Source organism: Thermocatellispora tengchongensis, from assembly GCF_014202315.1.
GTDB classification, from domain to species: domain Bacteria; phylum Actinomycetota; class Actinomycetes; order Streptosporangiales; family Streptosporangiaceae; genus Thermocatellispora; species Thermocatellispora tengchongensis.
Window position 1 is genome coordinate 1 of the sequence record NZ_JACHGN010000040.1, and the last position, 53,451, is coordinate 53,451.

Consider the following 53,451-nt stretch of genomic DNA (forward strand, 5'->3'; position numbering starts at 1 on the left):
GTGCAGCAGCAGCCCGACCGGCTCCAGCACCTCGTTGACGCCCTCGCCCAGGGGGTGCAGCACCGCGGCGGCGGCCTCGGAGGCGAACGCGCCGCCGGCGTAGGGGAAGTTGCCGGTGTTGATCGCGGCGCCGCGGAACAGGAACATGGTCCAGATCACGTTGAAGATCATGAACAGGACCAGCCAGGCGCCGCCGAGGTGCGAGCCGGAGAAGCGGGAGGAACGGCCGAGCTTCTTGGGCGAGTTGCGCACCCGGATCACCGCGAAGGCGATCAGGCCGAGCAGCGCCGCCACGGCGATGAAGTCCTGCAGGAAGCCCAGCACCGGCCAGGTGCCGATGAGCGGGATGTGGAAGTCGGGGGTGCCGGTGATCCCGCCCTGGATCAGCACGCCGTACGCTTCGATGTAGACGGTCAGCAGGATGAAGAACGCCCACATGACGAAGAAGTGGGCGGTGCCCGAGGGGGTCCACTTCAGCAGCTTGCGCTGGCCGAAGACCTCCACGAGCTGGGCCTTGATCTCGGCTCCGACGTTCGCCTTGGCGTACTCCACGCGCTCGGGGGCGGGCTGGCCGACGGTGGCCAGTTTGTAGAGCCACACCACGCGACGTGCCGCCACGGCCACGGCCGCGACGGTCATCACCAGCCCGATGATCGCTACAAGGAGCACGAGTCCTCCCACTGTCTGCGTTGGCTGCCAGCGTACGTTGCCGGTCAACCACGGTGAAGACGAGGTCGCCTCGGATGCTACCGGCGAGTAACCCCACGCATTCTAGGCGGCCCGGACCTCTCCAGGCTAGAACAATGCTCTGCGTGCTCTCACCCGGGGTCAGTCACCGTCGATGTAACGCTGGACGGTCGGCGCCACCAGGTCGATGACCTCGTCGATCTCCGCCGACGCCAGCGGCTCCAGCTTCACGATATAGCGCATCATGACGATGCCGAACATCTGCGCGAACGCCGCCTCCATGCGCAGCGGAGGCACCCCCAGCGTGTCGGCCGCGCGGCTGAGGACCGCCCGGGTGATGAACTCGCGGATCATGGTCACGGCCTGCTCGTTGGTCATCGCCGTCCGCATCAGCGCCATCACCGGCTCACGCGCCTGCGCATCGGAGGTGATGGTGAGGATCAGCGTCGCCAGCCTGCGGCCGATCTGGTCGCGCGGGCCGCTCAGGATGGCCGGGATCACCTTGCCCGGATCGACCGGGAGCTGCATCGCCGCGACGAACACGCCCTCCTTGCTGTCGAAGTAGTGGTGCACCAGGGCCGGATCGACCGCGGCCTCGCGGGCGATGCCCCGGATCGTCGCCTTGTCGAACCCCTTCTCCGCGAAGATCCGCCGCGCCGCCGCCAGGATCTCACCGCGCGTGTCGGCGGTGCCCGGCCTGCGTCCCGGGCGCCGCTTCTCCTGCGCCTGGCTCAACCGCCCTCCTCCGGCGTGCGTCCCACCACCAGATACACCCGCATCGGCACGTCGAGCACCCCGCCGGGGAACACCCGGCCCAGCTCGGTACGCTGCCGCGCCACCAGGGCCTCGACCTCCTCCGCCGGCATGCTCGCCACCCAGGAGTGCGAGCGCATGTCGAGCAGGAAGTCCTCCAGCCCGATCACCCGCCGCCAGGGTATCCACCGCACCGCCGGCGCGAGCCCCGCCTCCGCCATCGCCGCGGCCGACGGCGGCGGCCCCCAGTCCTCCAGCGCCGGGCCGCGGTACGCGGGGCAGGCCTCGGCCTGCCGCACCTCGTACGCCGCCAGCCAGTCGGCCGACTCCGGATCGACGGTGTTCCACCACGTCGCCATCGCCCCGCCCGGCCGCAACACCCGCCGCGCCTCCGCCACCGACACCACCGGATCGAGCCAGTGCCACGACTGCGCCCACGTCACCAGGTCGGCCACCCCGTCACGCACCGGCAGCGCGTTCCCGTCGCCGAGCACCGCACCGACCCCACCCCGAGGCGTACGCGCCACCAACCGCCCCAGCATCCGCCCGCCCCGCTCCACGGCCACCACCCGAGCCCCCCGCTCCAGCAGCCCACGCGTCGAGATCCCGGTCCCCGCCCCCACGTCCACGACCACCGCCCCCGCGAACGCCACCCCGGACAGCTCCACCACGGCGTCGTACAACGCATCCGGATACCCCGGCCGCCCCGCGTCGTACTCCTCCACCACCCCATCGAACACAGTGCCCATGGCGCCCGCTCCGCGGGCGCGGCTCGCGCGCCCCTCAGGCCACGATCTTCCCTCGTCGTTCTGGTCGCTACGCTCCCGCCACTCCTCAGTCCAGATCATGGCCGCGCCCTCGCACCCACTGTGCTCACTTGTCGGTGGAGGCGGCCAGGTGGAGGCGGGCGAAGGCCAGGCCCTCGGCCAGGTCGTCGATGCGCTGGGTGCGGCTCGCGGCCTTGCGGGTGTTGATCTCCAGCACCACCAGGCCGTCGAAGCCGTTGTTGGCCAGCCGCTCCAGGATCTGGGCGCACGGCTGGTTGCCCCGGCCGGGCACCAGGTGCTCGTCCTTGTTGGTCACGCCGATGCCGTCGGCGAGGTGCAGGTGGGCCAGGCGGTCGCCCAGCTTGGTGGCCATCTCCATCGCGTCGGAGCCCGACACCGCGGTGTGCGAGAGGTCCAGGGTCACCTGGGGGAAGTCGTAGTCGAGCGGGTTCCAGTCGGGAGAGTAGGGCACGACCTTGTTGCCCCGCGCCCGCAACGGGAACATGTTCTCGACCGCGAAGATCACATCGGTCTCCTCGCGCATCCGGGCCAGGCCGGTCTCGAAGTCGCGGGCGTAGTCGCGCTGCCACCGGAACGGCGGATGCACCACGACCGTGCGCGCGCCGAGCCGCTCGGCCGCCTTCTGCGCCCGTACCAGCTTGGCCCAGGGATCGCGCCCCCACACCCGCTGGGTGACCAGCAGGCAGGGCGCGTGCACGGCGAGCACCGGCAACTGGTAGTGGTCGGTGAGCCGCTCCAGCACGTCGATGTCCTGGCTGACCGGATCGGCGCCCACCATGATCTCCACGCCGTCGTACCCCAGCCGCGCCGCCAGCTCGAAGGCGTCGGGCGTGCGCTCGGGGTAAACGGACGCAGTCGAAAGCGCAATCTTCGCGCTGGGCACGCGGACCACGTCACTCACTTGGCGACCTCATCGTATTCACTCGCTGATGCTGCCAGCCTAAGCCGGTCTGCGCCCGGTTGGCGGTTCGACGCCCAGAAGACGCGTAGCGTGGTGGCATGGGACAGATCGCGAAGGGCGCGATCCCCAGCCCGAACATCTGGAACTCCCCCCGGATCTACGAGCTGGAGAACCGCGCGGTCGACCCCGACGGGCGGGCCGACGCGGCGATGAGCGCCATCCGCCCGTGGCGCGACGCGGTGGTGCTCGACATCGGCTGCGGGACCGGCTTCCACCTGCCGGTCTACGCCCGTACGGCGGCGCGGGTGATCGGGGTCGAGCCGCACGGCGACCTGGCCGCGCTGGCCGCGCGCCGGTGCGCGGGGCTGGGCAACGTCACCGTACGGACGGCGACGGCGCAGGACCTGCCGCTGCCCGACGCGTCGATCGATGTGGCGGTGGCGCGGTGGGCGTACTTCTTCGGGCCGGGGTGCGAGCCGGGGCTGCGCGAGCTGAACCGGGTCATGCGGCGCGGCGGCGCTGCGTACGTGATCGACCTGGACGCCACCCGAGGCGCGTTCGGCCGCTGGTTCTCCGCGACCGTGCCCACCTACTCGGCCCGGGTGGTCGAGGATTTCTGGGCCCGCCAGGGCTGGGAGCGGCAGCCGCTCGACCTGCGCATGGTCTTCGAGCGCCGCGCCGACCTGGAGGCGGTGCTGCGCATCGAGTTCACTCGCGAGGTCGCCGAGCGGGCCATCGCCGAGGCCCCCGGCCTGGAGATCGCCTATCCCAACGTGCTGCGCTGGAAGCTTTTCTGAGCGCTTGACCTTGACACTGACGTCAAGGATTACCTTCGCGGTGGAGGGGCGATGGGGATGCGTATCGGCGAGATGGCGCGGCGGGCCGGGGTGAGCACCCGCGCGCTGCGCTACTACGAGCAGCACGGGCTCATCAGCGCGCGCAGGGGGCCGAACGGCTACCGCGAGTACGACGAGTCCCAGCTGGCCCTCGTGGCCGAGATCCGGTCGCTGCTGACCGCCGGGTTCACCCTTGAGGACGCCCGGCCGTTCGTGGAGTGCCTGCGCTCGGGCAACGCGACCGGCGACTCCTGCCCGGAGTCCGTGGCCGTCTACCGGCGCAAGCTGGCCGAGCTGGACGACCAGATCCGCACCCTCGTGGCCAGGCGCGCCGAGGTGGCCGCCCAGCTCGCCGGGGCCTGCCCCGGCTGCACCGTCCACGTGGAGATCCGAGGAAGAAGAACATGATCACCTTGACCACGCAGAACTTCGAGGAGCAGGTGCTCCACAACGACAAGCCCGTCCTGGTGGAGTTCTGGGCCGACTGGTGCGGCCCGTGCAAGATGGTCGCCCCGGTCCTGGAGCAGATCGAGGCCGAGGAGGGCGACAGGCTCACCATCGGCAAGCTCGACGGCGACGCCGAGCAGGAGATCGTGGCCCGCTACAACGTCATGGGCTTTCCGACCATGCTGCTGTTCCGCGACGGCGAGATCGTGCAGGAGATCGTCGGCGCCCGTCCCAAGCGCATGATCATGGCCGCCCTGGAGCCGCACCTGTGATCCGCGGAAGCTGAGATTGTCGCCCGGGGACGATAACGTGCCCGGCGTGAGCGAGCGAACCACGGGCGGCGCGCGGAGCCTGGGCAGGGTGCTCGCGCGGCCGGCGAAGGAGGGCGCGTGAGCAGGGCGGCCCAGCGTGCGGGCTACCGCTGCGCGGAGTGCGGGTGGCGCACCCCCAAGTGGGTGGGGCGGTGCGGCGAGTGCCAGGCGTGGGGCACCGTCGAGGAGGAGGGCGCGCGGGCGGGGGTGCACGTCGCCGCGCCCGGCGCCGTCACCGCGCCGGCCGTGCCGATCGGCCAGGTCAAGGCCGAGATCGCGGCCGCGCGCAGCACCGGCGTCGGCGAACTGGACCGGGTGCTCGGCGGCGGCCTGGTGCCGGGCGCGGTGGTGCTGCTGGCCGGCGAGCCCGGCATCGGCAAGTCCACCCTGCTGCTGGAGGCCGCGGCCCGGATCGCGGCCAACGAGACCGTGCTCTACGTCACCGGCGAGGAGTCCGCGGCCCAGGTCCGGCTGCGCGCCGACCGCATCGGCGCGGTGCGCGACCGCCTCTACCTCGCCGCCGAGACCGATTTGTCCGCGCTGGTCACCCACGTCGAGCAGGTACGCCCCAGCGTGCTGATCGTCGACTCGGTGCAGACGATCGGCTCCGCCCAGACGAGCGGCGTGCCCGGCGGGGTCACCCAGGTGCGCGAGGTCGCGGGCAACCTGGTCCGCCTGGCCAAGGAGCGCGGCATGTCCACCGTGCTGGTCGGGCACGTCACCAAGGACGGCTCGATCGCGGGCCCCCGCGTCCTGGAGCACCTGGTGGACGTGGTGCTGAACTTCGAGGGCGACCGCCACTCCCGGCTGCGCATGGTGCGCGCGATCAAGAACCGGTTCGGCCCCACCGACGAGGTGGGCTGCTTCGACCTGCACGAGCGCGGCATCGAGGGCATGGCCGACCCGAGCGGCCTGTTCGTGTCGCGGCGGGCCGAGCCGGTGCCCGGCACCTGCGTCACCGTCACCGTCGAGGGCACCCGCCCGCTGCCCGCCGAGGTCCAGGCGCTGGTCGCCCGCACCGAGGCCCAGCAGCCGCGGCGCACCTCCTCCGGGCTCGACCCGTTCCGGGTCACCATGATCCTGGCCGTGCTGGAGCGGCGGCTGAACGCCCGCCTCAGCGGCTGCGACGTGTTCACCGCCACCGTCGGCGGCATCCGGCTCGCCGATCCGGCCGTGGACCTGTCGGTGATGCTCGCCGTCGCCAGCGCCGCCGGCGACAAGGCGCTGCCGGCCGGCCTGGTCGTGCTGGGCGAGGTGGGCCTGGCGGGCGAGCTGCGCCCCGTCCGCGACGTGCGCCGCCGCCTGACCGAGGCCGCCCGCCTGGGGTTCACCCGCGCGCTGGTGCCGGCCGGGTCCCTGGACGCCGACGGCCCCCGCCGTGGCGGCTCCCAGCGGTCCCTGGTCCCGGTCAGCCCGCGCACCTCCACCCCCCTGCCCAACTTCGATGTCACGGAAGTGGAGAACGTCTGGGACGCCCTGACCCAGGTGACATGACCGGAGAATTTCCCTCCGGCCGCCTTCAAGACTCCGCCGGGGGCGCCCCGGTAAGCTGAGTGTGGTAAGCGACCACCGGGGGTCACGTGGCAACGAACGACAAGGGACTCGACGAGCGCCGCAGAGCCACCCTTGCCGAGGTCGCGCCGGGCACCGAGCTGCGCGACGGTCTCGAACGCATCCTGCGCGGCCACACCGGCGGTCTGATCGTGCTCGGCTACGACCAGACCGTCGAGTCGCTGTGCAGCGGCGGGTTCGAGCTCGACGTGGAGTTCTCCGCGACCCGGCTCCGGGAGCTGGCCAAGATGGACGGCGCGATCGTGCTGCGCCGCGACGACCACAGGATCGTACGCGCGGCGGTGCACCTGGTGCCCGATCCGTCGATCAGCACCGACGAGTCCGGCACCCGACACCGCACCGCCCAGCGGGTGGCCAAGCAGACCGGCCACCCGGTCATCTCGATCAGCAAGTCCATGCGGGTCCTCGCGCTCTACCTCGACGGCATCCGGTACGTCCTGGAGGAGAGCGCCGCGATCCTGTCCAAGGCCAACCAGGCGCTGGCCACCCTGGAGCGCTACAAGCTCCGCCTGGACGAGGTCTCCGGCACCCTGAGCGCGCTGGAGATCGAGGACCTGGTGACGGTGCGCGACGTGGCGGTGGTCGTGCAGCGCTTGGAGATGGTCCGCAGGATCGCCGGCGAGATCGAGGGCTACGTGGTCGAGCTGGGCACCGACGGCCGCCTGCTGACCCTCCAACTGGACGAGCTGGTGGCCGGCGTCGAGCCCGACCGCGAGCTCATCGTCCGCGACTACCTCCCCGCGACCGCCGCCGCGCGCCGTCCCAAGAGCTGCGCCGAGGCCCTGCACGCCCTGGACCAGCTCACCTCCAACGAGCTGCTCGACCTCCCGGCGGTGGCCGGGGTGCTCGGCTACGCCGGCGCCGACGCCCTCGACGGCGCCGTGAGCCCCCGTGGCTACCGCCTGCTGGCCAAGGTCCCCCGCCTGCCCGCCACGGTCGTGGACCGCCTGGTGGGCCATTTCGGCGGCCTCCAGAAGCTGCTGGCGGCGAGCATAGACGACTTGCAGGCCGTCGGCGGCGTGGGCGAGTCGCGGGCCAGGAGCGTACGCGAGGGCCTGAGCCGCCTGGCCGAGAGCTCCATCCTGGAACGCTACGTCTGAGCCGCCGCCGCGTCCTCAGCCCCGCCTGCGGATCGCCACGTGGGCGACGCCGACCAGCGCGAGCGCGAGCACGAGGTGGGCGGCCGATTCGAGCCACTGCAGGCTCCAGTACGGCAGGTCGGCCCGGCCGCGCGCCGCCCGCGCCGCGAGCTGGGCCGCGCCGGTCAGGAGCAGCGACAGCGGCATGGCGACCCTGGTGTGCCGGGTCACCGCGCCGAGCGCCACGCCGAGCGCGAGGGCGAACAGCACCCGCGCGAACGGCACGACGCCGTGGCTCTCGTAGTACGGCCAGGAGCGCGGATCGACGGGGCCGCCCGGCGGGGCCCACGCCAGGAGCGCGGCCAGCGCCGCGGTCGCGGCGAGGGCGCCGAGCGCCGCGACGGCCAGGACCGCGGCCAGCCAGCGGCCCCGGGTCACGCTCTGGGTCCAGGCGAGCCGGTACGTCCCCGTCTCGAACTCGCGGGCGATCAGCGGCGCGCCCCACACCAGGCAGACCGCCCCGGCCAGGAACCCCGCCAGTTGGGCGGTCAGGCCGCTCAGCTCCGGTTCCAGGCGCTCGGCCGCGACCGCCATGGCGTACAGCACGATCACGCCGGCGAGCGTGGCCGCCTGCGCGCGCTGCCCGCGCCAGGCCACCCACAACAGCCGGATCATGAGGCCCCTCCGGCGGCGCGCAGGTGCTCCAGCACCAGGTCCTCCAGGGTCGCGGCCCGATGGCCGGCGGGCTGGGCGGCGAGCAGGCCGGTGAAGGCGCCGCACAGGCGGACCCGGCCCTCGTGGAGCAGGATCAGGTGATCGCACACCTCGGCCAGGTCGGCCAGGATGTGCGAGGACAGCAGCACGGTGGCGTCCAGGTCGCGGATCGCGCGCATCACCCGGACCCGGGCCAGCGGGTCCAGCTCGGCCAGCGGCTCGTCCAGCACCAGCAGGCGGGCCCCCTTGCCCACGGCGAGGGCCAGCGCCACCAGGGTGCGCTGCCCGCCGGAGAGCCGGTCCGCCCGTTCGCCGGGGGCGATGTGGTGCGCGTCCAGCAGGGAGCGCGCCCGCCCGTGGTCCCAGCGGGGGTTGGTGGCGGCGCCGAAGCGCAGCAGGTCGGCCACGCTCCAGCGCCGGTACAGCGGCTTGTCCTGGGCGACGAAGGCGACGTCGGCCATCTCCAGCGGCCTGCCGAAGACGCGGACGCCGCCCGTGGTGGGCGCCAGCAGGCCGGTCACCAGGTGCAGCAGTGTGGACTTGCCCGCCCCGTTCGTCCCGACCAGCGCGGTCATCGCGCCGGCGGGCAGTGCGACGGAGCACTCGCGCAGCGCCCACCGGCGTCCGTAGCGCTTGCCCAGGTCGATCGTCTCCAGGGCGGTCACGCCTCCTCCCCGCCGCCCAGTTCCCGCTTGCGGCGCAGCAGGGCGGCGCGCCGGGCGTGGGCGCGTACCGCCAGCGTCAGCGCCACCGCGACGATCGCCGCCCCGGCCGCCAGCACCGGGAGCACGCCGGTGCCGCGCTGGGCGGCGATCGTGACCATGACCGCCGTGGTGACGAGCGAGGCGGCCAGGGCGATCCAGGCGGCGATCACCTTCTCGGTGGCGAACAGCGGCACCCTGCGGGTCAGCAGCCACCCGCCGTACGCCGCCCAGGCCAGGCAGAACACCAGGAACAGGGCGAACGCCAGGCGGGTGCGGCCGGGCAGGGGGCCCGGCTCGGTCAACCACAGGGCGGCCACGAACGCCGTGCCCAGCAGGCCGGCCAGCAGTGCGGCCACCGCGCGGACGCGCCTGCGCCGCGACAGCACCGGCTCCAGATGATCGATCAGCTCCCGCGGCGACAGGCGCGGCTCCTCTACGGTCATGACCGGTGTCCCCTCTCCTCCAGGTGCTCCCGCAACAGCCGACGGGCCCGGTTCAGCCGGGACTTGACCGTGCCGGCCGGGATTTGGCAGATCTGCGCGCACTCCTCGACCGGCAGGTCTTCCAGGTAGAACAGGACGAGGATCTCCCGCTCCGGGACCGGCAGCGCCGCCAGCGCGTCCACCAGGTCGGCCCGATCGGCCACGGCATCGGCCATGGCCTCCACCGGGTCCTCGGCGGCGGGCGGCTCCGGCTCCGCCGCCTCCCGCACCGCGTACTCGGCGTACTCGGCGCGCAGGCGGTCGGTCACGGAGCGGCGGGCGATCGTGAACAGCCAGGGCGCGAACCGGCCGGGCTCGCGCAGCCGGGGCAGGCCGCGGACCACCGCCAGCCAGACCTCCTGGGCCACGTCGTCGGCCCGCTCGGCGTCCAGCATGCGCCGCACGTACGTCCACACCGGCACCCGCCACCTGGCCACCAGCTCGGCCAGGGCCGCGCGCTCACCGAGCTGGGCGCGTACGACCAGCAGCTCATCGCTCATCTCGTCCTCCCGTCACCCTGCACAGTCGGCCGGGAGGACGATCCGGTTCACGACCGGTCAGCGGGACGCGGCGAGCTGCGGGTAGAGCGTGCCGATGCCGGCCGACAGGGCCGCCTTGAGGTCGGCGGCGGCCTGGTCGGCGAGGATCTCCTGCCGGCCCGCCTCGATGCCGTCCAGGGCGGCGCGCACGACGTCGGCCGGGTCGCTCTTCGGCACGTCGTAGCCGGCCATCATGTCGGTGTCGGCGGCGGCCAGGTGCACGCCCGCGACCAGGGTGCCCTGGGCGGCGAGTTCCAGGCGGGCGGCGTTGGTCAGGCTCCACTCGGCGGCCTTGGCGGCGGCATAGGCGGCGGCGCCGTCGTAGGAGACCCACGACAGCACCGACAGGACGTTCAGGATCGCGCCGCCGCCGTTGGCGGCCAGGACGGGCGCGAAGGCCCGGATCATGCTCAGGGTGCCGTAGAAGTGGGTGTCCATCTCCAGCCTGATCTGGTCCAGGTCACCGGTGACCAGGTTGTGCCGGGTGGCGACGCCGGCGTTGTTGATCAGAAAGGTGACGTCGCCGGCCGCGTCCACCGCGGCGGCGACCGCGCCGGGGTCGGTGATGTCCAGGGGCAGGGGGTGCGCGCCCGGGATGTCGATGAGGTGGGGGTTGCGCGCGGTCGCGTACACCTTGGCCGCGCCCCGCTCCAGCAGTTGCCGCGCGAAGTGGTCGCCGAGGCCACGGTTGGCGCCGGTGACCAGGGCGACGGAACCTGCGATCTTCATGAGTGCCTCCGATTCGGGTCGTCGCTCGGTACCGTAAAACCTGACATTGACGTCAGAGGCAAGGCATGAGACGAGGATCACAGGGAGGGTGCGATGCGCATCGGCGAGCTGGCCGCGGCGACCGGCGTGAGCGTGCGCGCGCTGCGCTACTACGAGGAGCAGAAGCTGCTCAGCCCGACGCGTAGCCCCAGCGGCCAGCGGCACTACTCCGACGCCTCGGTGGCGCGCGTCCTGCAGATCCAGCAGCTCTACGCGGCCGGGCTGTCCAGCAAGACGATCCTGCGGTTCCTGCCGTACATGGAGAGCAACGAGGTGACGACGGAGGTGCTCCACCGGCTCCGGGCCGAGCGGGAGCGCATCGACAAGCAGATCTCCGCCCTCCTGGAGACCCGCGACCGCCTGGACCGCACGATCGCCAACGCCGTCGAGATCGAGGAGCAGGGCGGCGTGTGCCCCCACTGGCCCTGAGCCGACGCGGCGGCGACGGGCAGGCGGTCACGAGGACTCGGCTACGTGAACGCCGCCCTGTGGTCGGTCACCCACTCGGTCCAGGTGCGGCCGGGGTGGCCGATCAGGTCGCGTACCTGCTGCGACATGGTCTCCGGGGGGCCGGCCGGAGGCTGGAGCAGGGCGTCGGCGACGTGGGCGGGCATGCCGCGGCCGATCCAGATCTCCCGCGCCCGCTCCGGGGTCAGCTCCTCGAAGCGGACCTCGCGGCCCAGGACCTCGCCGATGAGCTCGGCCTGCCGGACGGGGGTGACGGGCTCGGGCCCGTGCACGGTGTACGCGACGCCGGCGGGGCCGCCGGGGCGCAGGGCCGCCACCGCCACGTCGGCGATGTCGCGCTCGTGGACGGGCGCGTGGGGGACGTCGCCGTGGATCTCGCGCACCACCCCCTCCTCCCGGACGGCGGGCGCCCACCAGGCGAGCGTGTTGGCCATGAACTCCCCGCCGCGCACGTGCACCCACTCCAGGCCCGACTCCTCGGCCGCCCGCTCCACGGGGCGGTGCATGGCGTAGCTGAAGTCGTGCTCGTCTCCGCCCTCCGCCGAGGACGAGGAGAGCACCACCACCCGGCGCACCCCCGCCGACCGGGCCAGCGCCAGGACCTCCGCCGCGGTCTCCGGCACCGGGAACAGGTACATCCGCTCCACCCCGGCCAGCGCGCCGGCCAGGGTCTCGGGCCTGGCCAGGTCGCCGGCGACCACCTCCGCCCCTTCGGGCAGATCGGCCTGGCCGGGACTGCGGGTGAGGGCGCGCACGCGCTCGCCGCCGTCGAGCAGCCCGCGTACGACGTGGCGGCCGACCTGGCCGGTCGCGCCGGTGACCAGCACCGTCATGATGCACCTCCGGGGATGAAGTCGGCGGCGTGCTCGGCGGCCCACTGCGCGTAGGTGCGGCCGGGGCGGCCGAGCACGTGTTCCAGGGTCGGGTCGGCGGGGATGGACCGGCCGGCGTACTCGGACATCACGAACAGCTCCAGATCCACCTCGTCGGCGGGCCTGCCCAGGGCGATCCAGCGGTCGCGGGCCTGCTGCGGGGTCAGCTCCTCGAACGGCACCTCGCGGCCGATGGCCGCGCCGATCAGCCGCGCCTGGTCGGCCGGGCTGACCGGCTCCGGCCCGGTCAGCGGGTACGCCCGGCCGTGGTGGCCGTCGTCGAGCAGGGCCGCGGCGGCGACGTCGGCGAGGTCGTCCTCGTGCAGGAGCGGGTAGCCGATGTCGGCGAACGGCTCGCGCAGGACCTCTCCGGCGCGGATCGCCGGCGCCCACCCGAGCGTGTCGAGCATGAGCCCGGCCGGGCGCAGGTGGGTCCACTCCAGACCGGACTCCTCGATCGCCTCCTCGGCCAGACGGAACCACCACTGCTCGCGCCCGTGCCGCAGCTCGATCCCGGCGGCCCCCGAGGACAGCAGGACGACGCGCCGGACGCCCGCACGCCGGGCGGCGTGCGCCACCTCCGCCGCGCGGTCGGGGAGCAGCCCGGACAGGAACGCCCGGCCCGCGCCCGCGAACACCCCCTCCGGCGGCCGGTTCACGTCACCGGGCACGACGGCGACCGGGGCGGGCCAGCCCTCGGTACGCCCCGGCCCGGCCAGCACCCGGACCCGCTCGCCCCGGGCGAGCAGGCGGTCCACCAGGCGGCGTACCGCGGGCTCGGGATCGATGGCGGGGAACCCGCGGCGCTCCTGCGCCGCGACCACGATCGTCATAGAACTTCCATTTTGGGACTCCGAACTCTCATTTTCGGAGCACGATACTCCAATCTGGGGCCGGTACGGTAGGTTCTCCTCGTGAACGGCGCAGCCCCCGAGTCCAGGACGCGCCGCCGTACGCGGCGGGCCATCCTCGCCACGGCCGCGTCGGTGCTGGCCCGCAACCGCACCGCCACGCTCGCCGAGATCGCCGACGCGGCCGAGGTGGGCCGCAGCACGCTGCACCGCTACGTCAGCGACCGCGACGAGCTGATCCGCGCCACGGTGGAGGACTCCATCGAGGTGGTCGGCCAGGCGATCCTGGACGCCAGGGCGCACGAGGGCCCGCCGCTGGAGGCCATGCGCCGGGTGGTGATGGCCCACGTCGAGGTGGGCGACCGGCTGATGTTCCTGTTCCGCGACCCGCACGTCATGCGGGAGTACGGCGTGGTCGAACCGGAGCATCCCGTGGAGCACGACCCGGTGATCGAGCTGATCGAGCGGGGGCAGGCCGAGGGCGTGTTCGCCCCGCACCTGAGCCCGCAGTGGGTGCAGCGCGTGCTGTGGGCCCTGGTCACCGCGGGCATCGAGCAGGTGGAGAGCGGGCGCATGTCACCGCACGGCGTGGCCTCGCTGGTGATCGACACCCTGGAGCACGGCATCCTCGCCCGCTGACCGCCCCCGTGCGCGCCCGATCGCTCCCGCGAAAACATCCCAGACCGTCCTGGAGGGATCGGGATCGGCAGAGATCGGGTAAGACCCTCCAAAGCGCGGACGGGCCGCCAGTGACGCCGGTGACCCCTGCGTGGCGAGTGCAGCACGAGGAGTGAGCGGAGATCGACAGCGTGACGGATGCCGCCTCTGGAGAGCTGGACATCGATCCGCGGAAACTGCGGGCGGGCGACGTCCTGGTGTACATGGTGCGGGACTATCTGATGCGGCCCGGTGCGCCACTGATCCACGGCGGGGTGTGGGAGGTGCTGCCCGACGATCCGATCAAGACGCTGCACGTCACCGTGGACGAGGAGGGACAGGCGTACGAGGTGGAGGCCCTGTGGTTCAACTGCCGCTCTCTGGAGGGCAAGCGGGAGGAGTGGAAGCTGTTCCCGCGCGACCGGTGCGTACGGGTGCGGCGGCGGGGCTGCGGGTGACCGGCGTCAGCGGAGGTGGAAGACCGCCTTGGGGCTGTTGAGCTCGTCGGCGCGGACCACGGCGACGTACGTGCCGGGGCGGGCGTTCAGCCGGGCGGAGCCACAGCTCTGCGCGGACCTCATGCGGTCCCACTCGACGGGGCGGACGTAGGGGATGCCCCGCTCCAGGCGCCGGATGTCCACGCCGGCGCCGCTGATGCAGTCGGCCGAGGACCAGATGCGGTCCTCGCCGGAGGTGATGCGCAGTTCGATGGCGCGCGGCCCCACGTCGGCGGTGCACATCACGTGGCCGGTGTTGACCAGGGTCAGCATGAACCTGGGGCGCACCCCGCCGGGATAGACCTCCTGCTCGGTGCGCAGGCTGAGCACCAGGTCGTCGGGGCTGCACCGGTCGCCGGGGCGGCGCGCCTCGGCCGTGGGCGCCGCGGGGGTGGGTGTCGTCTTGTTCGCGGCGGGCTTGGGAGTGACGCTGGGACGGGGGGTGCGGCTCGCGCGCAGGCTGGCCAGGATCGGATCGGGCGCCGCGCTGCCGCTCGGGGCGGGCTTGGCGACCCGGTCGGGGTTGGACGTGCTGGAACAGGCCCAGGCGACGACGGCGACCACGACGAGCACCCCCACCAGCAGGGCCATCCTCCGGCGCCAGTACACGTCGGCGCTCGCTTCCTCCAAACCGCCGCGGAACGTGTCCGGATCCATACGCACAGTATGGTTACTCCTTGCGCGGCCGAGACAACCACCTGGCGCGTCTTGGCGTTTCCCCATCAAGTCAGGACAACTCACCTGCGGGGTGAGGCGAGTAAGGTCGGTGGCGTGCCCGAGCCGCGACTGATCAGGCAGCCCATCCTCGACTGGTACGCCGCCAACGCCCGCGACCTGCCCTGGCGCCGCCCCGACGCCACCCCCTGGGGCATCCTGGTGAGCGAGATCATGCTGCAGCAGACCCCGGTGGCGCGCGTGCTCCCGGTCTGGACCGAATGGATGACGCGCTGGCCCACCCCCGCCGCCCTCGCCGCCGAGCCGCCCGGCGAGGCCGTACGCCACTGGGGACGCCTCGGCTATCCGCGCCGGGCCCTCAACCTGCACGCGTGCGCCCGCGCCATCACCGCCGAGCACGGCGGCGAGGTGCCCTCCGACCACGCGACGCTGCGCGCGCTGCCCGGCATCGGCGAGTACACCTCGGCCGCGGTCGCGTCCTTCGCCTTCGGCGGCAGGCACGCGATCCTGGACACCAACGTGCGCCGGGTGCTGGCCCGCGCCGTACGGGGCGAGGAGTACCCGCCGAAGGCCACCACCGCCGCCGAGCGCACCCTGGCCGAGTCGCTGCTGCCGGTGCTCGACGCCCCGAGGTGGGGCGTGGCCATCATGGAGCTGGGCGCCCTGGTGTGCACGGCCCGCTCGCCGCGCTGCGCCGACTGCCCGATCATCGACCGGTGCCGGTGGCGGCTGGCCGGACGCCCCGCGCACGACGGGCCGCCCCGCCGCGGCCAGACGTACGCGGGCACCGACCGGCAGTGCCGTGGCCGCCTGCTGGCCGTGCTCCGCCAGGCCCACGGCCCGGTGCCCAAGGCGGCGCTGGACGTGGTGTGGGACGACCCCGTGCAGCGCGAACGCGCCCTCGACGGCCTGGTCGCCGACGGCCTCGCCGAGCCGCTGGGCGACGACCTGTACCGGCTGCCGCAGTAAGGGGAGAATCCGGGGCTACGCCGCGAGCTGGAGGCCGAGCGAGGTCAGGTTGGCGCGGGCCCAGTCGAGCTCGTCGGCCAGGACCGAGACCAGGGCGCCGGGGCCCTTGGCGCGCTGGGGCACCGCCAGGTTGTGGGTCTCGACCTCGATGTGGGCGGTGCCCGCGACGGCGCCCGAGAGCATGGCGGTCAGGGTGTCCTGGAGCACCGAGCGGGTGCTGGGCAGCTCCTCGCGGGCCGACTGGGCGGCGTGGTTGTGCAGGTGGCCCAGCTTGACCACCGGGGCTCCGGCGCGGGCGAGGCCGCGCAGCGCGGCACCCGGCTCCTCGGGGCCCTCGGCGAGGTGGCAGGCGTCCAGGCAGACCCCGAGGTGCTCGGAGTCGATGCCGCACACCCGCTCCAGGGCCTGCTCGGTGGTCTCCAGCACGCAGCCCGGCCACGGCTCGAACCCGACCCGGATCGTCTTGCCGGTCACGCTGTACAGGCCGCGCAGCTCGCGGGCCAGGCGCTCCAGGCGGCGGGTGGCGATGGCGTGCAGGTCGGCCGGCCAGTCGCGGCGCCAGCCGATCGGGATGGTGGAGATGCTGCCGAAGCGCACGTCGTCGGGGAGCAGGAAGGCCAGGATCTTGGCCAGGGCCATGGTGTAGCGGTAGCGCTCCGGCTTGGCCCAGTCGGGGCCGGGGGCCTCCAGGTGCCGGCCGCCGGTGCCGTTGAGGCTGACGACCTCCAGGCCGCGCTCCTCCAGCGAGCGGCGCAGGCGGACCAGCTCGATCCGGTCGGCGCTGAGGTGGTCGGCCACGCTGGGCGCCAGCCACAGGCCGATGCCCATCCGCTCCACCCCCAGCCGCTTGCGCACCGGCACCGCGTAGCGGGTCAGGTGGGCGATCAGGTTCTCCAGGTCCTCCGCCGGGTGCACACCGGCGTTGTAGGCCAGGTGTACGAGCGTGCCGTCCTCGTGGCGCAGACGCATTGTGATGCCTCCAGCGTGCCTGTGTAGAGATCCAATCCCCGCTGCCGCACGCCGGCGCCGATCAGGGCTCGGCGCGGACAGGGGTCCCCTCCTGCCGGAACTCGGCCCGGCCCGCTCGAGCATGGCGTCAGAGTGCGTCCCCCGGCGTCAGCCCTGCAGATGATTCCTATCTACGTCCCAGGGCGGACTCGGACGGCGCCCCACGCTACGGAGGGCTACTTGTGAGCCGCTTGGGCGAGACTTGGGCCGAATTCGCTCTACACAGTGTAGTACTACATGAGGTGGTGGGAAAGCGTAACGCCCAAGAAATGCGAAGACCCCGCGTGAGAGGTCTCACGCGGGGTCTTCGGTCGTCGCTCCCGCCTGCCCGTCAGGGGGCGGCCGGTCCGCTCAGCGCTGGATCGCCTCGGCGATGGCGGCGGCGGAGTCGGGCACCCTGGGGCTCGGCGCGGCCTCGCCGGCGAAGACGAACTTGGCCGTGTCGCCCTCGCCCTCGACCGACACCTTGACGATCTGGCCGGGACGCAGCTCGCCGTAGAGGATCTTCTCCGACAGCACGTCCTCCAGCTCGCGCTGGATGGTCCGGCGCAGCGGCCGGGCGCCCATGACCGGGTCGTAGCCCCGGTCGGCCAGCAACTGCTTGGCCTCGGCGGTCAGCTCCAGGCCCATGTCGCGGTCCTTCAGGCGCTCGTCCACCTGGGCGAGCATGAGGTCCACGATCTGGATGATCTCCTTCGGGGTGAGCTGGTGGAAGACCACCACGTCATCGACGCGGTTGAGGAACTCGGGGCGGAAGTGCTGCTTGAGCTCCTCCTGCACCTTGGCCTTCATCCGGTCGTAGTTGCTCTCGGCGTCGTTCGCGCGGGCGAAGCCGACACCGATGCCCTTGGAGATGTCGCGGGTGCCGAGGTTGGTGGTCATGATGATGACCGTGTTCTTGAAGTCCACCACCCGGCCCTGGGCGTCGGTCAGGCGACCGTCTTCCAGGATCTGCAACAGCGAGTTGAAGATGTCGGGGTGGGCCTTCTCGATCTCATCGAAGAGCACCACGGAGAACGGCTTGCGCCGCACCTTCTCGGTGAGCTGGCCGCCCTCCTCGTACCCGACGTAGCCGGGCGGGGAGCCGAACAGCCTGGAGACGGTGTGCTTCTCCATGAACTCGGACATGTCCAGCATGATCAGCGCGTCTTCGTCGCCGAACAGGAACTCCGCCAGCGCCTTGGACAGCTCGGTCTTACCGACGCCGGAGGGGCCGGCGAAGATGAACGAGCCACCGGGGCGGCGCGGGTCCTTCAGGCCGGCGCGGGTGCGGCGGATCGAGCGGGACAGACCCTTGATCGCGTCGTCCTGGCCGATGATCCGCTTGTGCAGCTCGTCCTCCATGCGGAGCAGCCGCTGCGACTCCTCCTCGGTGAGCTTGAACACCGGGATGCCGGTGGCGGTGGCCAGGACCTCGGCGATGAGCTCCTCGGTCACCTCGGCCACGACGTCCATGTCGCCGGCCTTCCACTCCTTCTCGCGGCGCTCGCGCTTGAGCTGGAGCTGCTTTTCCTGGTCGCGCAGCGCGGCGGCCTTCTCGAAGTCCTGCGCGTCGATCGCGGACTCCTTGTCGCGCCGCACGTTGGCGATCTTCTCGTCGTACTCGCGCAGGTCCGGCGGCGCGGTCATGCGGCGGATGCGCATGCGCGAGCCGGCCTCGTCGATGAGGTCGATCGCCTTGTCGGGCAGGAACCGGTCGCTGATGTAGCGGTCGGCGAGCTGCGCCGCGGCCACCAGCGCCCCGTCGGTGATCGAGACGCGGTGGTGCGCCTCGTACCGGTCACGCAGACCCTTCAGGATCTCGATCGTGTGGGACAGGCTGGGCTCGGCGACCTGGATGGGCTGGAAGCGGCGCTCCAGGGCCGCGTCCTTCTCCAGGTGCTTGCGGTACTCGTCGAGCGTGGTCGCGCCGATGGTCTGCAGCTCGCCGCGGGCCAGCATCGGCTTGAGGATGCTGGCGGCGTCGATCGCGCCCTCGGCGGCGCCCGCGCCGACCAGAGTGTGCAGCTCGTCGATGAACAGGATGATGTCGCCGCGGGTGCGGATCTCCTTGAGCACCTTCTTCAGGCGCTCTTCGAAGTCACCGCGGTAGCGGGACCCGGCGACCAGCGCGCCGAGGTCGAGGGTGTAGAGCTGCTTGTCCTTCAGGGTCTCGGGCACCTCGCCCTTGACGATCTTCTGGGACAGGCCCTCCACCACCGCGGTCTTGCCCACGCCGGGCTCGCCCACCAGGACCGGGTTGTTCTTGGTCCGGCGGGACAGCACCTGCATGACCCGCTCGATCTCCTTCTCGCGGCCGATCACCGGATCCAGCTTGCCCTCGCGGGCGGCCTGGGTCAGGTTGCGGCCGAACTGGTCCAGCACAAGGGAGGTCGAGGGCGCGGCCTCCTGGGGGCCACCGGCCGCCGCGGGCTCCTTGCCCTGGTAGCCGTGCAGCAACTGGATGACCTGCTGACGCACCCGGTTGAGATCGGCCCCCAGCTTCACCAGCACCTGAGCGGCGACACCCTCGCCCTCACGGATCAGGCCGAGCAGGATGTGCTCGGTGCCGATGTAGTTGTGACCAAGCTGCAACGCCTCACGGAGCGACAGCTCAAGGACCTTCTTGGCGCGCGGGGTGAAAGGAATGTGCCCCGACGGCGCCGACTGGCCCTGGCCGATGATCTCCTCGACCTGCTGACGCACACCCTCAAGACTGATGCCCAGGCTCTCCAGAGCCTTGGCGGCAACGCCCTCACCCTCATGGATCAAGCCAAGAAGAATGTGCTCAGTGCCGATGTAGTTGTGGTTGAGCATCCGGGCCTCTTCCTGGGCCAGGACGACAACCCGCCTCGCGCGGTCGGTGAACCTTTCGAACATCTCGTCGCTCCTCACAGAGCGGTCAGGCGGGCGCGGGAGATCCGGCCCGTCATTCCGCATGGTAGCCCCGGCTCGGCGAACCCTGTCCCCTCCCACAGCGGTGCTCCTATGGAGAAGACGTTCCCCGAGAGCAGGGCGTTCACCCACATCCAACTACTGTTCGGGGGCGAGGTGTTCCCGATACGCCCGAAGCGAACGGCTGTTTACCACCGTCACGCGCGATCATGCGCTTATGGCGGCCGCCGGGGTCCTAGGCGGCCGTCATAAGCGCACGCTCCGTCAAAAGATCGGACCTGCCACCGTTGGGGGGTGTTGCGGGCCCACCGCCCCCGGCGCCCCGGTCCTGATCTTTTAGTGAGCCGCTTCGTACTGCTCGACGACCGAAGAAGCGATCCGGCCGCGCTCGCTGACCGGCAGACCGTGGGCCTTGGCCCAGGACCGGATCTCCGAGCTCTTCTCCCGCGTCATGGCGCGCTGACCGCCGCGGGCGCCGCGGCGACGTGCGGACACGGAGCTGGACCGGCGGGCCGACTGCACGAAAGGCGACAGCGCGTCCCGCAGCTTCTTGGCGTTCACGTCACTCAGGTCAATCTCATAGGACGTGCCGTCAATCGCGAAGGCGACGGTCTCATTGGCCTCGCCCCCGTCGAGGTCGTCGATGAGAATCTCCTGGATCTGCTTGGCCATGTAGAGCATTCCTTTCGCGAGGCATTGTTTCATTCGCTGCCAAACATATACCCCACAGAACCCCGGCACAATTCGACTCGGCAACAGGGTTTCCGGGAGACGCCCGACGTGAGAGGATCAGTTAGGCTTCCGGACCTCATCGTGCCGGTTTGCACGCCTTCCTGCCGCTTCGGATCGCAGGAGCTTCACCACCCCGTAGATGAACGCCCCGCCCACCACGGCCGGGGGTATCAACGCGGACAATACATCCATCATTCGTCCTCAGCTCCTGGGTCGGCTGTGTTTGCAGGCACGCACGGTATTCACAAGCCGGATCAGGGCCCGGGGGGCGACCCGCCCGGTCGCGCCACAGAGGCCCCCAGGGTGACGATAGCGCCAAGAGGGCCCCGGCGTGTCGCAGGGGAGGCAACTGCTACCTCTCCGTGCCCGACCAGCTTAATGGCTGTCTCTCCAGCCCGCTTACCGGATGGAGTCTGTAAATCGGCCGGGAAAAGCCGACTGGGCCCCCTCCACGAAGATCGTAACGTGCGAAAACGCCGGTCAGGGCGGCACTCTCTCCACGATGGCGTCCCTCGGCGGGTCACGCAACCCCTGCTGGAAGGGCTTGCCGGCCGCGATGAACGGGCCCGCGGCGAAGACCGGGAGCCCCGGGAACAGTTTGGTCACCGCAATCCCCATCGGCGCCATGAGACCCGCCGGGAGCAGCGCGCCTTTCGCGAGCACGGCCCTTGTCAGAACGCCTCCCGGCGCCGTGACGGCCCCGATCCGCGCCCATCCTGTTGCCCGCGGTCCGTCCGTTGCGGGAATGCGAGGCGGCGTCATAGACGGCAAAGGCCGGCCTGGAGATCATCCGGGCGAACATCGCCGGCAGAAGGGCGCGCGAGCGGCGGCCGCCGCGGTCGCGGGAAGCCGGTGGGGTCGGCATAAGGGGCACCTTCCCCGCTCGCCGCCGCCATCTCGGGCCGGAGGCATATGCGCACGAAAAAGGGGTCGTCCGCACGGCGGACGACCCCCGATTTCGGCTCGGGACCCGGCTACTTGGCCTTCACGACCACGGTGGCGGCCACCTTGTCGTGCAGGCACTGCTGCAGCGGCTTGTCCCAGAATTGCCACAGCACGTTGACGATGTAGAAGCCGTAGGCGAGCAGCCATCCGACAAAGGGGATGAAGTTCGCGGCGTACGGGCCCCACAGCACGCCCGCCCGCTTGAGCGCGACGTCGGTGTCGAGGCCGCCGGGCGCCATGGTGCCGTTGACCCGGACCACCTTGATGCCCATGACCATCTTGCCGACCGTCTGGCCGTTCATGCGCAGCATGAAGAACTCGTAGGCGATGTAGATGGCCGTGGCGAGCACGTACACGAGCAGGGTGGCCAGGAACAGGCCGGATTCGACGGCAGGCGCACCGGTGCGCAGGTCATAGGGCGCCTGGGTGACCAGGATTCCGGTGAGCACCAGGTTCAGCACCGAGAACACGATGCCCAGGATCACGCCGTCGATGATCCTGGCCACGAGGCGCTGCCACCACTCGGCGAGGGGGGCCGGGGCGCCGGGCGGCTGCACGCCGGCCGCCGGCTTGCCGTAGCCCTGGGCGTAGGCGGGCTGGCCGTACTGCTGCTGCCCGTAGTCCGGCTGGCCGTACTGGGGCTGCTGGCCGTACTGCTGCTGACCGTACTGCTGCTGGCCGTACTGCTGCTGCTGGTCGTACTGCGGCTGGGCGTACTGCTGCTGTTGCTGGCCGTAGCCCTGCTGCTGGCCGTACTGCGGCTGCTGCTGACCGTACGCCTGCTGCTGTTGCTGCTGCGCGTAACCCTGGTCGTAGCCGCCCTGCTGCTGACCGTAGCCCTGGTCGTACGACTGCTGCTGGCCGTACTGCGGCTGCTGACCGTACTGGGGTTGCTGACCGTAGCCCTGCTGCTGGCCGTACTGGGGCTGTTGCTGGCCGTACTGCTGCTGCGGCTGCTGGCCGTACTGCTGCTGCTGACCGTAACCCTGCTGCTGACCGTACTGCGGCTGCTGTTGCCCGTACCCCTGCTGCCCGTAGCCCTGCTGCTGGCCATAACCCTGCTGCTGGCCGTACTGGGGCTGCTGCTGGCCGTAGCCGCCGCCCGGGTCGGTCCGGTAGCCGACGACCGTCACGTCTGGATCGGGGGGATTGGCGCTTTGGCCGTAGTTCTGCTGGCCGTACTCAGGAGCTCCCGACGTACGCTGGTTGCGCTCCGGGTCGTCCTGTGCATACGGCGGCTGTCCGGGGGTGCTCACCGTGTCACCTCGCTTCGAGTGCGCATGCGGCGTATGTCAGGCTCACATGCTTTGCTGGTGCACAACGTATCGATATAGGTATCAACAGTCACCTTTCTCAGCCGTCAGCCCTTCTGGTCGGCGTCAAGGTGAAGGAGCATCCGGGTGTTGCCCAGCGTGTTGGGCTTGACATGCTCAAGATCGAGAAACTCCGCCACGCCCTCGTCGTACGAGGCCAGGAGTTCGGCGTAGACCTCCGGTTGCACCGGGGTGCCCTGGATCGGCGTGAACCCGTGCCTGGCGAAGAATTCCACTTCGAAGGTAAGGCAGAACACCCGCCGCAGACCGAGCTCCCGCGCGGTCCGGATCAGCCGCGCCACGATCGCGTGACCTATGCCCATACCGCGGCACTCGGGATCGACCGCGACCGTCCTGATCTCGGCCAGGTCCTCCCACAGCACGTGCAGCGCGCCGCAGCCGACCACCCTGCCGTCGAACTCGGCCACCCAGAACTCCTGCACGTCCTCGTACAGGGTGACGGTGGCCTTCTCCAGCAGCCGGGGGCCGGCGCCCGCGTAGGTGTCGACCAGGCGCCGGATCACGCGCACGTCGGGGGTGCGGGCGCGCCGCACCACCACCTGCGGCACCTGGGGCACCTGGGGCACCTCGCGCCGCCCGGTGCCCTCGGTGCGTTCGCCCTCGGTACGTTCGCCCTCCGTAGGTTCCGTGCGCGCCGCCGGCTCGGCCGGTTCCTCCGCGACCTGCTTCATGGACGTTCAGCGTACGTGCTCGGCGGGGTTCCATTCCGGCTCTCCCCTAACTGCCGTCACAGTGTCCACCGGCGACGTTCTGCGACAAGGCTCTCGCACCCTGCGAATCCGTACCACGAACGCGACAATCGGCCTTCGTCCTGACGCGCGCGCGTTGTGCGACCCCGACAGAGTTGGCAGTTCTGGTTGAGCAGGAACCCCTGCTCCACTAGTGTCCAGCTTCGATGCATCGGCCGAAGGCCGCACGCCGAATTCCCGCCGCCGCACCTCGCGGGAAACCGGGGACCCACCGCAACCGGGGTGAATCCGAGCGCCGCTCGGTAGGGCTGCTCCGGCCCGAACCCGTCAGCTAACCCGGTAGGCGTCGATGAAAGGAGCTTGGTTGGTGAAGCGCACGCGCGGGCAGCGGCACGCGGGCAAGCACGCACGGGCCCGCGCCGGGTCCCGCGTACGACCCCGAGAACCCCGCCCGCGCCGCCCCGAGCGCGGTCTCGTCCGCCGCGTGCTGGTCGTCGCGCTCGCCGTCGCGGCACTCACCTTCGGCTCGCCGCTCGTGTCCGCCTCCGCCGACCCCAAGCCCTCGCTCAAGGAGCTGGCCGCCAAGGTCGAGAAGATGCACGAGCAGATCGGCTCGCTGACCGAGCAGTACAACGGCGAGCGGGTCAGGCTGGCCCAGGCCAAGCGCGCCGCCGACCTCGCGCAGAAGACCCTGGCCACCAGCGAGGCCGACCTTGAGGCCAAGCGGCACAAGGCCAGCCTGCTGGCGCAGAACGCGTACATGACCGGCGGCGGGCTGAGCACCGCGCTCGCCTTCACCGGCTCCGGCGACCCCGACGGCTTCCTCGACCGCGCGGCGACCACCTACGCCATCCAGCAGCAGCAGGGGCAGGAGGTCGCCGAGGTCACCAAGGCCATCGAGGCCGCCGAGCGGGCCAAGGCCAGTGCCAAGGCGCGGGCCGAGGAGGTCACCAAGCTGGTCCGCGACCTCGACGCCAAGCGCGACCAGATCCAGAAGCTGATCAAGCAGACCGAGAGCAGCCTGTTCCGCCGGGCGCTGGCCAGCACCGGCAACTCCGGCGCCGCCCGGAGGATCGACCTGCCGATCATCGGCAAGGGCAAGGCCGCGCAGGCCGCCCGCTGGGCGCTCACCCAGCAGCTCAAGCCGTACGTGTGGGGGGCCGAGGGCCCCAACAGCTACGACTGCTCCGGCCTGGTCATGTGGGCCTACCAGAAGGTCGGCATCAGCCTGCCCCACTACACCGGCGACCAGTGGACGGCCGGCACCCACATCAAGCGCGAGGAACTGCGGCCGGGCGACCTGGTCTTCTTCTACAACGACCTGCACCACGTCGGCATCTACGTGGGCGGCGGCATGATGGTCCACGCGCCGCGCACCGGTGACGTCGTACGCATCGCGCCGATCGGCAACCGCCCGTACGCCGGGGCCGTCCGCATCGCCGACTGACGCGAGCAGGTCCCCGGGGGGCGCGGGCGGGCGCGGGCGGGAGCGGGCAGCGAGAAACCCGGCCGCCGCCGGGCCGGGTTCTGCGGGTCCTGGGCCGGGAGGGGCCGGGTGCGCCACGATCGCGCGGCGCGCGGCTCAGATGAGCCGTCTGCGCGCCGCCCAGGCGACCGCCTCGATCGCGGTCGCGACGCCGATCCGGTCGCAGATCCCGCGCAGCCTGCGGCGTACGGTGCGTCCGCTGACGTCCAGGCGGCGGCCGACGCGATCGACGGTCACGCCCTTGGCCAGCTCCGCGAGCAGGACGAGATCGTCCTCGCTCAACCCGAGCAGTTGCGCCTCGGCCGAGCCGTCTTCACGCAGGGAATCAACCCTGGGAAATGCCATCGGAGCCCCCTTCACCCAACCCATGGAACTCAACGATGCCGACGAGAGGTGTACTTGCTGTCTAGTGCCCGCTCAGGAACGGTAAACGGCATAGAGAAAGGTCGTCAAGCGGGACAGACCCGTATAGTGTTCCGCAAGCGTTGACATAGAGGGCACTATGTGAACTACTCACGATATGTCGGTGCGATTACCTGTGCCCTCCGCCACCGCCTCGACGGACACGCGGAAGCGCCCCCCGGCCACGCCGGCCCCAGGTCGCGGTCGCGGGTCTTCGCGGGCATGCCGGGCAGACCGGGCGGCCTGAGCAGGCCGAGCGCGGGCCGAGCAGGCGGTCGGCAGGGTGGCCGACGGGTGGCCGGCGGGACGTACGGGCGGGGCCATCTCACGGACGGCATACACCGCCGGTGCGCCATACGCTCATTTCTCCGGAAAAGATGAGGTTTTCCGCACACTCTTCCCGCGAGCGTGTTGCGGGCCATCCGGCGGCCGGAGGAACGCGTGGCGGAAATCGCCGCACAATGCGACGGCGCGACGGCACTCTTCCGAACATTCGGTGACTATCTCGCGACGCCCCCGGAGCGGCGACCGACCCCGGAATCGCGACTTTCTTCTCCGGCATTTCGCCGCGCCGCGTCCCGGCACGGGACGCGGCGCGGCCACCGCGATCAGGAAACCGGCTTGACCAGCGGGAACAGAATGGTCTCGCGGATGTTCTTACCGGTGAAGGCCATGATCATGCGGTCGATGCCCACACCCACGCCCCCGGTCGGCGGCATGGCGTACTCCAGCGCGGTGAGGAAGTCCTCATCGAGCTGCATGGCCTCGGGGTCGCCGCCGGCGGCGAGCAGCGACTGCTCGGTGAGCCTGCGGCGCTGCTCGATCGGGTCGACCAGCTCGGAGTAGGCCGTGCCCAGCTCGGTGCCGAACCCGATGAGGTCCCACTTCTCGGTGAGCAGCGGGTTCTCGCGGTGCTGGCGGGTGAGCGGGGAGGTCTCCAGCGGGTAGTCCATCACGAACGTCGGCTGGACCAGGGTGTGCTCGACCAGCTCCTCGAAGATCTCCTGAACCAGCTTGCCCTGGCCCCACTTCGGGTCCCAGGAGATCTCACGCTTGTCGGCGTAGCGGCGGACCTGGTCGAGCGGGGTCTCGGGGGTGACCTCCTCGCCCAGGGCCTCGGACACCAGGCCGTACAGCGGCAGCCGCGGCCAGCTCTCCACGCCCAGGTCGATCTCCTGGCCCTTGTGCACCACCACGGTGGTGCCGAGCGCGGCCACCACCGCCTTCTGGTACATGCGCTGGGTCAGGTCGGCCATGTCGTTGTAGTCGAGGTAGGTGCCGTACGCCTCCAGCATGGTGAACTCCGGGTTGTGCGTGGAGTCGGCGCCCTCGTTGCGGAAGTTGCGGTTGATCTCGAAGACCTTGTCGATGCCGCCCACGACGAGCCGCTTGAGGTACAGCTCGATCGCGATCCGCAGGTAGAGCTCCATGTTGTAGGCGTTGATGTGGGTCTTGAACGGCCGGGCCGCCGCGCCGCCGTGGATCGGCTGCAGCATCGGCGTCTCGACCTCCAGGTACCCCTCCTCGTACCAGAAGTCGCGTACGGCGCGCACGGTCTCGCTGCGCAGCCGCGCCATGCGCCGCGCCTCGTCGTTGATGATCAGATCGACGTAGCGCTGACGCACCCGCGCCTCGGGGTCGGTCAGCCCGGCGTGCTTCTCGGGCAGCGGGCGCAGGCACTTGGAGGTGATCTGCCAGGAGTCGGCCATCACCGACAGCTCGCCGCGCCGCGAGGTGATCACCTCGCCCTCGACGCCGACGTGGTCGCCCAGGTCGACATCGCGCTTCCAGGCCGCCAGACGCTCCTCGCCGACCTTGTCCAGCGAGAGCATCACCTGGATGTCACCGGTGCCGTCGCGCAGGGTGGCGAAGCAGAGCTTGCCGCCGATCCGCGAGAGCATCACCCGCCCGGCGATGGCCACCCGCTCGCCGGTCGCGACGTCCGCTTCGAGGCCCTGGTGTTTGTCGCGGACCGCGGCGATGGTCGCGGTGCGCGGGAAGTTCACCGGGTAGGGATCGACGCCCTCGGCGCGAAGGCGGTCGAGCTTCTCCCGGCGCACACGCATCTGCTCCGGGACGTCCTCGGTCGGAGTCGTCAGGTCATCGGTCACCCGTAGAGTGTATTGCGTCGTGCCCGTGGCGACCGTCGCGCCGAACGCGGCCCGGCGGGCCGGCTCAGCCGGCGTTGCGGTTGTAGATCAGGCGCAGGCCGATCAGGGTCAGCCAGGGCTCGTGGACGTCCACCGAGCGGGCCTCGGCGGCGACCAGCGGGGCGTGGGTGCCGGTCGCCACCACGGTGACGTCGTCGGGATCGTCGGCCAGCTCGGCGGCCATGCGCTCCACGATGCCGTCCACCTGTCCGGCGAAGCCGTAGATGATGCCGCTCTGCAGGGCCTCGACCGTGTTCTTGGCGATCACCGAGCGGGGCCGGATCAGCTCCACCTTGTGCAACTGGGCGCCGGCGTTGGCCAGGGCATCGACCGAGATGCCGATGCCCGGGGCCGTGACCGCGCCGACGTACTCGCCCTTGGCGGAGACGGCGTCGAAGGAGATCGCGGTGCCGAAGTCGACGATCACGCACGGGCCGCCGAACAGGTGGATGGCCGCGAGCGCGTTCACGATGCGGTCGCTGCCGACCTCCTTGGGGTTGTCCATGCGCACCGGCACGCCGGTGCGCACGCCGGGCTCGACCACGACCGCGGGGACGTCGCCGTAGTAGCGGCGGCACATCTCGCGCATCTCGTTCAGCACCGACGGCACCGTCGAGCAGATGGCGATGCCGCTGATGTCGGCGTTCTTCAGCAACGGCGACTGCGCGAGCAGACCCTGCAGCACGACGGCGATCTCGTCGGCGGTGCGCCGGGCATCGGTGGCGATCCGCCAGTGCTCGATGACCTCATCGCCCTCGAACAGGCCGAGCACCGTGTGGGTGTTGCCGACGTCGATCGTGAGCAGCATCAAGTCCCCCGCAGATCCAGTGCGATGTCCAGTGCCGGCGCCGAGTGCGTTAGCGCTCCCACCGCAAGGTAGTCGACCCCGGTCGCGGCCACGTCACGGGCCGACTCCAGGCGCAGGCCACCGCTCGCCTCAAGGCGTGCCCTGCCGTCCACCATTCTCACCGCCCTCGCCATCTCCTCCACCGAGAAGTTGTCCAGCAGGATCTCCTCGGCGCCCTCGGCGAGCACCGGCTCGATCTGGTCGATGCGATCGACCTCAACCTCGATGGGCAGCCCGGGGAACGCCTGCCGCACGGCGCGGAACGCCGCCGCGACGCCACCGGCCGCCACCACGTGATTGTCCTTGATCAGAGCCGCATCCGACAGGGACATACGGTGATTAACTCCGCCGCCGCACCGGACGGCGTACTTTTCCAGCGCGCGCAGGCCCGGAAGGGTCTTGCGGCTGTCGCGGACGCGGGCGTTGGTGCCCTCCACTGCCTCGACCCAGCGGGCGGTGGCGGTGGCGATGCCGGACAGGTGGGTGAGCAGGTTCAGGGCCGTACGCTCGGCGGTGAGCAGGTCGCGGGCCGGGCCGGAGACGGTCATCAGCACGTCGCCCCGCGCCACCCGCTCGCCGTCCTTGACCCGGCGCGCGGCCGTGAGCCGGCCCTCCGACGCGTACGCGAACAGGCCCTCCGCGACCGCGAGCCCGGCCACCACCCCGTCGGCCCGCGCCACGACGTCGGCCACGGCCTCCCGGCCCTCGGGGATCGTGGCCAGGCTGGTCACGTCGCCCGCCTCCCAGACGTCCTCTGCCAGTGCCCGCGCGTACACCCCGACGACGTCGGCCGGGTCGAGACCGGCCTGGGTCAGCTCGTGCTCGACCTGCGGCGGCAGGGTGGTGCGGCGCTCTCCGTGCGGGCGGTACGTCATGGTCAGTCCCTCCTGTGACAGTGTGGCGTCGAGGTGGGCCAGCCACCTCGTGTCGTCGGCCTCGGGGTGGTCCTCGCGCCAGTGGGAGCCGCGGGTCTCCTCGCGCCGGGCAGCCGCGGCGACCAGCACCGTCGCCACGGTGAGCAGGTTGGTCGTCTCCCACGACTCGGTGCACGGCTCGACGGCGACCGGGGTCCAGCGGGCGTCCACCAGGGCGCGGGCCACCTCGCGCAGGCTCTCGCCGCTGCGCAGCACGCCCGCGCCGCGGCTCATCCAGCCCTGGATGCGGGGGCGGGCCCGCGGATCGACCAGCCCGGTGGGGCCGTCGGGCCGGACCGGCTCCCCGGGCGCGTGCTCGCTGCCGAGGATGTCGGCGGCGATCCGCTCGGCGAACACCAGCCCTTCGAGCAGCGAGTTGGACGCCAGCCGGTTGGCGCCGTGCACGCCGGTGCAGGCGACCTCGCCGCAGGCGTACAGGCCGGGCACGGTGGTACGCCCCCGCAGGTCGGTACGCACCCCGCCGCTCGCGTAGTGCGCGGCGGGCGCGACCGGGATGGGCTCGCGCGCCGGGTCGATGCCGTGCTCCCGGCAGACGGCGTAGATCGTGGGGAACCGGGTGCGCCACTTCTCCTCGCCGAAGTGCCGCCCGTCGAGGTAGACGTGCTCGGCGCCGGTCTCGCGCATCCGGCGGGTGATCGCCTTGGCCACGACGTCGCGGGGGGCGAGGTCGGCCAGTTCGTGCACGCCGCGCATGAACCGCTCGCCGGCGGCGTCGATCAGGACCGCGCCCTCGCCGCGTACGGCCTCGCTGATCAGCGGCTGCTGCCCGGTCGCGCCTCCGCCCAGCCACAGCACGGTGGGGTGGAACTGCACGAACTCCAGGTCGCGCACCTCGGCCCCGGCGCGCAGCGCGAGCGCGACCCCGTCGCCGGTGGACACGACCGGGTTGGTGGTGGAGGAGTAGATCTGGCCCATGCCGCCGGTGGCCAGCACGACCGCGTTGGCCCGCACCGCGCCCACGCCGTCGCGCGCGCCCTCGCCCATGACGTGCAGGGTGATGCCGGCGGCGCGGCCCTCGGCGTCCTTGAGCAGGTCCAGCACCAGCGCGTGCTCGATGATCTCGATGTGCGAGCGGCGCGCTGCCTCGACGAGCGCCCGCTGCACCTCGGCCCCGGTCGCGTCGCCCCCGGCGTGCACGATCCGGTTGCGCCGGTGCCCGCCCTCGCGGGTGAGCTGGAGCTCCCCTTCCGCGTCACGGTCGAAGCGCGCCCCGTGCGCCATCAGCCGGCGCAGCGCGCCCGGCCCCTCGGTGACCAGCGCCCGCACGGCGGGCACGTCGCACAGCCCCACCCCCGCGACCAGGGTGTCGCTCAGGTGCTCGGCGGCCGAGTCGCCCGGGTCCAGGACGGCGGCGATCCCGCCCTGGGCCCACTGGGTGGACCCCGCCGACAGGACGTCCTTGGTGACCACGAGCACCTTGGCCGCCGGAGCCAGCTCGGCGTACCGGAGAGCGGCGGTCAGCCCGGCGATGCCGGACCCGACGACCACCACATCGGCCCGCACGGCCCATCCGGGCGGCGGCGCGGTCAGACGCGAGGGGATGGTTGGGGCGCCCACAGGCCACCTCCCTGCCCGGAGGGGATCACCGGGCTAGATTTCGCCAATAAACGTCAACATGACGATAACCCCTCCCCAAACCCTCCCATTCCCGACCCCCCACCTAAAAGTCGGCGTGTGCCGTCTCGACTGCCTCCGGGCACGCCCGGGTCTTCTCGTACTCGGCGAGTGCCGGTAGACGCCGGCGACGGACGGGTCGTGTCCCTGCGCCTGCCGGTGGAACCGATCAGGGCGGGCTGGATCCGTCGGATGGCCTGCGGGGGCGGTGAGTTCTGCCGCGTCACGCCCCGGCCGCGGCGGAAGCGGTTCGCCCCGTGGCCTGCGCTCGATACCGCCCCGGTGTGGTGCCGAACTCCCTCTCGAAGGCGTGGGAGAGCGCGTACGGGCTGCCGTAGCCGACTCGGCCGGCGATGGTGGCCAGGGTTTCCTTGGTGTCGCGGAGCAGGGTGGCGGCAAGGATCACGCGCCACCAGGTGAGGTACGCCATCGGGGGACGGCCGACCAGGGAGGTGAACCGGCGCACCAGGGTGGCACGGGAGACGCCCGCCTCCGCGGCCAGACGATCGTTGCTCCACTGCGCGGCCGGATTCGAGTGCAGCGCCCGCAGGGCGGCGGCCGTCACCGGGTCGCCCAGTGCGCCGGGCCAGGACCCGCTGGTGGTCTCGCTCATCCATGCGCGGATCATGTAGACGAGGAGGAGGTCGAGCAGATTCGGGAGCGCCACGCAGGAGCCGGGCCGCACCTCGTCCAGCTCACCGGCGAGCAGGTCGATCGCGGAGCGGAGTTCGAGGTTGCCGCCTACTCGGCCGGGAAGGTGGACGACCTCGGGCAGCTCCGCCATCAGCGGGTGCATGCGGCTGCAGTCGAGCCAGTACTTGCCGCAGAGGATCTCCGTCCCGTCGCGGTCGGGCCGGGCTCCCGGCCCGGTCTCCGCGAGCCACTGCTCGAACGGCACCGACTTCTGCGCCGCGACCGCCGCATCGACGGAGGAATCGGCGATCACATGGCCGGTGCCATGAGGCAGCAGCACCGCGTCACCCACGCCGAGGGATACCAGGGCGCCGGAGTCGGTCCGTAGCCGGCAGGTGCCCTTCAGGACGACGTAGAAGCCCGCGCCGTCGTACGGGTCCAGCCGCGCGCACCAGCTCCCGCTCGTCCGCACCCGGTGGAACCACGGGTGCCCGAGGTGCACGGCGGAGATCGCGTCACTCACCACATCCATCGAGCCACACTATCTCCCGCAGCAAGCGTGAGACGGATTCGTATCTTATTGAGCTGAACACGCATTGAGAGGCTCGTTCGATCTTTCTTAGGGTCGAGCACATGACGAACGAGAACGAGCGTGCGCAGAGCATGGTGCTGGGGGATGTCGAGGTCATCCGGGTCGTCGAGTGGCACGAACCGTTCCTGCCCACCTCCGTCATGTTCCCGGGAGCCGGTGCCGATGTGTGGCAGGACAACGAGGACTGGCTGGCGCCGGATCACTGGGAGCCGGACGGCGACCTGGCGGTGCTCGCTCTGCAGAGCTGGGTGCTGCGCAGCGGTGGGCGGACCGTCCTGGTCGACACCGGCGCGGGCAACGGGCGCGAACGACCGGGCATGGGGCCGTTCCACCACTCTCGAAGTGATCTCCTCGGCCTCCTGGCGAGGGCCGGTGTTCGCCCGCAGGATGTGGATGTCGTCGTCAACACCCACCTCCACGTCGATCACGTCGGCTGGAACACCGTCGATGCGGACGGGCAGTGGGTACCGGCGTTCCCCAACGCCCAGTACCTCATTCCGGCCGCCGACGACTTCCATTACGGTCCGGACAACGCGTACGGGAATGGTGCGCATGAGGTGGACCGCCTGATCTACGAGGACAGCATCGCGCCCATCCACCAGGCCGGGCAGGCCGTGCTGTGGGACGGCCTCCACCGCATCGACGAACACCTCACCCTGGAGTCCGCGCCCGGCCACACTCCCGGCTCGTCCGTGCTGCGCCTCGCATCCGGGAGCGACCGGGCGGTCTTCGTCGGAGATCTGCTGCACAGCCCGGTGCAGGTTCTCGACCCCTGCTGCAACAGCAACGCCTGCCTGGACCCAGGACAAGCGGTGGCCAGCCGCCTGCGGATTCTCGGGCGGGCGGCCGATGAACGGGAGCTGCTCGTCCCCGCGCACTTCGGTGGTCCGGGCGTCGTGGAGGTCCGACGGGACGGGGATGGGTTCGCCCTCGGCCGGTGGGCGACAGCCGGCGCGAAGCAGAGTGCGTCCGCATTCGAGTGAGCCTCCCACCCCGCCCTCCCGGCCTGGAGGCCGTCCCTCATGACGCACACATCGACCGACCGGCCCGCAGCCAGAGCGAGCGGAGCCCTCGTCCCGGTGCTCGCCTTCATGGGCATCGTGGTCTCGGTGATGCAGATCCTGCTCGTCCCGGTGATCAAAGAACTGCCGCGACTGCTGGGCACCGAGCCGGACGACGCGACCTGGGTCATCACCTCGACCCTGCTCTCCGGCGCCGTCGCCACGCCGATCATGGGCCGCCTCGGCGACCTCCACGGCAAGCGCCGCATGCTGATCCTCAGCCTCGCGCTAATGGTCGCCGGCGCGCTCGTCAGCGCCGTCACCAGCGACCTGCTCACGATGATCGCAGGCCGAACCCTCCAGGGCTTCGCGATGAGCGCGATACCCCTCGGCATCGGCCTGATGCGCGACATACTCCCCCGCGAGAAGCTCGGCTCGGCGATGGCCCTGATGAGCTCCTCCATGGGCGTCGGCGGCAGCCTCGCCCTGCCCGCCGCGGCCCTGGTCGCCCAGCACACCGACTGGCACGCCCTCTTCTACGGCGCCGCCGGCCTCGGCGTCCTCTGCATCGCCCTCACCCTCCTCGTCGTCCCCGAGTCCCCGGTCCGCGCGCAGGGCACCTTCGACGTCCTCGGCGCGATCGGGCTGTCCGCCGGTCTCGTCCTCTTCCTGCTACCGGTCACCAAGGGCGGCGATTGGGGCTGGACCTCCGGCACCACCCTCGGACTGTTCGCCGCGGCGGCGGTCGTGCTCGTCCTGTGGGGCGTGATGGAAGTGCGTCTCAAGGCACCCTTGGTGGACCTGCGCACCACGACCCGCCCCGCGGTGCTCTTCACCAACCTCGCCTCGATCATGGTCGGCGCCTCGTTCCTGGTCGTCTCGCTGGTCCTCCCCCAACTGCTCCAACTGCCGAAGGGCACCGGCTACGGCCTCGGCCAGTCAATGGTGGTCGCGGGCCTGTGCATGGCGCCACTCGGCCTGACCATGATGCTCACGGCCCCCGTCCACGCCCGGCTGTCCGCGAAGCACGGCCCCAAGGTCACCCTGATCCTCGGCATGGTGATCATCGCGATCGGCTACGGCGCCGGCCTCGGCCTGATGAGCGCCCCCTGGCAGAGCCTCGTCATCACGTCGATCCTGGGCGTGGGCATCGGCCTCGCCTACTCCTCACTGCCTGCCCTGATCGTCGGCGCGGTCCCCGCCTCGGAGACGGGCTCGGCCAACGGTCTCAACACGTTGATGCGCTCGATCGGCTCCTCGGTCTCCAGCGCCGTCATCGGCATGGTCCTCGCCGGGACCGCGCACCATGTGAACGGCGTCACCGTCCCGACCGTGCACGGCTTCCGCGTTTCCTTCCTGATCGCGACGGGCGCGATGGCGATAGGCCTGTTCACAGCCCTCTGCCTGCCCCGGGCCCGCCCGCCAGGCCGGCCGCGGCACCGCGTCGGCGGCGAGGAGGACGCCAAACCGGAGCCGACCGAAAAGGTCCCCTGCGGGGCTTCCGCGGCCGGGTCCTGAACGCCGCCGACGGGGGAGGTCAGGCTGTGAGGGCGCCGTCTCCGCGGTGGGTGTCGCTGCCGGGGACGGGCTCGGCCGGGTCGGCGCCCAGTGCGATCACGCGGTTGGCGGAGTCCACGTGCACCACTCGGGGGCGGAAGGAGCGGGCCTCGGCGTCGTCCATCTGGCCGTACGCGATGATGATGACCAGGTCGCCGGGGTGGACGAGGTGGGCGGCGGCGCCGTTGACGCCGATCACGCCGCTGCCGCGCGGCCCGGTGATGGCGTACGTGACGAGGCGGGCGCCGTTGTCGATGTCCACGACGTGGACCTGCTCGCCGGGGAGGATGCCGGCGGCGTCCATGAGGTCTTCGTCGATGGTCAGCGAGCCCACGTAGTGCAGGTCGGCCTGGGTCACCGTGGCACGGTGGATCTTGCCCGTGAGCATGGTCCTGAGCATGTGTCACCTTTCGCCGGTCGCGCCGCCGGGGGGCGTGCACGCCGAATGTCGCCGAGGGTCACGTCAAGGTTAGGACCATGTTGTCGATGAGCCGGGTGCTGCCCACCCTGGCCGCGACCGCGAGCACGGCCTCGCCCACGTGGTCGTCGCCGACCTCGGCGAACGTGGCGGGGTCGGCCAGCACCAGGTAGTCCAGGGCGAGCGCGGGGGCCGCGGCGTCGAGCACCTCGCGGGCGGCGCGCCGGATGTCGGCGGGCGCGCGGTGCCGGGCGCCCTCGCGCAGCGCGCGCGACAGGGCGAGCGCGACCACGCGGTCCTCGGCCGACAGGTAGCGGTTGCGGCTGGACAGCGCCAGCCCGTCGGGCTCGCGGACGGTGGGGCCGGCGACGATCTCGACCGGGACGTCGAGGTCGAGCACCATGCGGCGGATCAGGGCGAGCTGCTGGGCGTCCTTCTGGCCGAAGACCGCGACGTCGGGGCGTACCAGGTTGAACAGCTTGAGCACCACGGTGAGCACGCCGTCGAAGTGGCCGGGCCGGAACGCGCCCTCCACGATGGCGCCCATCTCGCCGGCGGAGACCGACACCTGGCGGTCTGGCCGGTACATCACCTCATCGGAGGGAGCGAAGACGATGCCGACGCCTTCGGCCGCGCACACCTCCAGGTCGGCGTCAAATGTCCGCGGATAACGCGAAAAATCCTCATTCGGGGAGAACTGCAGGGGGTTCACGAAGATGCTGACCGCCACGTGGTCCGCCCGCTCCCGCGCCAGCCGGATCAGCGAGCGGTGCCCCTCGTGCAGCGCCCCCATCGTGGGCACCAGTGCCAGCCTCCCGGCCCCGCCCAGGGCCGTACGGGCCTCCTGGAGCCCGGCCCGGTCGTGCGCGACCACTACGTCCATATGTTGCCTCCCAGGGCGTCCAGCAGGCGTTCGGCGGCCTCCGGCTTGAGCAGGCCGGCGGCCAGGGCACGGTCGGCGGTCAGGCGGGCCAGCGCGATGTAGGCGTCGGCCGCCTCGGGCGCGGCGAGGATGAGGGCGTCCACGTGCTTGCGCACGGTGCCGGCGTCGCCGCGTACGACCGGGCCGGTGAGGCCGGCGATGCCGAGCCGCAGCACGTTGTCCAGGGCCGCGCCGAGCAGCGGGCCGAGCATGCGGCCCGGGTGCTCCACGCCGATGCGCTCCAGCAGCTCGGAGGACTCGGCGACCAGCGTGACCATGTGGTTGGCCGCCCCGGCGAGCGCGGCGTGGTAGAGCGCGCGGTCGGACTCGGCGATCCACACCGGCTCGCCGCCCATCTCGATCACCAGGGCCTCGGCGACCGGGCGCAGCGGGTCGGGCGCGGTCACGCCGAACGAGCAGCCGGACAGGCGGCGCAGGTCGTCCTCGCGGCCGGTGAAGGTCATCACCGGGTGCAGCGCGAGCGGCAGCGCGCCCGCGTGGGCCGCCGGGTCGAGCACGCTCAGCCCGTACGCCCCGCTGGTGTGGGCGAGCAGCTTGCCCTTCAGGTCCACGCCGGTCGCGGCGAGCCCGGAGACCAGGCCCGGCAGCACGTCGTCGGGGACGGTGAGGAGCACGAGCTGCGCCTCGCGTACCACGTCCTCCGGCGACACCGGCGTGACGCCGAGCCGGTCGGCCGCCCTGCGCTGGGAGTCGTCGGAGACACCGCTGGCGGCCACCACCCGGTGGCCCGCGCCCGCGAGCGCCGCGCCCAGCACCGACCCGACGCGTCCCGCGCCGAGCACCCCCACGGCCAGCCGTGCCGGACGATCACTAGCGTCCATGTCGTCCCGTCCTGTTCGACACGCCGGGCGCCCCCACCTCCCGGCGCCCCGCTTCGGTGCCCAGGGTAACGGGAGCGGTTCGGCGCCAACGCGCGGCACGCTCTCCACGGACCTCGCCCGGCCTCCTGGGCCGTGGTTTCCGGTTTCTTGCCCAACCCTGTACCCGGCCAGCGATAACGACATAAGGGATAAGGGCAGACATACGGTACGCCCCTTGAACCGGGGTGGCCCATATACATCCGTACGAGCAGAAGGAGGCCGACTCGCAGAGCGAAGACAACGCAGTTGCGGAGAACCTCTTTCAGCCGGCCACCGTGCTCGCTCTCCGGGAACACCACGCATGAGGAAGCGGGCGTTCATGGCCTCGGGTGGAACTGGTTCAAGCAGCGGGCGCCGAGCCCCGTGTGGGGGCCCGGCGCCCGTTCTCGCGTCTTCCGGCCTCGCCGGCCGCGGGTCTGAATCCCTTTACCCCTCTCCAGGGGCGGGAGCGCGCCGTGCGTCGGATGGGCCTTGCGCGGCCGGCCATCCGCCGACTGACCGGCCACGGACGACAGCGAGTCCGTCACCGAGCGGCTTCCGCCCCGAGCCGCGGCGCGAAGCCGGAGACGCGGGTCCACTGGCCCGCGGACCGGGTGCGCGCGAGAGGTGCGGCGAGTCCGCGGACACTGGTTCAGTGGTGGCTCAGTTCAGTGGTGGCTCAGTTCACCGGTGGCCTGGTGATGGCCCCGGTGACGGCCCCAGTGGTGGCCTGGTGGTGGCTCAGTGGTGGGCCGCCACGGCGCCGCCCTTGCAGCCCGCGATGGCGCCGCCGATCACCGCGACCGCGTTGCCGCAGACGTTGATCGGGGCGACGATCGGGACGACCACCTGGTTGCCGGACAGGACCCCGCCGATTCCGCTGGTGACGATGTCGGCGTGGGCGGCGGCGGGGGCGGCCAGGCCGACGATGCCTGCGACGGCGAAGGTGACGCCGAGCTTCTTGAGCACGAGGGTTCCTTTCGTTCCTGGGGCGCACGCGGGGGCGCGTCGCCGCACATGCTTTCGGTGCGCAGCCGAAGGCTCGATCCCTCCGGCACGCCGTGCCACCGGAAGCCCGGGCCTTCCGGCACGCCAGGCAACGTTAGCGCAAAGAGACGACAGTGTGTAGCTATATGATGACCGTACGTGTCATCGTTGCGCCATGACCATCTGGCTCAACGGTGAAGGCCCCGCGGACGCCGGGGATATAGCGTCAACAGGCGTGTGGCCAACCTGGCGCGCCGCCATGGAGCGGGCTCTTTACGGCGAGGGCGGGTTCTACCTCCGCGAGCGGCCCTCACGCCATTTCCGCACGTCCGTCAGCGCCTCGCCGATCTTCGCCGAGGCGGTGCTGACGATATTGGCCGACGTGGACGCCAGGCTCGGCCGGCCGTCCCGGATCGATCTGGTGGACGTCGGCGCGGGCGAGGGCACGCTGGTGCGCCACGTGCTCGACCTCGCGCCCCCGTCGCTGGCGGCGCGGCTGGCGATCACGGCCGTGGACCTCGCCGACCGGCCGCCCGGCCTGCCCGAGGCGATCACCTGGGCCGCGGCGCCGCCCGGCTCGATCACCGGCCTGGTGATCGCCAACGAGTGGCTGGACAACGTGCCGCTCGACTTCGCCGAGCAGACGGCCGACGGGCCCCGCCTGGTGCTGGTCGATCCGGCGACCGGCGAGGAACGCCTCGGCCCGCCGCCCGAGCCCGCCGACGCCGAGTGGCTGGAGCGCTGGTGGCCGCTGCCCGCGGTGGGCCTGCGGGCCGAGATCGGCCGATCGCGGGACGAGGCGTGGGCGGGGGTGGTGACCCGGATCGTCCGGGGCCGGGCGATAGCGATTGATTATGCACACCCTGTGGATAACCGCCCGCTCTGTGGCACTCTCACCGGCTACCGCGACGGGTCGGTCGTACCGCCCATTCCCGATGGAACCTGCGATATCACCGCGCACGTCGCGCTCGACGCGTGCGCGGCGGCGGCCGAGCGGGCCCGCGGGTTTTCCACAGCCTCGACCACGCTGACCACCCAGCGCGAGGCGCTGCGCGCGCTCGGGATGACCGGCGCCCGCCCCCTGCTGGCGCTGGCGCACACCGACCCGCGCACGTACCTGCGGGCCCTGGCGCGCTCCTCCCAGGAGGCCGAGCTGATCGATCCGGGCGGCCTGGGGAGCTTCGGCTGGCTGTCGCAGGACATCGAGCTGTGAAAACGCCACGGTAGGACCACGCGATAGCCTGGATTGCGTAAGAGGCAGTTCAGAGAGAGTGGCTTACCCGTGGACATCGAGCAGACGGCGCTGCCCGGTATAGGGCTGAAACACGAGTTCACCACCCGGTCGGGCAGGCGCATCGGGATCGTCAGCCACCGCACCGGACGCCGTGATCTGGTGATCTACGACCCCTCCGACCCCGACCGGGTCTGCGACGCCGTCCAGCTCAACGACGAGGAGGCCGACGCCCTGGTCGAGCTGCTGGGCGCGCCCCGCATCGTGCAGCGGCTCAACGAGCTGCACGCGCAGGTGGCCGGCCTGGTCAGCCTCCAGCTTCCGATCACGGCCGGCTCGCCGTACGCGGGCCGGCCCATGGGCGACGCGCGCGTGCGCACCCGTACGGGCGCCTCGATCGTCGCCGTGGTGCGCGGGGGCCAGGTGATCGCCAGCCCCACGCCCGACTTCGTCCTGGCCCCCGGCGACGTCGTGGTCGTCGTCGGCGGCGAGGAGAGCACGTCCGCCGTGGCCGAGATCCTGGCCGACGGATAGGGCGCGCATTGCACGAGACGGCGATACTGTTCCTGGAACTCGGCGGTGTGGTCCTCGGCCTCGGCGTGCTCGGCGCGCTGGCGCTGCGGGCCGGCATCTCCCCCATCCCCCTCTACCTGATAGCCGGGCTCGCCTTCGGGCAGGGCGGCCTGCTGCCGCTGGCCACCAGCGAGGAGTTCATCTCGGTCGGCGCCGAGCTGGGCGTGATCCTGCTGCTGCTCACGCTGGGCCTGGAGTACAACGCGGACGAGCTGGTCGGCAGCCTGCGCGGCAACGCGCGCGCCGGCATCGTGGACCTGGTGCTCAACGCGGCGCCCGGGGCCGCCTGCGCGCTGATGCTGGGCTGGGGCCCGGTGGCGGCGGTGGCCATGGCCGGCGTCACGTACGCGACCTCCTCCGGCATCACCGCGAAGGTGCTGTCGGACCTCGGCTGGATCGGCAACCGCGAGACCCCGGTGGTGCTCTCGCTGCTGGTCTTCGAGGACCTGACCATGGCCCTCTACCTGCCCATCCTCACCGCCCTGCTGGCCGGGCTGAGCCTGCTCAGCGGTGCCCTGACGGTGGCCATCGCGCTGGCCACGGTCACCGTGGTGCTGGTGGTCGCGCTGCGCTTCGGCAAGTACATCGAGGCGTTCGTGGCCAGCCCCAACTCCGAGGTCCTGCTGCTGAAGGTGATCGGCCTGGCCATGCTGGTGGCCGGGGCCGCCCAGCAGCTCCAGGTCTCGGCCGCGGTGGGCGCGTTCCTGGTCGGCATCGCGCTGTCCGGCGAGCTGGCCGAGGACGCCCGTGCCCTGCTCACCCCGATCCGCGACCTGTTCGCCGCGGTCTTCTTCGTCTTCTTCGGCCTGCAGACCGACCCCGGCGCGATCCCGCCGGTCGCCGGCCTGGCCGTGCTGCTCGCCGTGGTCAGCATGGCCACCAAGCTGCTCACCGGCATCTACGCCGCCAAGCGCGCGGGCATCGGCCGCGCGGGCCGCACCCGGGCCGGCATCGCGCTGATCCCCCGCGGCGAGTTCAACATCGTCATCGCCGGACTGGCCGTGGGCGCCGGTGCCCACCCCGACCTCGGCCCGCTGGCCGCCACGTACGTCCTCATCCTCGCGGCCTTCGGCCCGCTGGCCGCCCGGGTGGCCTCCAGCCCGCCGTTCAGCCGCCTCGGCGAGGTCCTGCGGGGCGCCTTCGCCGGGCTGCGCCGCCGCCCGGACGTCACGGCCGCCCAGCCGGAGCCCGAGGCGTCCAAGGACGGCTAGACGGTCACCTGGAGCGCGCTGAGCCCCCGGATCACGTAGCCGGGCTTCCACGTGGGAGCCTCGGCCAGGGTGAGCCCGGGGGCCGCGCGAAGGAGCGCGGCGAAGGACTCGGCCAGCTCGATCCGGGCGAGCGGGGCGCCCAGGCAGAAGTGGATGCCGGCGCCGAAGGAGATGTGCGGGTTGTCGCGGCGGCCGACGTCGAGGCGGGCGGGGGCGTCGAAGACCGCCTCGTCGCGATTGGCCGAGCCGAACAGCAGGGCGACCTCCACGCCCCGGGGGATCTCCACGCCGTGGACCGTGATGGGCTCCAGGACCCAGCGCTCGAACATCTGCAGCGGGGTGTCGTAGCGCATCAGCTCCTCCACCGCCGTCGGCAGCAGCGAGAGGTCGGCGCGCAGCCGGGCCAGCTCGTCCGGGTTGCGGAACAGGGACCACCAGCCGTTGCCGGTCACGTTGACCGTGGCCTCGTGGCCCGCGTTCAGCAGCAGGACGCAGGTGCCGATCAGCTCGTCCTCGGTGAGCCGGTCGCCCTCGTCCACCACCTGGGCGAGGGCGCTGATCAGGTCGTCACCGGGCGCCTCGCGGCGGGCGCGGGACAGCTCGCGCAGGTAGGCGGAGAACTCCTCCGCCGCCCGTACGGCCGTGTGCTGGGCCTCCAGCGACGGGTTCAGCTCGTACATGCCGCAGATGTCCGCCGACCAGGGGCGCAGGAGGTGCCGGTCGGCCTCGGGGATGCCCAGCATCTCGGCGATCACGAGCACCGGAAGGGGCTCGGCGACCTCGGCGATGAGGTCGCCGCCGCCCCGTTCCACCAGGCCCTCGGCCAGTTCCGTGGCGACCTTCCTGATCCGGGGGCGCAGCGACTCGACCATGCGCGGCGTGAACGCCTTGGACACCAGACGCCGCAGCCGCGTGTGCACCGGCGGCTCGACGTCCAGCATCCCGGCCCTGATCACCCGCCAGAACGGCGCCTGGAACTCCGGCTCCGGCTCCCGGCCGAACTCCTCGTGGGTGGCCACGTGCAGGTAGGAGCGGCCGAGCCTGCGGTCACGGAGCAGGGCGTTGACGTCCGCGTGGCGGGCGACCAGCCACTGCCCCGTGGGCTCGAAGAAGGTCACCGGGGAGGTGGCGCGCAGCTCCGCGTACACGTCGTACGGGTGCGCCACGAAATCCGGATTCCAGGGATCGAATCGCACTATGTCATGCTACGGGGTCGTTCTTTGCCTCCTCCTGGTAGCGGCCGTGCAGGGCCACCGCGTCCTGCTTGCCGGCGCGGCTGCGGGCGCGGATGTTGAGCAGTTCCACCACGACCGAGAACGCCATCGCGAAGTAGATGTAGCCCTTGGGGATGTGCTGGTCGAAGCCCTCGGCCATGAGCATCACGCCGATCAGCACCAGGAACGCCAGCGCCAGCATCTTGATGCTCGGGTGGCTGTCCACGAACCGGCTGATCGGGCCGGAGGCGAACAGCATCACCGCGACCGCGACGACGACGGCGGCGATCATCACGCCGATCTCGTCCACCATGCCGACCGCCGTGATCACCGAGTCGAGCGAGAACACGATGTCGAGCACCATGATCTGGATGATCACCGCGGTGAACGAGGCGGCCACCTTGCCGCCCGCGTGGCCCGACTTGCCCTCCAGGCTGTCGCCGATCTCGAAGGTGCTCTTGCCGAGCAGGAACAGCCCGCCCAGGATCAGGATCAGGTCGCGTCCGGATATCTCCTGCCCGAACACTTCGAACAGGGGCTCGGTGAGCCGAACCACCCACGACAGCGCGAAAAGCAGCACCAGCCGACTGACCAGCGCGGCGGCGAGGCCGAGCACCCGGGCCCGGTCGCGCTGTTCGGGGGGCAGCTTCCCGGCCAGGATCGAAATGAAGATGATGTTGTCGATCCCTAGGACGATCTCCAGCGCCACCAGCGTGAGGAATCCGATCCATATCTGCGGATCGGCCAGCCACTCCATCGGGTCATACCTCCGGCCCGTTGTCTGCGGTCTGTGTACCTTCCGCGACCGCCCTGCTCCCATGGGTGTCGCCCGGCGCCGATACGCGATCCGGGGGATCGGCGCGACTCTCGCCGATCTCCCGGAGCCCCGGATCTCGGCCCGGCTCCCTCCCTGGGCAGGCGGGATGGGGTCGAAGAAGGTTCACTTTGCGGGTTCTTTCAGCGCCCAACGCCTTCGCCTGAAGAAAAGTTCGCCGGTTACCGATTTGCGATCGACGCGGGGGGCCGGGTTATAGTGCTGGCCAAGGTCATGAGCGCCAGCGCCAAGCCCCGGCTCGCTGGCCGGCAACCCTCGCGTCCGCGGCGGGGTGCCCCGGGTGAGGACCTGGTCCGGCGCGACCGCGCCGGGCAAGCGCGGGCTCGTGCCTCATCGCCATGGCGTGGGTCCGACGACCCACGAAGGAGGCCAGGCGATGTCCGTTCTCAGCATTCTCGCCCCGGCGCACGAGGCCCGGCACGAGGCTCGGCCCGAGGCCCGGCCTGAGGTCCAGCCCCAGGTTCGGGCCGGCGCTCAGCCCCAGGCTCCGGCCGGGGCCCAGGCCGAGGTCCCGGAGGCTCCGACCGGCGCCCAGGCCGCAGCTCGATCCGGGGCTCGATCCGGGGCTCAGCCCGGGGCTCGGCCCGGGGTTCCGGCCGGTGGTCGCGCGCTGCCGGCGGTGCTCGGCGCCGACCTTGAGGTCCCGGTGCGCGGGGGCCGGCTGGTGCCGTACGCGAACTTCGACTACGCGGCCAGCGCGCCCTGTCTGGCCGCGGCGCAGGAGGCCGTGGCGGCGGCGCTGCCGGCCTACTCCAGCGTGCACCGCGGGGCCGGCTACGCCTCCCAGCTCACCACCGCCCGTTACGAGCAGGCCCGGCACACCGTACGCGCGTTCGCCGGCGCCCGTCCGGGCGACGCGGTGGTGTTCACCCGCAACACCACCGACGCCACCAACCTGCTGGCCCGCTGCCTGCCCGAGGGCACGACCGTGGTGGTGTTCGACACCGAGCACCACGCCTCGCTGCTGCCCTGGCCCCGCGCCGTGCGCCTGGCGCCGCCCGCCTTCCCCGGCGAGGCCGTACGCGCCGCCGACGACGCCCTCGCCGGGATCGAGGGGCCCGCGCTGCTCGTGGTCACCGCGGCGTCCAACGTCACCGGCGAGCTGTGGCCGATCGCCGCGCTCGCGCACATCGCGCACCGCCACGGCGCGCGCATCCTGGTGGACGCCGCCCAGCTCGCCCCGCACCGCGGGCTCAACCTCGCCGCGCTCGACCTGGACTACGTGGCGTTCTCCGGGCACAAGCTGTACGCCCCCTTCGGCGCGGGCGCGCTGATCGGACGGCCCGACTGGCTGGCGGCGGCCGAGCCGTACCTGCGCGGCGGCGGCGCCTCCCGCGACGTGGCCGAGGCCGACGCCCCGCAGTGGAGCGAGGACCCCGAGCAGCGGCACGAGGCGGGCACGCCCAACGTGCTGGGCGCCATCGCGCTGGCTGCCGCGTGCGAGGCCCTGTCGGCCACCGGGTGGACCCCGCTGGTACGCCGTGAGGAGCGGCTGCTCGCCCGGCTGCGCGCCGGGCTGGCGAGCGTGCCGGGCCTGCGCGAGCTGTCGCTGTGGGGGCCGGACCACCCACGGGTGGGCATCGTGTCGTTCACGCTGGCCGGGTGGACGGCCCGCGAGGTGGCCGAAGCCCTGTCCGCGGAGTACGGCATCGGGGTGCGCGACGGCCGGTTCTGCGCCCACCCGTTCGTCCGCCACCTGCTGGGCGACGGCGACTGCGCGTCCGGCACCGGCGGAGCCGTACGGGCGTCCATCGGCCTGGGCACCACCGAGGAGCACGTGGACCGCCTGACCGCCGCGCTGCGCGAGCTCGCCGGGCGGCGCTGACGGGGGGCTGACAGCGGGCGCGACGGGGAGCATTGCCACCTGCCCGCGACGTGGCAGCATGAGGCATATGAGCACCGAGCAGGAGCGGGGCACCACCGAGCGGATCGTGGGCATGGGGGCCGGCGCGAAGGAGCTGGCCACCGAGGACATGGTCCTCAACATCGGCCCGCAGCACCCGTCCACCCACGGCGTGCTGCGGCTGCGGCTCACGCTCGACGGCGAGCGGATCAGCTCCGCCGAGCCGATCGTGGGCTACATGCACCGCGGCGCCGAGAAGCTGTTCGAGGTGCGCGACTACCGGCAGATCATCGTGCTGGCCAACCGGCACGACTGGCTGTCGGCGTTCGCCAACGAGCTGGGCGTGGTGATCGCGGTCGAACGCCTGCTGGGCATGGAGGTGCCGGTGCGCGCGGTGTGGGCGCGCACCCTGCTGGCCGAGCTGAACCGGGTGCTCAACCACCTGATGTTCCTCGGCTCCTACCCGCTGGAGCTGGGGGCGATGACCCCGATCTTCTACTCCTTCAGCGAGCGCGAGCGGCTCCAGGCGGTGATGGAGGAGATCTCCGGCGGCCGGATGCACTACATGTTCAACCGGGTGGGCGGGCTGAAGGAGGAGCTGCCGCTGGGCTGGCTCGACCGCGCGAGCCAGGCCGTCGCCGGAGTGCGGGCCCGGCTGCCGCAGATCGAGGACCTGATGTTCGGCAACGACATCTTCCTGGCCCGCACCCGCGGCGTGGGCGTGCTCGACCACGAGACGATCATGCAGTACGGCGTGAGCGGCCCCATCGCCCGCGCGTCCGGCGTGGACATGGACCTGCGCCGCGACGAGCCGTACCTCGCCTACGGCGAACTGCCGGTCAAGGTCGTCACCCGTACGGCCGGCGACTGCCTGGCCCGGTTCGAGGTGCTGATGGGCCAGGTCAAGGTCTCCCTCGACCTCGCCGACGCGTGCATCGAGCGGCTGCGCGGGCTGCCGCAGGGCCCGATCAACCAGCGCCTGCCCAAGGTGCTGAAGGTGCCCGAGGGCCACACCTACGCCTGGACCGAGAACCCGCTCGGCATCAACGGCTACTACCTCGTCTCACGCGGCGAGAAGACCCCGTGGCGGCTCAAGCTGCGCTCGGCGTCGTACAACAACATCCAGGTGCTGCGCGAGATCCTGCCCGGCCACCTCGTCGCCGACATGATCGCGATCCTGGGCTCGATGTTCTTCGTGGTGGGCGACATCGACAAGTGATCGGAAAGCAGCGGCGCGCGCTCAGTGCCGGTCGGCCTCGTCCTTGTCCTCCGGGACCCGGCAGCAGAACTCCAGGTACAACGCCGCGCAGATCAGCAGCACGCAGGAGATGAACGACCCGCCCGCGATGAAGAAGTCGCGCTGCGGGGTGTCCTGGTCCAGCCGCTCCATCACGTACAGCACGAAGCCGGCGAACACCCCCGCGAACACCGCGCCCGCGTACGACGACGCCTTGGCCAGCGCCGCCAGCCGGGCCACGGCCAGCGGTTCGACCGGTTTGGTGTTGCCGCGGCGCTCGATCCTGGCCTTGGTCATCCAGCCGCTGTAGCCCTCGCCGAGCGCGAGCAGCAGCACGGTCGGGATCGCGGTCCACGGGAGGGTCGGCAGGTCGCTGTAGAACGGGTTGAGCAGGACCCAGGTCAGCGCGGCGACCACGACGACGATGGCGATGAGCACCACCGGGCGGGTGGCCTTCACATCGGCACCTGGAGGCGGCGCTCGGGGCACCGGCGTACCTTCTGGTCGGCGACCCCGGCGAGCAGGTCGCGCACCCGGCCCCGGCCGGGCAGCTCGGCCTCGGGATCGGCGTCGGCCCACGGGACCAGCACGAAGGCCCGCTCATGGGCCCGCGGATGGGGCAAGGTCAGCTCCTCGTCGTCCACCACCAGGTCGCCGACCGCGATCAGGTCGACGTCGAGCGTGCGCGGCCCCCAGCGCTCGCCGCGCTCGCGGCCGAACGCGTCCTCCACGTTCAGCGCCCGCTCCAGCAGCGCGTGCGGCTCCAGAGCGGTCTCGGCGATCACCACGGCGTTGAGGTACGGCCCCTGCTCCGGCCCGCCGACCGGCTCGGTCTCGTAGACCGGCGACACCGCGACGAACTCCAGGCCCGGCGCGTCGAACAGCGCGTCGATCGCCCCTTGCAGGGTGTCGAACCGGCGCCCCAGGTTGCTGCCAAGTGCGAGCACGGCCCTCATCCGCGCCTCCTCGTGATCGTCACCACGACGTCGTCGAAGGGCAGCGGGATGGGGGCCCCGGGCTTGTGCACGCTCACCTCGACCTCCGTCACCCGCTCCTCGGCCAGGCAGACGTCGGCCAGGCGCTGCGCCAGGGTCTCGATCAGGCGCACCGGCTCGCCCTCGACCACCCGGGCCAGCCGGGCGGCGAGGGTGCCGTAGTCGACGGTCTCGGCCAGGTCGTCACCCGCGGCGGCGGCTCTGGTGTCGAGGCGCAGCGTGACGTCCACCACGAACTCCTGGCCCAGCTCCCGCTCGGCCGGCAGCACACCGTGGAAGCCCCGCGCGCGCAGCCCGGACAGGGTGATCCGATCCGGTTCGGCCGCGGTCGGTGTCACGCCGGCTCCTCCTCGTCCTCGTCGTCGTCGTTGCCCGGCAGGACCGGCGAGCCGTGGTACATCCACAGCCGCCACCCCTCGGGCGTCCGCACGAAGGTGTTGCTCGCCACCACCTTCCCCGCGGCGAAGCTGTCATCACCCGCCTCGCCCGCGGTGAGGATGTTCTCGGCGCAGGTCAGCACCGCGACGTCGCCGAACACGGTGACGTTGACGTCGGTCAGCACGAACTGGATGTAGGGCGTGTTGGCCATGATCAGCGCCCAGGACCGCAGCACCTCGGCCCGCCCGGTGAGCATCGGCCAGCCCGGATGGACGCAGTTCACCCGCATGTGCTCGGAGTCGACCGCCCAGATGTCGGTCATCTTGTCGAGGTCGGCCTCCTCGATGGCGGTGTAGAACGCCTGGTTGACCGTCTCGACGGCCACCGTGTCGACGCTCATCGCTCTCCTCCACGCATCGCCATCGGGATCATCGGACGCCCCCGCCGGTCCAGGCCGCCGCCACGCGCACCGCGTCGGCGTTGGGGCCGACGTGATGCACGCGTACGCACCACGCCCCCGCCGCCGCGGCCAGGGCCGTCACCGCCGTGGTGGCGTCGTCGCACTTGTGGAACGGGCGCGGGTGGCCGTCGGGGCCGGCCAGCAGCCGGCCCAGGAACCGCTTGCGGGAGGCGCCGATGAGCAGCGGGTAGCCCAGCTCGGCCAGCTTGCCCAGCCCGGCCAGCACCTTCCAGTTGTGCTCGGCGTTCTTGGCGAAGCCGAGGCCGGGGTCGAGCACGATCTGCTCCGGCGCCACGCCCTCGGTCAGCACGAGATCGACCCGCTTGGCCAGCTCCTCGCGCACCTCGGTCACCACGTCGGAGTAGACCGCGCGGCTCTCCATGTCGTGGCTGTGGCCGCGCCAGTGCATCACGACGTACGGCACGCGGGCGGCGGCCACCACGCGGGGCATCGCCGGGTCGGCCAGCCCGCCGCTGACGTCGTTGACCAGCTTGGCGCCCACCTCGACCGCCGCCTGAGCGACCTCGGCCCGCATGGTATCGACGCTGACCGTCACCCCCTCGCGGGTCAGCGCCGCGATGACCGGGGTCACCCGGGCCAGCTCCTCCTCCAGCGACACCCTGGCCGCGCCCGGACGGGTGGACTCGCCGCCGACGTCCACGATGTCGGCGCCTTGGCGCACCAGTTCCAGGCCGTGCCGGATCGCGGCGTCCTCGTCGAACCACTGCCCGCCGTCCGAGAAGGAGTCGGGCGTGACGTTGACCACGCCCATCACAAGGCACCGCTCCTCGACGGGCATCTGCGGCACACTCCACGTGGTCATGCCGACAAGCCTAGGTCGTGCCCGGCACTCTTCGGCGCGGTGGGCCCGCTCGGGAAATAACGAATCGACGAGCCCGATGTCACGCCCCGGCGAACCCCCGCCGACCCCCTGCCGGCCCGCGCTCCAAACCCGCCCAGACGCACAAGCCTCAACAGCCTCAGAGCCTCAAGAGCCTCGAACGACCTCAAGCGACCTCATGCGACCTCGAATGACCTCAAGCGACCTCGAACGACCTCAGCGGCCGAGGATCAGCGACATCGCCTCGGCGCGCGTCTTGTCGCTGCTGCGGAAGTCGCCGCGTACGGCCGAGGTGATGGTCTTGGCGCCGGGCTTGCGCACGCCGCGCATGGTCATGCACAGGTGCTCGCACTCCACGACCACGATCACGCCGCGGGGCTCCAGCACCTCCATCAGCGCGTCGGCGATCTGGGACGTCATCCGCTCCTGCACCTGCGGGCGGCGCGCGTAGACGTCCACCAGCCTGGCCAGCTTGGACAGGCCGGTGATCTGGCCCTTGTCGTTGGGGATGTAGCCGACGTGCGCCACCCCGTGGAAGGGCACGAGGTGGTGCTCGCAGGTCGAGTAGACCTCGATGTCGCGCACGAGCACCATCTCGTCGTGGTCGGCGTCGAACACCGTGGTCAGCACGTCGGTGGGCTTCTGCCCCAGACCGGCGAACTGCTCGGCGTACGCGCGGGCGACCCGGCTCGGGGTGTCGAGCAGGCCGTCGCGGTCGGGGTCCTCACCGATGGCGATGAGGATCTCGCGTACGGCCCGCTCGATCCGAGGCGTGTCGACCTTCAGGTGACCGGTCGGGGTGGAACCGTCGTCAATGGGGAAACTCACACTTACACACCGTCTCGCGGGATGACGTCCTTCGGCTCGCCGAGCCCGGTGCCGGCGGGCAGCGCGCCGTTGCCGTTGCCCTGCTCCTTGCGGGTCAGCACCGGCGGGCGGTCGGAGGGCAGCCGCTTGCCGTAACCGGAGTAGGACGGACGGTGCTCCTTGACGACCACGGGGGCGAAGATCTGGAGCACCTGCTCGCGGGAGAGGGTCTCCTTCTCCATGAGCTCCAGGACCAGGTTGTCCAGCACGTCGCGGTACTCGACCAGGATCTCCCACGCGGTGTCGTGGGCGGTCTCGATCAGGCGCCGGACCTCCTCGTCGATCGTGGAGGCGATCTTCTCGGAGTAGTCGCGCTCGTGGCCCATCTCGCGACCGAGGAAGACCTCGCCGTTGCCGCTGCCGAACTTACGGGCGCCGAGCTGCTCGCTCATGCCGTACTCGGTCACCATGCGGCGGGCGATGGAGGTGGCCTTCTCGATGTCGTTGGCGGCGCCGGTGGTGGGCTCGTGGAAGACGAGCTCCTCCGCGGTGCGGCCGCCCAGCAGCATCGCGAGCTGGTCCATCATCTCGGAGCGGGTGGCGAGGAACTTGTCCTCCATCGGCAGCGTCATCGTGTAGCCGAGCGCCCGCCCGCGGGACAGGATGGTGATCTTGTGCACCGGGTCGGAGTTGGGCAGCGCGTGCGCCACCAGGGCGTGACCGCCCTCGTGGTACGCGATAATCTTCTTCTCCTGGTCGGACATGACCCGGGTCTTGCGCTCCGGACCCGCCATCACCCGGTCGATGGACTCCTCCAGGACCTCCATCGTGATCAGCTTCTGGTCGGCGCGCGCGGTGAGCAGCGCGGCCTCGTTGATCACGTTGGCGAGGTCGGCGCCGGTGAAGCCCGGCGTGCGGCGCGCGATGACGTCGAGATCGACGCCCTCGGCGAACGGCTTGCCGCGGCCGTGCACCCGCAGGATGCCCTTGCGGCCCTCGAGGTCGGGCCGGTCGACGGTGACCTGACGGTCGAAGCGGCCGGGACGCAGCAGCGCCGGGTCGAGGATGTCGGGCCGGTTGGTGGCCGCGATCAGGATCACGCCGCCCTTGACGTCGAAGCCGTCCATCTCGACGAGGAGCTGGTTCAGCGTCTGCTCGCGCTCGTCGTGCCCGCCGCCGAGACCCGCGCCGCGGTGGCGGCCCACCGCGTCGATCTCGTCGATGAAGATGATCGCCGGGGCGTTGGCCTTGGCCTGCTCGAACAGGTCGCGGACCCGGGAGGCGCCGACGCCGACGAACATCTCGACGAAGTCGGAACCGGAGATCGAGTAGAACGGCACCCCGGCCTCACCGGCCACCGCCCTGGCGAGCAGGGTCTTGCCGGTGCCGGGCGGGCCGTACAGCAGCACGCCCTTGGGGATCTTGGCGCCGATCGCCTGGAACTTGGCCGGGGCCTGGAGGAACTCCTTGATCTCCTGGAGCTCCTCGATGGCCTCGTCGGCGCCCGCGACGTCGGCGAAGGTGGTCTTGGGGGTGTCCTTGGTGATCAGCTTCGCCTTGGACTTGCCGAAGTTCATCACCCGCGAGCCGCCGCCCTGCATCTGGTTCATGATGAACAGGAAGATCAGCACGATGATGACGATCGGCAGGAAGCTGACCAGAAGGCTGAGGAGGAAGTTCTCCCTGGGCACGTCCACCGTGTAGCCCTTGGGCAGCTTGCCCGCGGCCTTGGCGGACTGGAGCTGCTGGGTGAGCTGCACTCCCTGACCGGCCACCCACGAGGAGTAGTAGCGCTTGCCGTCGGTCAAGGTGACCTCGATGCGCTGGTCCTTGTCGATGACCTTGGCATTGGAGACCCGGCCCTCGTCGATCCAGGAGACGATCGTCGAGGTGTCGGCCCTCTCGAAGTTGCCGTCGCTGCTCCACATGGTCGTGACGAGCAGGAGCAGCACGACGATGCCCAGGATCCACAGGAGTGGCCCACGCGTAAATCTCTTGAGATCCATCCGATGCGGAACCCCGGCGGGCCCGTCCCTTCCTGACCATGGCCTGGCACCCCGGGCGGACCCGGGGTCGCGGCATCCCAAACCGCTCCGACTGACTACCCGGGGGCGGCCCTCAGGTCACCCCTTGAGAGTCAGAAGGTACACCGGCATGGCGGCGGGGTCACCGCCGCGTACACCGGTCTTGCCCTACCAACGTACGTCAGCCGCGCCGGTGTTCCCGGCCGGTGTGAGCAATGTCGGCCCGCAGGACGCCGCGCTTCGCGCAGGGCGTACTTTCCGGTCCCCTTTTCGGTCCTCCGGATCTCGCCGGGTCAGGCGCCTCCGCCGTAGACGTGCGGGGCGAGCGTGCCGATGAACGGAAGGTTCCGGTAGCGCTCGGCGTAGTCGAGGCCGTACCCGATGACGAACTCGTTGGGGATGTCGAAGCCGACGTACTTGACGTCGATCGGCACCTTGATCGCGTCGGGCTTGCGCAGCGCGGCGCAGATCTCCACCGAGGCGGGCTCGCGCGAGCGCAGGTTGTGCACCAGCCACGAGAGGGTCAGCCCGGAGTCGATGATGTCCTCCACCACGAGGACGTGCCGGCCGGCGATGTCGGTGTCGAGGTCCTTCAGCACGCGCACGACGCCCGAGGTCTTGGTGCCCGCGCCGTAGGAGGAGACGGCCATCCAGTCCATCTGGACCGGGATGTGCAGCGCCCTGGCCAGGTCGGCCATCACCATGACCGCGCCCTTGAGTACTCCGACGATCAACAGGTCGCGACCGGCGTAGTCCGCGTCGATCTTCCCAGCGAGTTCCCTGATCTTGGCCTGGAGCTCGTCCTCGGTGATGAGGACCCGCTCCAGGTCCGCGCCCATGTCGGCTGCGTCCACCTTGAGGTGTTCCTTCACGTGCGGTGTGGCGTGGGCAGGTCGGCCGGAGGATCGCGACGAGCCGCGCCCTCCGACCTATCTAATGGTCGAGTTCGGATGGGCCGAAACCGTGAATCGGTCGTAACCGGATTCAGGGGCGCCCCCTGGCGAGTATCAGAGTGCCATACCGGCGCGAGGCCGCCACCCCCCCGGGCAGGTCCACGCCGCGCTGCCCCCGCCACTCCACGACCAGCCGGTCGATCTGAAGCACGTGGGAGGCCCCCAGAGCCCCCGCAGAGGCCCCGGCGGCGACCGCCGCCCTCCGGAGGACCCTCCGGCGAACGGCGACCGGCAGATCGCCCATGGCGGCGATGTCGAGCACCACCGAGCCCTCGGGCAGGGGTCCCAGTTTTTCGCTTATAGCAGAATCGGCCTGAACGTTCTGATACGCCGACTCGGCCCAGGCGTCGAGCGCGTCGGCGTCCTCGCGGCACAACCGCGCCGTACGCGCCAGGGCCTCGGCCACCCCCGGCCCCAGCTCCTCCTCCAGCGCGGGCAGCAGCCGCGACCGCACCCGTACGCGCGTGTAGCGGGCGTCGGCGTTGTGCGGGTCCTCCCACGGCCGCAGCCCCAGCGCCTCGCACGCCGCCGCCGTGGTCGCCCTGGTGATCCCCAGGAACGGCCGCCGGTAGCGCCCCGCCACCTCCGCCATGCCCGACAGCGACCTGACCCCGCTCCCCCGCGCCAGCCGCAGCAGCACGGTCTCGGCCTGGTCGTCCAGCGTGTGCCCGAGCAGCACCGCCGCGGCCCCCAGCCGCTCCGCGGCCTCGTCCAGCGCCGCGTACCGCGCCCGCCGCGCCGCCGCCTCCGGGCCCCCGTCCCGCCCCACCGTCACGGTCAGCACCTCGGCCGGCTCCAGCCCCAGCTCCCCGGCCACCCGCACCACCTCGGCCGCCTGCCGCGCCGACCCCTCCTGCAACCCGTGATCCACCGTCACCAGCCCACCCCGCAACCCGGCCCGCGGCGCCACGAACGCCAACGCCGCCGCCAACGCCAGCGAGTCGGCCCCACCACTGCACGCCACCAACACCAACGCCCCCGCCGGCACATCCCCCACCGCCTCCCGGACGGCCCGCCGCACCTCCGCCACCACCGGCCGCGGCCCCATGGCACACCCCCTCACACCATCCCCCGCCAGCCTCTCACCCCCACCGCCCGCCCACCTTCAGGCCCCCAGCCCATGATCCACCGCCCCACCCCCTCCCGGGCCCCGGACCGCGTTTCCGCAGATTCCGGCCCCCATCCCGCCTCACGGAAGGGTCACGTCCACGGACGTGGTGTATGAGTCGATCTCCGCGTGATCCTGTTTCTGCAGGTTAAGCGGTAAGTGTCTGCGGAAGCGGGTTCTGAGTG

Annotated in this window: 53 protein-coding genes, 2 pseudogenes and 2 riboswitches; of the genes and pseudogenes, 17 read left to right on the plus strand and 38 right to left on the minus strand. The window is 71.5% G+C overall.

Annotated features, from left to right (window positions below):
- The 4 genes and pseudogenes from HNP84_RS49265 to HNP84_RS49280 all read right to left on the minus strand — a co-directional run.
- Nucleotides 1–669, minus strand: a pseudogene (locus HNP84_RS49265) (Fe-S oxidoreductase); the annotation flags it as partial.
- 159 nt (nt 670–828) lie between these two features.
- Nucleotides 829–1,422 carry a TetR/AcrR family transcriptional regulator gene (locus tag HNP84_RS49270; protein WP_185057080.1) on the minus strand — a complete coding sequence of 198 codons (594 nt, stop codon included), beginning with the start codon at nt 1,420–1,422 and terminating at the stop codon, nt 829–831.
- Complete coding sequence (locus HNP84_RS49275) at nt 1,419–2,189, minus strand: class I SAM-dependent methyltransferase (protein ID WP_185057081.1); 771 nt, start codon at nt 2,187–2,189, stop codon at nt 1,419–1,421. The genes HNP84_RS49270 and HNP84_RS49275 overlap by 4 nt, the downstream gene beginning before the upstream one ends.
- A 124-nt stretch (nt 2,190–2,313) precedes the next feature.
- Nucleotides 2,314–3,129: a sugar phosphate isomerase/epimerase family protein gene (locus HNP84_RS49280; RefSeq protein ID WP_185057082.1), complete on the minus strand. Its 816-nt coding sequence runs from the start codon at nt 3,127–3,129 to the stop codon at nt 2,314–2,316.
- A 98-nt stretch (nt 3,130–3,227) separates the two neighbouring features.
- Between HNP84_RS49280 and HNP84_RS49285 the strand changes: the two genes are divergently transcribed.
- From HNP84_RS49285 to disA, 5 genes are all read left to right on the plus strand, one after another.
- Complete coding sequence (locus HNP84_RS49285) at nt 3,228–3,926, plus strand: class I SAM-dependent methyltransferase (RefSeq protein ID WP_185057083.1); 699 nt, start codon at nt 3,228–3,230, stop codon at nt 3,924–3,926.
- A 51-nt stretch (nt 3,927–3,977) separates the two neighbouring features.
- A complete protein-coding gene (locus HNP84_RS49290; protein WP_246519615.1) occupies nt 3,978–4,373 on the plus strand; it encodes a MerR family transcriptional regulator in 396 nt (131 codons plus the stop codon).
- A complete protein-coding gene (gene trxA, locus HNP84_RS49295; protein ID WP_185057084.1) occupies nt 4,370–4,684 on the plus strand; it encodes a thioredoxin in 315 nt (104 codons plus the stop codon). Before HNP84_RS49290 ends, trxA begins: the two co-directional genes overlap by 4 nt.
- 117 nt (nt 4,685–4,801) lie before the next feature.
- Nucleotides 4,802–6,217 (plus strand): DNA repair protein RadA, encoded by a 1,416-nt coding sequence (gene radA / locus HNP84_RS49300; RefSeq protein ID WP_185057085.1) that lies wholly within the window; start codon nt 4,802–4,804, stop codon nt 6,215–6,217.
- Nucleotides 6,218–6,303: 86 nt separating this feature from the next.
- Nucleotides 6,304–7,395 (plus strand): DNA integrity scanning diadenylate cyclase DisA, encoded by a 1,092-nt coding sequence (gene disA / locus HNP84_RS49305; protein WP_185057086.1) that lies wholly within the window; start codon nt 6,304–6,306, stop codon nt 7,393–7,395.
- Between the two features lie 15 nt (nt 7,396–7,410).
- Here disA and HNP84_RS49310 read toward each other — a convergent pair whose 3' ends face one another.
- Genes HNP84_RS49310 through HNP84_RS49330 form a run of 5 tightly spaced genes read right to left on the minus strand, consistent with a single transcriptional unit; the run spans nt 7,411 to nt 10,542 of the window.
- Nucleotides 7,411–8,049, minus strand: coding sequence for an ABC-2 membrane transporter-related protein (locus HNP84_RS49310; RefSeq protein ID WP_185057087.1), 639 nt, complete (start codon nt 8,047–8,049; stop codon nt 7,411–7,413).
- The gene (locus HNP84_RS49315) at nt 8,046–8,753 is read right to left on the minus strand and encodes an ABC transporter ATP-binding protein (RefSeq protein ID WP_185057088.1); all 708 of its coding nucleotides are present in this window, start codon (nt 8,751–8,753) and stop codon (nt 8,046–8,048) included. Before HNP84_RS49315 ends, HNP84_RS49310 begins: the two co-directional genes overlap by 4 nt.
- The gene (locus HNP84_RS49320; RefSeq protein ID WP_185057089.1) at nt 8,750–9,235 is read right to left on the minus strand and encodes a hypothetical protein; all 486 of its coding nucleotides are present in this window, start codon (nt 9,233–9,235) and stop codon (nt 8,750–8,752) included. The genes HNP84_RS49315 and HNP84_RS49320 overlap by 4 nt, the downstream gene beginning before the upstream one ends.
- Complete coding sequence (locus HNP84_RS49325) at nt 9,232–9,774, minus strand: RNA polymerase sigma factor (RefSeq protein WP_185057090.1); 543 nt, start codon at nt 9,772–9,774, stop codon at nt 9,232–9,234. The genes HNP84_RS49320 and HNP84_RS49325 overlap by 4 nt, the downstream gene beginning before the upstream one ends.
- 57 nt (nt 9,775–9,831) lie before the next feature.
- Entirely contained in the window at nt 9,832–10,542 is a 711-nt protein-coding gene (locus HNP84_RS49330; RefSeq protein WP_185057091.1) for an SDR family oxidoreductase, read from the minus strand.
- Nucleotides 10,543–10,635: 93 nt separating this feature from the next.
- Between HNP84_RS49330 and HNP84_RS49335 the strand changes: the two genes are divergently transcribed.
- Nucleotides 10,636–11,010: a MerR family transcriptional regulator gene (locus HNP84_RS49335; RefSeq protein ID WP_185057092.1), complete on the plus strand. Its 375-nt coding sequence runs from the start codon at nt 10,636–10,638 to the stop codon at nt 11,008–11,010.
- 41 nt (nt 11,011–11,051) lie between these two features.
- Here the strand turns inward: HNP84_RS49335 and HNP84_RS49340 are convergent, their stop codons facing one another.
- On the minus strand, nt 11,052–11,882 hold the full coding sequence (locus tag HNP84_RS49340; protein WP_185057093.1) for an NAD(P)H-binding protein: 831 nt from the start codon (nt 11,880–11,882) through the stop codon (nt 11,052–11,054).
- On the minus strand, nt 11,879–12,754 hold the full coding sequence (locus HNP84_RS49345) for an NAD(P)H-binding protein (protein WP_185057094.1): 876 nt from the start codon (nt 12,752–12,754) through the stop codon (nt 11,879–11,881). The genes HNP84_RS49340 and HNP84_RS49345 overlap by 4 nt, the downstream gene beginning before the upstream one ends.
- 81 nt (nt 12,755–12,835) lie before the next feature.
- On the opposite strand from HNP84_RS49345, the gene HNP84_RS49350 reads away from it, so the two are divergent.
- Entirely contained in the window at nt 12,836–13,411 is a 576-nt protein-coding gene (locus tag HNP84_RS49350) for a TetR/AcrR family transcriptional regulator (protein ID WP_185057095.1), read from the plus strand.
- A 170-nt stretch (nt 13,412–13,581) separates the two neighbouring features.
- Nucleotides 13,582–13,887: a hypothetical protein gene (locus HNP84_RS49355; protein ID WP_185057096.1), complete on the plus strand. Its 306-nt coding sequence runs from the start codon at nt 13,582–13,584 to the stop codon at nt 13,885–13,887.
- Nucleotides 13,888–13,893: 6 nt separating this feature from the next.
- Here HNP84_RS49355 and HNP84_RS49360 read toward each other — a convergent pair whose 3' ends face one another.
- Nucleotides 13,894–14,583 (minus strand): hypothetical protein, encoded by a 690-nt coding sequence (locus HNP84_RS49360; RefSeq protein WP_185057097.1) that lies wholly within the window; start codon nt 14,581–14,583, stop codon nt 13,894–13,896.
- A gap of 231 nt (nt 14,584–14,814) precedes the next feature.
- Here HNP84_RS49360 and HNP84_RS49365 point away from each other — a divergent pair, with 231 nt between their 5' ends.
- Nucleotides 14,815–15,570 (plus strand): iron-sulfur binding domain-containing protein, encoded by a 756-nt coding sequence (locus tag HNP84_RS49365; protein WP_246519619.1) that lies wholly within the window; start codon nt 14,815–14,817, stop codon nt 15,568–15,570.
- 15 nt (nt 15,571–15,585) lie between these two features.
- Here HNP84_RS49365 and HNP84_RS49370 read toward each other — a convergent pair whose 3' ends face one another.
- From HNP84_RS49370 to HNP84_RS49390, 6 genes are all read right to left on the minus strand, one after another.
- Nucleotides 15,586–16,539, minus strand: a complete 954-nt coding sequence (locus HNP84_RS49370; protein ID WP_185057099.1) for a sugar phosphate isomerase/epimerase family protein — start codon at nt 16,537–16,539, stop codon at nt 15,586–15,588.
- A 390-nt stretch (nt 16,540–16,929) separates the two neighbouring features.
- Nucleotides 16,930–19,437, minus strand: a complete 2,508-nt coding sequence (locus tag HNP84_RS49375; RefSeq protein ID WP_185057100.1) for an ATP-dependent Clp protease ATP-binding subunit — start codon at nt 19,435–19,437, stop codon at nt 16,930–16,932.
- A 351-nt stretch (nt 19,438–19,788) separates the two neighbouring features.
- Nucleotides 19,789–20,124, minus strand: coding sequence for a histone-like nucleoid-structuring protein Lsr2 (locus HNP84_RS49380; protein ID WP_185057101.1), 336 nt, complete (start codon nt 20,122–20,124; stop codon nt 19,789–19,791).
- Between the two features lie 540 nt (nt 20,125–20,664).
- Nucleotides 20,665–20,790 (minus strand): hypothetical protein, encoded by a 126-nt coding sequence (locus HNP84_RS55740; protein WP_281396529.1) that lies wholly within the window; start codon nt 20,788–20,790, stop codon nt 20,665–20,667.
- Between the two features lie 368 nt (nt 20,791–21,158).
- Complete coding sequence (locus tag HNP84_RS56610; RefSeq protein WP_185057102.1) at nt 21,159–22,385, minus strand: RDD family protein; 1,227 nt, start codon at nt 22,383–22,385, stop codon at nt 21,159–21,161.
- 104 nt (nt 22,386–22,489) lie between these two features.
- Nucleotides 22,490–23,134, minus strand: a complete 645-nt coding sequence (locus tag HNP84_RS49390) for an amino-acid N-acetyltransferase (RefSeq protein ID WP_185057103.1) — start codon at nt 23,132–23,134, stop codon at nt 22,490–22,492.
- A gap of 235 nt (nt 23,135–23,369) precedes the next feature.
- Nucleotides 23,370–23,513, plus strand: a riboswitch (cyclic di-AMP (ydaO/yuaA leader).
- 6 nt (nt 23,514–23,519) lie between these two features.
- On the opposite strand from HNP84_RS49390, the gene HNP84_RS55745 reads away from it, so the two are divergent.
- Nucleotides 23,520–24,599, plus strand: coding sequence for a C40 family peptidase (locus HNP84_RS55745; RefSeq protein ID WP_312927417.1), 1,080 nt, complete (start codon nt 23,520–23,522; stop codon nt 24,597–24,599).
- A gap of 135 nt (nt 24,600–24,734) precedes the next feature.
- Here the strand turns inward: HNP84_RS55745 and HNP84_RS49400 are convergent, their stop codons facing one another.
- The 5 genes and pseudogenes from HNP84_RS49400 to HNP84_RS49420 form a co-directional block, all read right to left on the minus strand.
- Nucleotides 24,735–24,983: a helix-turn-helix domain-containing protein gene (locus tag HNP84_RS49400; protein WP_246519616.1), complete on the minus strand. Its 249-nt coding sequence runs from the start codon at nt 24,981–24,983 to the stop codon at nt 24,735–24,737.
- A 665-nt stretch (nt 24,984–25,648) separates the two neighbouring features.
- Nucleotides 25,649–27,181, minus strand: a pseudogene (lysX, locus tag HNP84_RS49405) (bifunctional lysylphosphatidylglycerol synthetase/lysine--tRNA ligase LysX); the annotation flags it as partial.
- A 34-nt stretch (nt 27,182–27,215) separates the two neighbouring features.
- On the minus strand, nt 27,216–27,998 hold the full coding sequence (locus HNP84_RS49410) for a type III pantothenate kinase (protein ID WP_185057106.1): 783 nt from the start codon (nt 27,996–27,998) through the stop codon (nt 27,216–27,218).
- On the minus strand, nt 27,998–30,529 hold the full coding sequence (locus HNP84_RS49415) for an L-aspartate oxidase (protein WP_185057107.1): 2,532 nt from the start codon (nt 30,527–30,529) through the stop codon (nt 27,998–28,000). Before HNP84_RS49415 ends, HNP84_RS49410 begins: the two co-directional genes overlap by 1 nt.
- A gap of 280 nt (nt 30,530–30,809) precedes the next feature.
- Nucleotides 30,810–31,751, minus strand: coding sequence for an AraC family transcriptional regulator (locus tag HNP84_RS49420; RefSeq protein WP_185057108.1), 942 nt, complete (start codon nt 31,749–31,751; stop codon nt 30,810–30,812).
- 101 nt (nt 31,752–31,852) lie between these two features.
- On the opposite strand from HNP84_RS49420, the gene HNP84_RS49425 reads away from it, so the two are divergent.
- Both HNP84_RS49425 and HNP84_RS49430 read left to right on the plus strand, forming a co-directional pair.
- Complete coding sequence (locus tag HNP84_RS49425; protein WP_185057109.1) at nt 31,853–32,794, plus strand: MBL fold metallo-hydrolase; 942 nt, start codon at nt 31,853–31,855, stop codon at nt 32,792–32,794.
- 39 nt (nt 32,795–32,833) lie between these two features.
- Nucleotides 32,834–34,330, plus strand: a complete 1,497-nt coding sequence (locus tag HNP84_RS49430; RefSeq protein ID WP_221337723.1) for an MFS transporter — start codon at nt 32,834–32,836, stop codon at nt 34,328–34,330.
- Between the two features lie 19 nt (nt 34,331–34,349).
- Here the strand turns inward: HNP84_RS49430 and panD are convergent, their stop codons facing one another.
- The 4 genes from panD to HNP84_RS49450 form a co-directional block, all read right to left on the minus strand.
- Nucleotides 34,350–34,769 (minus strand): aspartate 1-decarboxylase, encoded by a 420-nt coding sequence (gene panD / locus HNP84_RS49435; RefSeq protein WP_185057110.1) that lies wholly within the window; start codon nt 34,767–34,769, stop codon nt 34,350–34,352.
- A 58-nt stretch (nt 34,770–34,827) separates the two neighbouring features.
- On the minus strand, nt 34,828–35,670 hold the full coding sequence (gene panC / locus HNP84_RS49440; RefSeq protein WP_185057111.1) for a pantoate--beta-alanine ligase: 843 nt from the start codon (nt 35,668–35,670) through the stop codon (nt 34,828–34,830).
- The gene (locus HNP84_RS49445) at nt 35,661–36,551 is read right to left on the minus strand and encodes a Rossmann-like and DUF2520 domain-containing protein (RefSeq protein WP_185057112.1); all 891 of its coding nucleotides are present in this window, start codon (nt 36,549–36,551) and stop codon (nt 35,661–35,663) included. The genes panC and HNP84_RS49445 overlap by 10 nt, the downstream gene beginning before the upstream one ends.
- A 759-nt stretch (nt 36,552–37,310) precedes the next feature.
- Nucleotides 37,311–37,538, minus strand: coding sequence for a chaplin family protein (locus HNP84_RS49450; protein WP_185057113.1), 228 nt, complete (start codon nt 37,536–37,538; stop codon nt 37,311–37,313).
- Between the two features lie 253 nt (nt 37,539–37,791).
- Between HNP84_RS49450 and HNP84_RS49455 the strand changes: the two genes are divergently transcribed.
- The 3 genes from HNP84_RS49455 (at nt 37,792) to HNP84_RS49465 (ending at nt 40,571) form a co-directional block, all read left to right on the plus strand.
- On the plus strand, nt 37,792–38,769 hold the full coding sequence (locus HNP84_RS49455) for an SAM-dependent methyltransferase (protein ID WP_312927422.1): 978 nt from the start codon (nt 37,792–37,794) through the stop codon (nt 38,767–38,769).
- 69 nt (nt 38,770–38,838) lie between these two features.
- A complete protein-coding gene (locus HNP84_RS49460; RefSeq protein WP_185057115.1) occupies nt 38,839–39,321 on the plus strand; it encodes a cation:proton antiporter regulatory subunit in 483 nt (160 codons plus the stop codon).
- Between the two features lie 8 nt (nt 39,322–39,329).
- The gene (locus tag HNP84_RS49465) at nt 39,330–40,571 is read left to right on the plus strand and encodes a cation:proton antiporter (RefSeq protein WP_185057116.1); all 1,242 of its coding nucleotides are present in this window, start codon (nt 39,330–39,332) and stop codon (nt 40,569–40,571) included.
- Here HNP84_RS49465 and HNP84_RS49470 read toward each other — a convergent pair.
- Nucleotides 40,568–41,767, minus strand: a complete 1,200-nt coding sequence (locus HNP84_RS49470; protein ID WP_185057117.1) for a cytochrome P450 — start codon at nt 41,765–41,767, stop codon at nt 40,568–40,570. The genes HNP84_RS49465 and HNP84_RS49470 overlap by 4 nt on opposite strands.
- 4 nt (nt 41,768–41,771) lie before the next feature.
- Nucleotides 41,772–42,542, minus strand: coding sequence for a TerC family protein (locus HNP84_RS49475; protein ID WP_185057118.1), 771 nt, complete (start codon nt 42,540–42,542; stop codon nt 41,772–41,774).
- A gap of 287 nt (nt 42,543–42,829) precedes the next feature.
- A riboswitch (SAM riboswitch) is annotated at nt 42,830–42,944 on the plus strand.
- 52 nt (nt 42,945–42,996) lie between these two features.
- Between HNP84_RS49475 and HNP84_RS49480 the strand changes: the two genes are divergently transcribed.
- Both HNP84_RS49480 and HNP84_RS49485 read left to right on the plus strand, forming a co-directional pair.
- Entirely contained in the window at nt 42,997–44,445 is a 1,449-nt protein-coding gene (locus HNP84_RS49480) for an aminotransferase class V-fold PLP-dependent enzyme (RefSeq protein WP_246519617.1), read from the plus strand.
- A gap of 67 nt (nt 44,446–44,512) precedes the next feature.
- Nucleotides 44,513–45,682 carry an NADH-quinone oxidoreductase subunit D gene (locus HNP84_RS49485; RefSeq protein ID WP_185057119.1) on the plus strand — a complete coding sequence of 390 codons (1,170 nt, stop codon included), beginning with the start codon at nt 44,513–44,515 and terminating at the stop codon, nt 45,680–45,682.
- A 21-nt stretch (nt 45,683–45,703) separates the two neighbouring features.
- Here HNP84_RS49485 and HNP84_RS49490 read toward each other — a convergent pair whose 3' ends face one another.
- The 9 genes from HNP84_RS49490 to tilS all read right to left on the minus strand — a co-directional run bounded on the left by HNP84_RS49490 (nt 45,704) and on the right by tilS (nt 53,206).
- A complete protein-coding gene (locus tag HNP84_RS49490) occupies nt 45,704–46,159 on the minus strand; it encodes a DUF3180 domain-containing protein (protein ID WP_185057120.1) in 456 nt (151 codons plus the stop codon).
- Nucleotides 46,156–46,656, minus strand: a complete 501-nt coding sequence (folK, locus tag HNP84_RS49495; protein WP_185057121.1) for a 2-amino-4-hydroxy-6-hydroxymethyldihydropteridine diphosphokinase — start codon at nt 46,654–46,656, stop codon at nt 46,156–46,158. Before folK ends, HNP84_RS49490 begins: the two co-directional genes overlap by 4 nt.
- Nucleotides 46,653–47,033: a dihydroneopterin aldolase gene (folB, locus tag HNP84_RS49500; protein ID WP_185057122.1), complete on the minus strand. Its 381-nt coding sequence runs from the start codon at nt 47,031–47,033 to the stop codon at nt 46,653–46,655. The genes folK and folB overlap by 4 nt, the downstream gene beginning before the upstream one ends.
- Nucleotides 47,030–47,473, minus strand: a complete 444-nt coding sequence (locus HNP84_RS49505; RefSeq protein WP_185057123.1) for a nuclear transport factor 2 family protein — start codon at nt 47,471–47,473, stop codon at nt 47,030–47,032. Before HNP84_RS49505 ends, folB begins: the two co-directional genes overlap by 4 nt.
- Nucleotides 47,474–47,501: 28 nt before the next feature.
- Nucleotides 47,502–48,356: a dihydropteroate synthase gene (gene folP / locus HNP84_RS49510; protein ID WP_446697331.1), complete on the minus strand. Its 855-nt coding sequence runs from the start codon at nt 48,354–48,356 to the stop codon at nt 47,502–47,504.
- Between the two features lie 234 nt (nt 48,357–48,590).
- Nucleotides 48,591–49,202: a GTP cyclohydrolase I FolE gene (gene folE, locus HNP84_RS49515; RefSeq protein WP_185057124.1), complete on the minus strand. Its 612-nt coding sequence runs from the start codon at nt 49,200–49,202 to the stop codon at nt 48,591–48,593.
- Between the two features lie 2 nt (nt 49,203–49,204).
- Nucleotides 49,205–51,187 (minus strand): ATP-dependent zinc metalloprotease FtsH, encoded by a 1,983-nt coding sequence (gene ftsH / locus HNP84_RS49520; protein WP_185057125.1) that lies wholly within the window; start codon nt 51,185–51,187, stop codon nt 49,205–49,207.
- A gap of 311 nt (nt 51,188–51,498) precedes the next feature.
- The gene (gene hpt / locus HNP84_RS49525; protein WP_185057126.1) at nt 51,499–52,059 is read right to left on the minus strand and encodes a hypoxanthine phosphoribosyltransferase; all 561 of its coding nucleotides are present in this window, start codon (nt 52,057–52,059) and stop codon (nt 51,499–51,501) included.
- Nucleotides 52,060–52,189: 130 nt separating this feature from the next.
- Nucleotides 52,190–53,206, minus strand: coding sequence for a tRNA lysidine(34) synthetase TilS (gene tilS, locus HNP84_RS49530; RefSeq protein ID WP_185057127.1), 1,017 nt, complete (start codon nt 53,204–53,206; stop codon nt 52,190–52,192).
- Nucleotides 53,207–53,451 lie beyond the last annotated feature (245 nt).

Bases quoted from the DNA above. Each gene is read 5' to 3' on its own strand.
- HNP84_RS49275 (WP_185057081.1), bottom strand. From the start codon at position 2,189: ATGGGCACTGTGTTCGATGGGGTGGTGGAGGAGTACGACGCGGGGCGG.
- HNP84_RS49285 (WP_185057083.1), top strand. From the start codon at position 3,228: ATGGGACAGATCGCGAAGGGCGCGATCCCCAGCCCGAACATCTGGAAC.
- HNP84_RS49290 (WP_246519615.1), top strand. From the start codon at position 3,978: ATGGGGATGCGTATCGGCGAGATGGCGCGGCGGGCCGGGGTGAGCACC.
- trxA (WP_185057084.1), top strand. From the start codon at position 4,370: ATGATCACCTTGACCACGCAGAACTTCGAGGAGCAGGTGCTCCACAAC.
- HNP84_RS49310 (WP_185057087.1), bottom strand. From the start codon at position 8,049: ATGATCCGGCTGTTGTGGGTGGCCTGGCGCGGGCAGCGCGCGCAGGCG.
- HNP84_RS49320 (WP_185057089.1), bottom strand. From the start codon at position 9,235: ATGACCGTAGAGGAGCCGCGCCTGTCGCCGCGGGAGCTGATCGATCAT.
- HNP84_RS49325 (WP_185057090.1), bottom strand. From the start codon at position 9,774: ATGAGCGATGAGCTGCTGGTCGTACGCGCCCAGCTCGGTGAGCGCGCG.
- HNP84_RS49330 (WP_185057091.1), bottom strand. From the start codon at position 10,542: ATGAAGATCGCAGGTTCCGTCGCCCTGGTCACCGGCGCCAACCGTGGC.
- HNP84_RS49335 (WP_185057092.1), top strand. From the start codon at position 10,636: ATGCGCATCGGCGAGCTGGCCGCGGCGACCGGCGTGAGCGTGCGCGCG.
- HNP84_RS49340 (WP_185057093.1), bottom strand. From the start codon at position 11,882: ATGACGGTGCTGGTCACCGGCGCGACCGGCCAGGTCGGCCGCCACGTC.
- HNP84_RS49345 (WP_185057094.1), bottom strand. From the start codon at position 12,754: ATGACGATCGTGGTCGCGGCGCAGGAGCGCCGCGGGTTCCCCGCCATC.
- HNP84_RS49360 (WP_185057097.1), bottom strand. From the start codon at position 14,583: ATGGATCCGGACACGTTCCGCGGCGGTTTGGAGGAAGCGAGCGCCGAC.
- HNP84_RS49365 (WP_246519619.1), top strand. From the start codon at position 14,815: ATGCTGCAGCAGACCCCGGTGGCGCGCGTGCTCCCGGTCTGGACCGAA.
- HNP84_RS49370 (WP_185057099.1), bottom strand. From the start codon at position 16,539: ATGCGTCTGCGCCACGAGGACGGCACGCTCGTACACCTGGCCTACAAC.
- HNP84_RS49375 (WP_185057100.1), bottom strand. From the start codon at position 19,437: ATGTTCGAAAGGTTCACCGACCGCGCGAGGCGGGTTGTCGTCCTGGCC.
- HNP84_RS49380 (WP_185057101.1), bottom strand. From the start codon at position 20,124: ATGGCCAAGCAGATCCAGGAGATTCTCATCGACGACCTCGACGGGGGC.
- HNP84_RS49390 (WP_185057103.1), bottom strand. From the start codon at position 23,134: ATGAAGCAGGTCGCGGAGGAACCGGCCGAGCCGGCGGCGCGCACGGAA.
- HNP84_RS49400 (WP_246519616.1), bottom strand. From the start codon at position 24,983: ATGGCATTTCCCAGGGTTGATTCCCTGCGTGAAGACGGCTCGGCCGAG.
- HNP84_RS49410 (WP_185057106.1), bottom strand. From the start codon at position 27,998: ATGCTGCTCACGATCGACGTCGGCAACACCCACACGGTGCTCGGCCTG.
- HNP84_RS49420 (WP_185057108.1), bottom strand. From the start codon at position 31,751: ATGGATGTGGTGAGTGACGCGATCTCCGCCGTGCACCTCGGGCACCCG.
- HNP84_RS49425 (WP_185057109.1), top strand. From the start codon at position 31,853: ATGACGAACGAGAACGAGCGTGCGCAGAGCATGGTGCTGGGGGATGTC.
- HNP84_RS49430 (WP_221337723.1), top strand. From the start codon at position 32,834: ATGACGCACACATCGACCGACCGGCCCGCAGCCAGAGCGAGCGGAGCC.
- panD (WP_185057110.1), bottom strand. From the start codon at position 34,769: ATGCTCAGGACCATGCTCACGGGCAAGATCCACCGTGCCACGGTGACC.
- panC (WP_185057111.1), bottom strand. From the start codon at position 35,670: ATGGACGTAGTGGTCGCGCACGACCGGGCCGGGCTCCAGGAGGCCCGT.
- HNP84_RS49445 (WP_185057112.1), bottom strand. From the start codon at position 36,551: ATGGACGCTAGTGATCGTCCGGCACGGCTGGCCGTGGGGGTGCTCGGC.
- HNP84_RS49475 (WP_185057118.1), bottom strand. From the start codon at position 42,542: ATGGAGTGGCTGGCCGATCCGCAGATATGGATCGGATTCCTCACGCTG.
- HNP84_RS49480 (WP_246519617.1), top strand. From the start codon at position 42,997: ATGTCCGTTCTCAGCATTCTCGCCCCGGCGCACGAGGCCCGGCACGAG.
- HNP84_RS49485 (WP_185057119.1), top strand. From the start codon at position 44,513: ATGAGCACCGAGCAGGAGCGGGGCACCACCGAGCGGATCGTGGGCATG.
- folK (WP_185057121.1), bottom strand. From the start codon at position 46,656: ATGAGGGCCGTGCTCGCACTTGGCAGCAACCTGGGGCGCCGGTTCGAC.
- HNP84_RS49505 (WP_185057123.1), bottom strand. From the start codon at position 47,473: ATGAGCGTCGACACGGTGGCCGTCGAGACGGTCAACCAGGCGTTCTAC.
- folP (WP_446697331.1), bottom strand. From the start codon at position 48,356: ATGACCACGTGGAGTGTGCCGCAGATGCCCGTCGAGGAGCGGTGCCTT.
- ftsH (WP_185057125.1), bottom strand. From the start codon at position 51,187: ATGGATCTCAAGAGATTTACGCGTGGGCCACTCCTGTGGATCCTGGGC.
- tilS (WP_185057127.1), bottom strand. From the start codon at position 53,206: ATGGGGCCGCGGCCGGTGGTGGCGGAGGTGCGGCGGGCCGTCCGGGAG.